66 protein-coding genes, 1 tRNA gene and 3 pseudogenes are annotated in these 52,672 nt (G+C 62.2%); 14 read left to right on the plus strand and 56 right to left on the minus strand.

Translation table 11 applies throughout. The annotated features are described in order from the left end of the window. Nucleotides 1-56 precede the first annotated feature (56 nt). Nucleotides 57-132: transfer RNA gene (locus tag AC1POX_RS03295), tRNA-Ile, on the plus strand. Nucleotides 133-199: 67 nt separating this feature from the next. Here the strand turns inward: AC1POX_RS03295 and AC1POX_RS03300 are convergent. The 17 genes and pseudogenes from AC1POX_RS03300 to AC1POX_RS03380 all read right to left on the minus strand — a co-directional run bounded on the left by AC1POX_RS03300 (nt 200) and on the right by AC1POX_RS03380 (nt 8,130). Further along, nucleotides 200-1,387 carry a site-specific integrase gene (locus AC1POX_RS03300; protein WP_372356739.1) on the minus strand — a complete coding sequence of 396 codons (1,188 nt, stop codon included), beginning with the start codon at nt 1,385-1,387 and terminating at the stop codon, nt 200-202. Then, a complete protein-coding gene (locus tag AC1POX_RS03305) occupies nt 1,387-1,611 on the minus strand; it encodes a hypothetical protein (protein ID WP_016849275.1) in 225 nt (74 codons plus the stop codon). The genes AC1POX_RS03300 and AC1POX_RS03305 overlap by 1 nt, the downstream gene beginning before the upstream one ends. Beyond that, entirely contained in the window at nt 1,608-1,817 is a 210-nt protein-coding gene (locus AC1POX_RS03310) for a DUF7696 family protein (RefSeq protein ID WP_042826460.1), read from the minus strand. Before AC1POX_RS03310 ends, AC1POX_RS03305 begins: the two co-directional genes overlap by 4 nt. After that, the gene (locus AC1POX_RS03315; protein ID WP_218535866.1) at nt 1,814-2,086 is read right to left on the minus strand and encodes a hypothetical protein; all 273 of its coding nucleotides are present in this window, start codon (nt 2,084-2,086) and stop codon (nt 1,814-1,816) included. The genes AC1POX_RS03310 and AC1POX_RS03315 overlap by 4 nt, the downstream gene beginning before the upstream one ends. Beyond that, nucleotides 2,083-2,307, minus strand: a complete 225-nt coding sequence (locus tag AC1POX_RS03320) for a hypothetical protein (protein WP_008572787.1) — start codon at nt 2,305-2,307, stop codon at nt 2,083-2,085. Before AC1POX_RS03320 ends, AC1POX_RS03315 begins: the two co-directional genes overlap by 4 nt. Continuing rightward, entirely contained in the window at nt 2,304-2,576 is a 273-nt protein-coding gene (locus AC1POX_RS03325; RefSeq protein WP_040260175.1) for a hypothetical protein, read from the minus strand. The genes AC1POX_RS03320 and AC1POX_RS03325 overlap by 4 nt, the downstream gene beginning before the upstream one ends. Next, the gene (locus tag AC1POX_RS03330; RefSeq protein WP_014091203.1) at nt 2,569-2,751 is read right to left on the minus strand and encodes a hypothetical protein; all 183 of its coding nucleotides are present in this window, start codon (nt 2,749-2,751) and stop codon (nt 2,569-2,571) included. The genes AC1POX_RS03325 and AC1POX_RS03330 overlap by 8 nt, the downstream gene beginning before the upstream one ends. Then, a complete protein-coding gene (locus AC1POX_RS03335; RefSeq protein ID WP_218535868.1) occupies nt 2,744-3,169 on the minus strand; it encodes a hypothetical protein in 426 nt (141 codons plus the stop codon). The genes AC1POX_RS03330 and AC1POX_RS03335 overlap by 8 nt, the downstream gene beginning before the upstream one ends. A 78-nt stretch (nt 3,170-3,247) precedes the next feature. Beyond that, complete coding sequence (locus AC1POX_RS03340; RefSeq protein WP_218535869.1) at nt 3,248-3,520, minus strand: hypothetical protein; 273 nt, start codon at nt 3,518-3,520, stop codon at nt 3,248-3,250. Then, nucleotides 3,520-3,807 carry a hypothetical protein gene (locus AC1POX_RS03345; RefSeq protein WP_218535871.1) on the minus strand — a complete coding sequence of 96 codons (288 nt, stop codon included), beginning with the start codon at nt 3,805-3,807 and terminating at the stop codon, nt 3,520-3,522. The genes AC1POX_RS03340 and AC1POX_RS03345 overlap by 1 nt, the downstream gene beginning before the upstream one ends. Then, nucleotides 3,804-4,022: a hypothetical protein gene (locus AC1POX_RS03350; protein ID WP_218535873.1), complete on the minus strand. Its 219-nt coding sequence runs from the start codon at nt 4,020-4,022 to the stop codon at nt 3,804-3,806. The genes AC1POX_RS03345 and AC1POX_RS03350 overlap by 4 nt, the downstream gene beginning before the upstream one ends. Before the next feature lie 323 nt (nt 4,023-4,345). Then, on the minus strand, nt 4,346-7,042 hold the full coding sequence (locus AC1POX_RS03355; RefSeq protein WP_372356740.1) for a toprim domain-containing protein: 2,697 nt from the start codon (nt 7,040-7,042) through the stop codon (nt 4,346-4,348). A gap of 9 nt (nt 7,043-7,051) precedes the next feature. Next, nucleotides 7,052-7,264, minus strand: a complete 213-nt coding sequence (locus AC1POX_RS03360) for a hypothetical protein (protein WP_016849267.1) — start codon at nt 7,262-7,264, stop codon at nt 7,052-7,054. Further along, nucleotides 7,261-7,539, minus strand: coding sequence for a hypothetical protein (locus AC1POX_RS03365; RefSeq protein WP_218535876.1), 279 nt, complete (start codon nt 7,537-7,539; stop codon nt 7,261-7,263). The genes AC1POX_RS03360 and AC1POX_RS03365 overlap by 4 nt, the downstream gene beginning before the upstream one ends. A gap of 10 nt (nt 7,540-7,549) precedes the next feature. Further along, on the minus strand, nt 7,550-7,750 hold the full coding sequence (locus tag AC1POX_RS03370) for a hypothetical protein (RefSeq protein WP_228737665.1): 201 nt from the start codon (nt 7,748-7,750) through the stop codon (nt 7,550-7,552). A 24-nt stretch (nt 7,751-7,774) separates the two neighbouring features. Further along, nucleotides 7,775-7,870, minus strand: a pseudogene (locus tag AC1POX_RS03375) (ogr/Delta-like zinc finger family protein); the annotation flags it as partial. Nucleotides 7,871-7,872: 2 nt separating this feature from the next. After that, nucleotides 7,873-8,130, minus strand: coding sequence for a DNA-binding protein (locus AC1POX_RS03380; protein WP_218535879.1), 258 nt, complete (start codon nt 8,128-8,130; stop codon nt 7,873-7,875). A 70-nt stretch (nt 8,131-8,200) separates the two neighbouring features. On the opposite strand from AC1POX_RS03380, the gene AC1POX_RS03385 reads away from it, so the two are divergent. From AC1POX_RS03385 to AC1POX_RS03395, 3 genes are all read left to right on the plus strand, one after another. Beyond that, nucleotides 8,201-8,641, plus strand: coding sequence for a helix-turn-helix domain-containing protein (locus tag AC1POX_RS03385; protein ID WP_372356741.1), 441 nt, complete (start codon nt 8,201-8,203; stop codon nt 8,639-8,641). 134 nt (nt 8,642-8,775) lie between these two features. Beyond that, nucleotides 8,776-9,207: a hypothetical protein gene (locus AC1POX_RS03390; protein WP_338402847.1), complete on the plus strand. Its 432-nt coding sequence runs from the start codon at nt 8,776-8,778 to the stop codon at nt 9,205-9,207. A 312-nt stretch (nt 9,208-9,519) separates the two neighbouring features. Next, entirely contained in the window at nt 9,520-9,765 is a 246-nt protein-coding gene (locus AC1POX_RS03395) for a hypothetical protein (RefSeq protein ID WP_236097234.1), read from the plus strand. Nucleotides 9,766-9,783: 18 nt separating this feature from the next. Here AC1POX_RS03395 and AC1POX_RS03400 read toward each other — a convergent pair whose 3' ends face one another. The 13 genes and pseudogenes from AC1POX_RS03400 to AC1POX_RS03460 form a co-directional block, all read right to left on the minus strand. Beyond that, a complete protein-coding gene (locus AC1POX_RS03400; protein WP_372356742.1) occupies nt 9,784-10,770 on the minus strand; it encodes a phage late control D family protein in 987 nt (328 codons plus the stop codon). Continuing rightward, complete coding sequence (locus AC1POX_RS03405; protein ID WP_372356743.1) at nt 10,767-11,168, minus strand: phage tail protein; 402 nt, start codon at nt 11,166-11,168, stop codon at nt 10,767-10,769. Before AC1POX_RS03405 ends, AC1POX_RS03400 begins: the two co-directional genes overlap by 4 nt. A gap of 12 nt (nt 11,169-11,180) precedes the next feature. Continuing rightward, complete coding sequence (locus tag AC1POX_RS03410; RefSeq protein WP_372356744.1) at nt 11,181-14,051, minus strand: phage tail tape measure protein; 2,871 nt, start codon at nt 14,049-14,051, stop codon at nt 11,181-11,183. Between the two features lie 29 nt (nt 14,052-14,080). Continuing rightward, the gene (locus AC1POX_RS03415) at nt 14,081-14,194 is read right to left on the minus strand and encodes a GpE family phage tail protein (protein ID WP_005922203.1); all 114 of its coding nucleotides are present in this window, start codon (nt 14,192-14,194) and stop codon (nt 14,081-14,083) included. A gap of 8 nt (nt 14,195-14,202) precedes the next feature. Then, nucleotides 14,203-14,505, minus strand: coding sequence for a phage tail assembly protein (locus tag AC1POX_RS03420; protein WP_033480221.1), 303 nt, complete (start codon nt 14,503-14,505; stop codon nt 14,203-14,205). A 44-nt stretch (nt 14,506-14,549) separates the two neighbouring features. After that, nucleotides 14,550-15,059: a phage major tail tube protein gene (locus AC1POX_RS03425; protein ID WP_005929496.1), complete on the minus strand. Its 510-nt coding sequence runs from the start codon at nt 15,057-15,059 to the stop codon at nt 14,550-14,552. 29 nt (nt 15,060-15,088) lie between these two features. Then, nucleotides 15,089-16,255 carry a phage tail sheath protein gene (locus AC1POX_RS03430; protein ID WP_372356745.1) on the minus strand — a complete coding sequence of 389 codons (1,167 nt, stop codon included), beginning with the start codon at nt 16,253-16,255 and terminating at the stop codon, nt 15,089-15,091. Between the two features lie 11 nt (nt 16,256-16,266). Then, a complete protein-coding gene (locus tag AC1POX_RS03435; protein WP_372356746.1) occupies nt 16,267-16,626 on the minus strand; it encodes a GPW/gp25 family protein in 360 nt (119 codons plus the stop codon). Continuing rightward, nucleotides 16,623-17,186: a phage baseplate assembly protein V gene (locus AC1POX_RS03440; protein ID WP_372356747.1), complete on the minus strand. Its 564-nt coding sequence runs from the start codon at nt 17,184-17,186 to the stop codon at nt 16,623-16,625. Before AC1POX_RS03440 ends, AC1POX_RS03435 begins: the two co-directional genes overlap by 4 nt. A 60-nt stretch (nt 17,187-17,246) precedes the next feature. Continuing rightward, entirely contained in the window at nt 17,247-17,825 is a 579-nt protein-coding gene (locus tag AC1POX_RS03445) for a phage tail protein (protein ID WP_372356748.1), read from the minus strand. Between the two features lie 9 nt (nt 17,826-17,834). After that, complete coding sequence (locus AC1POX_RS03450) at nt 17,835-19,340, minus strand: phage tail protein (protein WP_372356749.1); 1,506 nt, start codon at nt 19,338-19,340, stop codon at nt 17,835-17,837. A gap of 9 nt (nt 19,341-19,349) precedes the next feature. After that, nucleotides 19,350-19,895 (minus strand): phage tail protein I, encoded by a 546-nt coding sequence (locus AC1POX_RS03455; protein WP_372356750.1) that lies wholly within the window; start codon nt 19,893-19,895, stop codon nt 19,350-19,352. Continuing rightward, nucleotides 19,888-20,160: pseudogene (locus AC1POX_RS03460) on the minus strand (baseplate assembly protein); the annotation flags it as partial. The gene AC1POX_RS03455 and the pseudogene AC1POX_RS03460, both read right to left, overlap by 8 nt. 73 nt (nt 20,161-20,233) lie before the next feature. Here AC1POX_RS03460 and AC1POX_RS03465 point away from each other — a divergent pair. Then, nucleotides 20,234-21,342, plus strand: a protein-coding gene (locus AC1POX_RS03465) for an IS3 family transposase (RefSeq protein WP_122272034.1) whose coding sequence is annotated in 2 segments (ribosomal slippage) — nt 20,234-20,495 and nt 20,495-21,342 — 1,110 coding nt in all. Because the reading frame shifts where the segments join, the coding sequence is not laid out codon by codon here. 18 nt (nt 21,343-21,360) lie between these two features. Here the strand turns inward: AC1POX_RS03465 and AC1POX_RS03470 are convergent. The 15 genes and pseudogenes from AC1POX_RS03470 to AC1POX_RS03540 form a co-directional block, all read right to left on the minus strand. Continuing rightward, nucleotides 21,361-21,981 (minus strand): annotated as a pseudogene (locus AC1POX_RS03470) (baseplate assembly protein); the annotation flags it as partial. 189 nt (nt 21,982-22,170) lie between these two features. Continuing rightward, nucleotides 22,171-22,488, minus strand: a complete 318-nt coding sequence (locus AC1POX_RS03475; protein WP_372356751.1) for a hypothetical protein — start codon at nt 22,486-22,488, stop codon at nt 22,171-22,173. Nucleotides 22,489-22,564: 76 nt separating this feature from the next. After that, the gene (locus AC1POX_RS03480; protein WP_372356752.1) at nt 22,565-22,789 is read right to left on the minus strand and encodes a hypothetical protein; all 225 of its coding nucleotides are present in this window, start codon (nt 22,787-22,789) and stop codon (nt 22,565-22,567) included. Nucleotides 22,790-22,887: 98 nt separating this feature from the next. After that, on the minus strand, nt 22,888-23,529 hold the full coding sequence (locus AC1POX_RS03485) for a hypothetical protein (protein ID WP_372356753.1): 642 nt from the start codon (nt 23,527-23,529) through the stop codon (nt 22,888-22,890). 234 nt (nt 23,530-23,763) lie between these two features. Then, nucleotides 23,764-24,210 (minus strand): phage virion morphogenesis protein, encoded by a 447-nt coding sequence (locus AC1POX_RS03490; protein ID WP_372356754.1) that lies wholly within the window; start codon nt 24,208-24,210, stop codon nt 23,764-23,766. Beyond that, entirely contained in the window at nt 24,198-24,617 is a 420-nt protein-coding gene (locus AC1POX_RS03495; protein WP_372356755.1) for a phage tail protein, read from the minus strand. The genes AC1POX_RS03490 and AC1POX_RS03495 overlap by 13 nt, the downstream gene beginning before the upstream one ends. Then, nucleotides 24,614-25,102 (minus strand): hypothetical protein, encoded by a 489-nt coding sequence (locus tag AC1POX_RS03500; protein ID WP_372356756.1) that lies wholly within the window; start codon nt 25,100-25,102, stop codon nt 24,614-24,616. The genes AC1POX_RS03495 and AC1POX_RS03500 overlap by 4 nt, the downstream gene beginning before the upstream one ends. Further along, complete coding sequence (locus tag AC1POX_RS03505) at nt 25,102-25,740, minus strand: glycoside hydrolase family 19 protein (protein ID WP_372356757.1); 639 nt, start codon at nt 25,738-25,740, stop codon at nt 25,102-25,104. Before AC1POX_RS03505 ends, AC1POX_RS03500 begins: the two co-directional genes overlap by 1 nt. Beyond that, complete coding sequence (locus tag AC1POX_RS03510) at nt 25,740-26,015, minus strand: phage holin family protein (protein WP_005922189.1); 276 nt, start codon at nt 26,013-26,015, stop codon at nt 25,740-25,742. Before AC1POX_RS03510 ends, AC1POX_RS03505 begins: the two co-directional genes overlap by 1 nt. Then, entirely contained in the window at nt 26,008-26,364 is a 357-nt protein-coding gene (locus AC1POX_RS03515) for a phage holin family protein (RefSeq protein WP_005917737.1), read from the minus strand. Before AC1POX_RS03515 ends, AC1POX_RS03510 begins: the two co-directional genes overlap by 8 nt. A 4-nt stretch (nt 26,365-26,368) precedes the next feature. Next, nucleotides 26,369-26,578 (minus strand): tail protein X, encoded by a 210-nt coding sequence (locus AC1POX_RS03520; protein WP_005917735.1) that lies wholly within the window; start codon nt 26,576-26,578, stop codon nt 26,369-26,371. Then, nucleotides 26,578-27,045, minus strand: a complete 468-nt coding sequence (locus AC1POX_RS03525) for a head completion/stabilization protein (protein WP_372356758.1) — start codon at nt 27,043-27,045, stop codon at nt 26,578-26,580. The genes AC1POX_RS03520 and AC1POX_RS03525 overlap by 1 nt, the downstream gene beginning before the upstream one ends. Before the next feature lie 98 nt (nt 27,046-27,143). Continuing rightward, a complete protein-coding gene (gene gpM, locus AC1POX_RS03530) occupies nt 27,144-27,863 on the minus strand; it encodes a phage terminase small subunit (RefSeq protein WP_372356759.1) in 720 nt (239 codons plus the stop codon). Between the two features lie 3 nt (nt 27,864-27,866). Continuing rightward, entirely contained in the window at nt 27,867-28,880 is a 1,014-nt protein-coding gene (locus tag AC1POX_RS03535; RefSeq protein ID WP_372356760.1) for a phage major capsid protein, P2 family, read from the minus strand. A gap of 46 nt (nt 28,881-28,926) precedes the next feature. Further along, nucleotides 28,927-29,769, minus strand: coding sequence for a GPO family capsid scaffolding protein (locus AC1POX_RS03540; RefSeq protein WP_372356761.1), 843 nt, complete (start codon nt 29,767-29,769; stop codon nt 28,927-28,929). A gap of 142 nt (nt 29,770-29,911) precedes the next feature. Between AC1POX_RS03540 and AC1POX_RS03545 the strand changes: the two genes are divergently transcribed. From AC1POX_RS03545 to AC1POX_RS03560, 4 genes are read left to right on the plus strand one after another with little or no spacing between them, the layout of a single operon-like run. Then, nucleotides 29,912-31,675 (plus strand): terminase ATPase subunit family protein, encoded by a 1,764-nt coding sequence (locus AC1POX_RS03545; protein ID WP_372357134.1) that lies wholly within the window; start codon nt 29,912-29,914, stop codon nt 31,673-31,675. After that, entirely contained in the window at nt 31,675-32,688 is a 1,014-nt protein-coding gene (locus AC1POX_RS03550) for a phage portal protein (RefSeq protein ID WP_372356762.1), read from the plus strand. The genes AC1POX_RS03545 and AC1POX_RS03550 overlap by 1 nt, the downstream gene beginning before the upstream one ends. Before the next feature lie 25 nt (nt 32,689-32,713). After that, nucleotides 32,714-32,959, plus strand: coding sequence for a Com family DNA-binding transcriptional regulator (locus AC1POX_RS03555; RefSeq protein WP_010364016.1), 246 nt, complete (start codon nt 32,714-32,716; stop codon nt 32,957-32,959). Next, a complete protein-coding gene (locus AC1POX_RS03560; protein ID WP_372356763.1) occupies nt 32,877-33,587 on the plus strand; it encodes a DNA-methyltransferase in 711 nt (236 codons plus the stop codon). Before AC1POX_RS03555 ends, AC1POX_RS03560 begins: the two co-directional genes overlap by 83 nt. 27 nt (nt 33,588-33,614) lie before the next feature. On the opposite strand, the gene AC1POX_RS03565 is transcribed toward AC1POX_RS03560, so the two are convergent. The 9 genes from AC1POX_RS03565 to AC1POX_RS03605 all read right to left on the minus strand — a co-directional run bounded on the left by AC1POX_RS03565 (nt 33,615) and on the right by AC1POX_RS03605 (nt 45,700). Further along, nucleotides 33,615-34,241: a hypothetical protein gene (locus tag AC1POX_RS03565; RefSeq protein ID WP_372356764.1), complete on the minus strand. Its 627-nt coding sequence runs from the start codon at nt 34,239-34,241 to the stop codon at nt 33,615-33,617. An 82-nt stretch (nt 34,242-34,323) separates the two neighbouring features. Next, a protein-coding gene (locus AC1POX_RS03570; protein ID WP_372356259.1) for an IS3 family transposase occupies nt 34,324-35,426 on the minus strand; the annotation gives its coding sequence in 2 pieces (ribosomal slippage) (nt 34,324-35,168 and nt 35,168-35,426; 1,104 coding nt in all). 241 nt (nt 35,427-35,667) lie between these two features. Beyond that, nucleotides 35,668-36,123: a hypothetical protein gene (locus tag AC1POX_RS03575; protein WP_372356765.1), complete on the minus strand. Its 456-nt coding sequence runs from the start codon at nt 36,121-36,123 to the stop codon at nt 35,668-35,670. 121 nt (nt 36,124-36,244) lie between these two features. Beyond that, nucleotides 36,245-37,438, minus strand: coding sequence for a HEPN-associated N-terminal domain-containing protein (locus tag AC1POX_RS03580; protein WP_372356766.1), 1,194 nt, complete (start codon nt 37,436-37,438; stop codon nt 36,245-36,247). A 133-nt stretch (nt 37,439-37,571) separates the two neighbouring features. Continuing rightward, entirely contained in the window at nt 37,572-39,554 is a 1,983-nt protein-coding gene (locus AC1POX_RS03585) for an XVIPCD domain-containing protein (protein ID WP_481108606.1), read from the minus strand. An 896-nt stretch (nt 39,555-40,450) separates the two neighbouring features. Beyond that, nucleotides 40,451-41,113, minus strand: a complete 663-nt coding sequence (locus AC1POX_RS03590) for an imm11 family protein (protein ID WP_372356768.1) — start codon at nt 41,111-41,113, stop codon at nt 40,451-40,453. Nucleotides 41,114-43,043: 1,930 nt separating this feature from the next. Further along, entirely contained in the window at nt 43,044-44,207 is a 1,164-nt protein-coding gene (locus tag AC1POX_RS03595; RefSeq protein WP_372356769.1) for an FAD-dependent oxidoreductase, read from the minus strand. Between the two features lie 246 nt (nt 44,208-44,453). Continuing rightward, nucleotides 44,454-44,861, minus strand: a complete 408-nt coding sequence (locus AC1POX_RS03600; protein WP_031425055.1) for a nuclear transport factor 2 family protein — start codon at nt 44,859-44,861, stop codon at nt 44,454-44,456. Between the two features lie 56 nt (nt 44,862-44,917). Beyond that, nucleotides 44,918-45,700 carry an SDR family oxidoreductase gene (locus AC1POX_RS03605; protein ID WP_014091194.1) on the minus strand — a complete coding sequence of 261 codons (783 nt, stop codon included), beginning with the start codon at nt 45,698-45,700 and terminating at the stop codon, nt 44,918-44,920. A gap of 131 nt (nt 45,701-45,831) precedes the next feature. Between AC1POX_RS03605 and AC1POX_RS03610 the strand changes: the two genes are divergently transcribed. From AC1POX_RS03610 to map, 3 genes are all read left to right on the plus strand, one after another. Further along, on the plus strand, nt 45,832-46,755 hold the full coding sequence (locus AC1POX_RS03610) for a LysR family transcriptional regulator (RefSeq protein WP_218533092.1): 924 nt from the start codon (nt 45,832-45,834) through the stop codon (nt 46,753-46,755). A gap of 248 nt (nt 46,756-47,003) precedes the next feature. Beyond that, entirely contained in the window at nt 47,004-47,216 is a 213-nt protein-coding gene (locus tag AC1POX_RS03615; protein ID WP_014091192.1) for a ParD-like family protein, read from the plus strand. Beyond that, entirely contained in the window at nt 47,213-47,989 is a 777-nt protein-coding gene (map, locus tag AC1POX_RS03620; RefSeq protein ID WP_041469838.1) for a type I methionyl aminopeptidase, read from the plus strand. Before AC1POX_RS03615 ends, map begins: the two co-directional genes overlap by 4 nt. A 30-nt stretch (nt 47,990-48,019) precedes the next feature. Here map and AC1POX_RS03625 read toward each other — a convergent pair whose 3' ends face one another. After that, entirely contained in the window at nt 48,020-48,565 is a 546-nt protein-coding gene (locus AC1POX_RS03625) for a hypothetical protein (protein WP_031425047.1), read from the minus strand. A 259-nt stretch (nt 48,566-48,824) separates the two neighbouring features. On the opposite strand from AC1POX_RS03625, the gene AC1POX_RS03630 reads away from it, so the two are divergent. Next, nucleotides 48,825-50,582, plus strand: a complete 1,758-nt coding sequence (locus AC1POX_RS03630; RefSeq protein WP_031425045.1) for a chloride channel protein — start codon at nt 48,825-48,827, stop codon at nt 50,580-50,582. Nucleotides 50,583-50,844: 262 nt separating this feature from the next. Then, a complete protein-coding gene (locus tag AC1POX_RS03635) occupies nt 50,845-52,323 on the plus strand; it encodes a SulP family inorganic anion transporter (protein ID WP_372356770.1) in 1,479 nt (492 codons plus the stop codon). On the opposite strand, the gene AC1POX_RS03640 is transcribed toward AC1POX_RS03635, so the two are convergent. Further along, nucleotides 52,276-52,521: a hypothetical protein gene (locus tag AC1POX_RS03640; RefSeq protein ID WP_031425041.1), complete on the minus strand. Its 246-nt coding sequence runs from the start codon at nt 52,519-52,521 to the stop codon at nt 52,276-52,278. The two genes, AC1POX_RS03635 and AC1POX_RS03640, sit on opposite strands and share 48 nt — an antisense overlap. Between the last annotated feature and the right edge of the window lie 151 nt (nt 52,522-52,672).

Raw genomic sequence — 52,672 nt, forward strand, 5'->3', positions numbered from 1 at the left:
AACTTTCGCGTCCGCGGCACGGCCCGACATGCTCGCCATCTCGCCGCCAGACACTCGGGCCTATAGCTCAACGGTTAGAGCAGAGGACTCATAATCCTTTGGTTGAAGGTTCGAATCCTTCTGGGCCCACCATAAAATCAAGGGCTTAGCGTATGCCAAGCGCCCTGATTTGAGGCTGCCGGGAAAATTGCCGGGAAAATTAGCTGCGCTTTGGCGGCTTTACCACTGGCAGTGCATGGTCATAGCGACCCGTCGTTGCTGGTGTTACGTGCCCCGCAGCATCTTGTTTGTCGCCCCGGTTGCCAACTGTGTCGGTAATGCCGCGATGCTTGAGGCCATGCAGAGAAAAGCGTTCCTGCTTCGTGATGATCCCTTCGGTCATTGCGAGCGTGATGAATCGTTGCCAGGCACTATCCAGAGATGACTTAGCCATGGGGCTACCAGTCTGTTCAACGAGTAGCCGCCGATCCTCAGCCTTGATAGGGACTGGAAAGTTTCGGCCTTTCTTAGTCCAGATCGCGGTACGCCGCGCTGAGAGGAAATCCCACGCTTCGATCATCTCAGGATCCCACTCGGTAAGCGTGTCGCGTGATCCTTTGCGCCGCTGAGCATGTATGCCTGTTGGCTGATTATGTGTGTCGTTGAGGGTGCACACCTCGATGCCGCGTAGGCGCGCGCTATACGCGAGCACCATGACTGGCGCCAAGTAGCTCGGGCAACTGCCCTTTGTGTGCGGTGGACGGGAGCCGCGTTCACGAGCAAAGGTCAACACCTTGTCAAATGCAGCCGGCGTTGGCATACGGTGCTTCTTCGCTTCGCGTGCTTGCCTCACACCGATGGCTGGATTTGATCTACATAAGCCGACACGCATGCCCCATGCGAGTGTGCGACGTAAGTAGCGGTGAAGGTGATTTGCTTTACTGGGCGTTGCAGGAAGCGCGGGTTGGTGACCGTTGGCAAGCCGCCCCATTGCAAAAACTTCCACGAGTCGCTGGATCACAGGCGTCGTGATGCGATCAACCTGCACCGAGCCTAGTTTCGATCCGTCCTTGCGCAGATAGTCGGCAATGGAGTTGGCATAGCGCTTGTAGTCATCTTGCGTGTCGGTCGCTAGTTCCTTGAACTCCAACGACTCATGGAAGCGATCAAAGAGATAACGCAACGTGCCGCGCACGCCCTTGCCTGCACGTTCCTCAATGATTCCATGCAATTCCGATAGACGAGCTCCAGCGTAGGCCACGGTTTGCTTTCGTCTGTTTCCACCTTCGGGATGCGGCTCGACGACGTACCACCGGCCATCCCCCCAATAAAGGCCGCGCGGGAGCGCGGCCTGGTCAATGTGAGATGGTATGAGGGGATTAAATATGCGCTTGCGGCCTCTTGCCATTACATCAGCTCCTGTTCTGTATCCATCTCGATGTCGTTGTGTTGCTGCAATCCCAGCGCGGCGTTGAGCGCGTCTAGCGTTGTCCAGATACCCCCTCGACCGTCGTATTTGTATCGGATGCCCTGATCATTGGCCCAACGCACGACGGTCGCGGTACGGGGGGAGGGTCCAATCGGTGCGCATAGCCGCCGCAGATCCTCAAACGTAAGTACCTCACCGCTCATGCATCTTGCTCCTTGGTCCACTCCCGCCTGTGCCGCCATTGCTCGCGCATTTCTTCCACGAGCAAGTCAGCAGCGGCATATCCGCGTTGAGCAGCGATGCGGAGCCGTAGCTCTCGCACCTTGGCTGCATCCGTGTAGCCCTGCCGTAGCCAGTGACGCGCCTCGCAAGCCCTGCGAAACCCTTCCATATTTGCGCCATCGATCATCGCTGGTGCGTGCCAGTGAATCGCAGGCCGAGCTGCACCACGTTATGGGCGCGCGGCCGCGGCTCACGAGGGGTGCGGATGCGATGAGCACGCCGCCATTCGGTCATGGCCAACTCGAAGCTGGGGTGCTTCTGCGTGCGCCCACACACGCACTCGATGAAATGCCCGCCGCCCGCCTCGGGGCGGCGGGCGTCAAGCATGTGGCGAGCGAGGTGGCCGTTCGTGCAGGCCGGCAGAGGACTGTCGTGGTCGACCTGACGTTGCGTCACGGTACCTCCAGGCGCAACACGCGCTCGGCGTCCCGAAGATGTTGCGCGGTGTCGGAGTCGATCCGGTCCAACGCCTGGGCGATGGTGTAGCCCATTTCGGCCAGCCAGTCGTGGCGATTCAGCACCAGAGCGGCAGTGAGCGCCTCCCCGGTGGACAAGGGGCCAGGCTCTCCCAGACGCGCTGCGGCGCGCGCAATCTCGATCGTGCGCTGCAGGTTCATGGTTGCGTCCTCCATGCGGCGCCGAGCTGGGCACGTGCTTCCTCGACACGCATGAGGCGCAAGCCCCAGCGCACCGACCAGGTGTGGGCCTGCTGCTCGTTGCAGGTCAGGATCAGCTGCCCGACAGGCTCCAGGCGATCAGCGCGGAACGTAAACAAGACATCTTCAAGCTCGATGACCTCCTGCAGGCCGAGCTCCTGCCGCAGAGCCTCGGCGTTAAGTGATTTTGCGCTGCCCTGCGGGCCGAGAAGGATGACGGACTCAGCCATGAGCAGCCTCCCGCCGCACAGCCATGCGGGTGCGGCGACGCAGGCGCTGCGGCACCTGTCCGACCGCCAGGCCGGTCTGAGTCAGGCGCGGACGGCGCGTCGTCCACAGCTTGTAGACCAGCGCGCCACCGGCCGCCGGCGCCAGGACCACCACAAGAGCGAGCAACTCAACCATGCGCCACCTCCCGCGCGGCCTGCGCGACCGCAGCTGCAGCAGCTGCAGTCGGCCTGCGCGGCAGCATGTTTGCCAGGTCGAAGGGGAAGTCCAGGCCGTCCATGAACTCAGCCAACTCGGTGCTGATGCGGTCTTCCACCGTCGTCCACAGGCGAGGCCCGTCGATGAGTTTCCAGCCGGTGCCAGTGCCACGCCGCCGCTCCCACGTTTGGCGAGCCTCGCGTAGAGGTCCCATGTTCAGGGTGGCGGTGACCACAACGGCACCATGCGTGACGTGCATGGTGATGGTCGCTGAGCAGTCGCCCATGCTGCGGTCGTAGGCGGCGACGACCGGCGTGGTAGCCTCCGGGCCGGGTCCGGCGCTCAAAGCCAACGGACGTGCTGCCGTGGCTGGACGTGTTCCAGTGTGCTGTTGCATATCGACTCTCCTGAGTTGCGTTGGTGGAGGGCCTTGGGGCGGTGTTCGAGCACCGCCCGCCGGCCCGCTGGTGCGGGGTTAGATCAGGTCGGCGCCGGATGGCGGAATGCTTGGGTCGGGGTCGCGCAGACGCTGCGCGCCGCTGAGGACATCAAGCAGTTCGTGGCGGATGTACTCAGCCACTGCCGCTGGTCCGTCTTGATTGATGCCAGCCTCGATCGCGATATCGTTCGTCAGCGCGGCAAGCAACGCGGCGGCGTGATACGCGCGCCAAAGGCGGGATTGATCTTCTTCACTGATCGAGAAGTCAGCGTCCTCTGGCAACTGCGTGTTCGGGTGAGCGGCGTCCATCACGCCACCTCCGATGCAGGCATGCGCTCGATGATCCATTCCTGCAGCGCGGCGGCCTCGGCTTCCGGCATGACCACGTGCAACGAGCCGATGACCAGGCCAGTACCGTCATCGACAAGAAACAACGCGCTCGGCTCGTCGATCGCGCTGCAGGCGAACATCACTGGTGGGCGATCATGCAGACCGTCGGCATACAGCTCGGCCAGCACGTCTGTCGCCCGGATCTGCAGGAGCAGGTAGACGCCGGGAGCCACGCGCAGCGCTTTGTGCAGGTCGCGGCGGCTCACTGGCGCACCTCGGCCAGGTCGGCATTGATGCTGGAAATGGCGACCTCGACATCGGCCAAGGTCAGCGACTCGGGCGCTTTGCCCATCGCCTGCAGCTTCGCCTGCAGGGCGAGCCAGGCGGTGTGGTTCCAGTCGAGGGTGTCGGCGATCAGGCCGAAGTAATGGGCGATCTGACGCGCGGCGTTGGCCGGCGCTTCTTGAGCGTCGTAGGACATGGAGGATTCCTTTGGTAGTTGGAATCCGCCACCCCGACGCCAATCGGGGTGGCGGACGGTGCGGGTTGGCGTACCGGCCCAAAGGCTACCGGCGGGCCTTGCGGCCCCCACGCACCGCCCGCCATAGAACTGGCAGGCACGCGCCCGAGCGAACGCCGGGCGAGAAAAAAGCGCCGGGCATCGATCGATGGGCGCTGTTGCGCCTTTGGTAGTCGGGACGCCAATCCCGGTCGCCGATTTTGCGGCGACGCGGTAATAGTTGCTCCGCTGCCAGGTGGAAGTCAACGAAAATTTCTCAAAATTTCCCACATGTGCAAGCGCGCTCATTTGGCGAACACCCAGCACTTCACGGTGGTGCCGACGCCGGTCAGATCGTCTTTGAGGACGGCGCTGTTGACGGCCACGTTCGCGCCGATGAACTTGTGCCGGCGCGAGTCACCGAGCAGCGCACGCAGCACCTTGAGATCGGGCACGGACTGACTGAACTGCGCGGCTCGTGCCGCGAAGTGATTGAGGTTGATCGCGATGCGCTGCGCGTCGCGGCTATGGTTGACGACGGCTTTACCGTGGCCGGTGGCTTCGAGGTATTCGTAGACCTCCCAGAACTCGTTGACCATCGCGTGGTCGGCGCTGATCGCCTTCTGCCGTTCCAGGGCCATGTCCAACAGCGCGAGCCGCGTCTGCTCGACCATGTCGTCAGGGATGGTGATGACCAGGCGCAGACAGTCGAACAGCGCCAGCATCTGCGCGTGGTTCTTGATGACACGTTCCAGGCGCAGATCCTGCTGCGCGCGCAGCTTGGCCTCGAAGACCTTCACTCGCTCGGCGAACAGATCAAGGATGGCGCGCTCCTGGCGAATGGCACGCACGAGGAAGTGGCTGACTTCTTCGACCTGCAGCGCGTTGAGGTTGTCGGCCGCGATGCGGCTCTCGGTGGTGACCTGCGGGCGTTTGAAGTGCAGCTTCACGATGCGCGTGAGGATCGCTTCGCTGGCGTCCACTGCGGCGTTCTGGGTGATCACGATCGTGCCGCGAAACGGCGGCTCGTAGGTCTCGTTGCCGCCATTGCGCACACCTCGTGTTGCCAGGGTGCCGCCGCCGAAGAAGTCCTTCAGCTCATCCCACTCGAACGTCTTGGAATGCGCCTTGTCTGGCTCGCTGCGGTCGGCTTCCAGCAGGACGACGGGCATGCCGGACACCTGGCCCATGGCGCGTGCACGGCCGGCCTTGGACGACTTGGCCGGGTCGAAGCCCTCATAGTCGGAGCGACCCAGCAGCTTCCACAGGAACGTCAGCAGCGTGGTCTTGCCGGCGCCGGCCTCACCGGTGGCTTCAAGGAACGGAAAACTCTTGTGCCCAGCGCGGATCTGCTCGGCGAACAACGAGCCAAACCAGAACGTCATGGCGACCATGCCGTGCGTGCCGAAGCACTGCCACAGCCACGGTAGCCAATCCACACGGAACGCCTCGGCGTCGCGTTGGATCTCCAGACGGATGGACTTCTGCGTGGTCTTCAAGCGCAGCTTGTCGAACTCGAAGTAGTCCTCTTCGTTGGCCGTCACCAGCTCGCCGTCGCGCACGGCCATATCGCCGAGCAGGTAGGCGCGGTGTTCCTTGCTGTAGCCCACGAAGTCGATGGCGTCGACCGTCTTGATTGCCTCGGTCTGCTCTTCGATCAGGCGGTCCAACTGGTGGCCGGTACCAGTGAACATGGCGCCGGCGGCCAGGGAGATCAGGCGCTTCTTGAACTCGGAGGCGCTGGCGACGTGACCACCTGTAAAGGTGCCCTTTACGCTGGGGCCGTCGTGCGGAAAATCGACGCGGAAGTAGTACCAGCTTTCGTCGGTGACCTCTTGGCGCTGGAAATACAGGGCTTCCGGGAAGCAATTGGCGATCTTCTGGACGGAGCACGCGGCGCGCTTGATCTTTTTCAGATCCTCAGCCGCAACCTCATCGCCGTCGTCGGCATCGATGTCGCCCAGCTTCTCCTTACGCAACTTGTCGAAGCGCTGCGTGTCGAAGTCGAACCAGTACAGGCGGGAGCGGTAGTCCAGCCAGAAGTCGTTGCGGCCGTCGTGCTCGAACATCAGCAGGCCTTTGTCCACCGCCGAGCGGGCCACGAGCAGGTCGCCCTGGTAGCGGGCTTCGTTGACGTCGTTGTCCCACTGCTTGGGATCATCGGACGCGATAGCGCGCAGATGCAGGTCGTTCCAGTCGGTCTTCTTGCCGTCGCGCTGGACGATCTGCGCGGCTCGCGAATCGAAGCCCAGCGCCGCTGCGCGCTTGATGTGCTTGTGCGTGTACGCACGGGCGCCCGGCTCGTTGTCCAGCGCCCACACGAGCGTCGGAAGATCGGCCATGCGCGCCTTTGCCAGCTCGCGTAGTGACTCTTCCGGAAATGCGTTGGAGGACATGGCCGACACTGCGCACATGCCGTGCTGCAGGAGCGCGATCGCATCAAAGATGCCCTCAACGATCCACACCTCGCGCGCCGTCTGCATGGCCGTCAGCGCTGCAGGCGCCGCCCACCACACCCCTGCATAGCTCTGGCCTGGCGCAAAGCGCGCCTTCTGCTTGCCGAAGCGGTGCGGGCGATCGATCAGGCGTTCCCACCAGCCGCCCTTGACCAGCGCAAAGCGCACCGTCGCGGTGCCGGCGCTGATTTTGCGGTCGTAGTGGCTGTCCTGGGTGTAGAGGCCTTTCAGCGGAGCCAGGTCGAAACCACGCGAGAACTGCAGGTAGGCGTCGGCCGCAGCATTGGGAGCCGCAGGCGTTGGCTGGAAACGCTTGGACCAGTCGTCGAATAGGTCGTCGTACAGATCCTTGACGTGCAGTTCGCGCCCGCACTTGGATTGCCGGCCGCACTTCACCACCCATGGCTTGAGATGGTTGGTGTAGAGCTCTTTCTTGCTGCACGACGGGCACTTGCCACCGCGCATGTACTCGGTACCACTCCGGTGCTTGAGTCCGTAATCCCGCTCTAGTCGGGACAGCACCTGTTGCCGCAGATCCTCTTGCATCGAACTTCCTTAGACGCCGAGCCAGCGCCGAGGCGCGTGCGCAGATGGGGCGGTGTCGATCACGACGTAAGCGCCGCCGGCACGGCGGTGTGCGTCAACGGCGGCAGCGAGCAGGCGTGCCTCTTCATGCTTGGCGTGCGGCGCGACGCGCTGCGGCACATTGCTCGCTGCATCCACGAATCGCGGCTCCTGTGCGGTGAACCAGCTGTTGGCATTCCTCACGAACCGACCTCGGTGTTTCTGTGTTGGAGATGGAGCAAAGCGGTGGCGGCGTCGGTCAGCACGACCAGGCGCTCATCGAAGGCATCAGAGGTGGCAAGCCCATCGCGCATGAGCGCGGCAACCACAACCGCGCCGAAGCGCTGATCTGTCTCAGGTGCGGCAGTGCGGCCGATGTAGCCGTGCTCGGTCTTCACCAGGCCGTCGTGGATGCGCGCAACGTCTAGGCAAAGCTTCGCCGTGGGCGGCAATGCCGCCCAATCAAGGGTCTTTTGCATTAGGGATGCCTCAGAGGTGAGGGAAGAACGGCTCGCCGCTGACGGGGAGCAGATCCAGCTGACGGTCGCCGAGCGACTCGCGGTAGGCCTGAAGCGCTTGGGCGCGCTGATATGCCGGTGTGGGTGGAAGCTCGCTGTGTGAGGTGGGCACGCCGCTGGGGCTGGCAATGCCGGTCAACTCCGAATGGCCTGTATACGTCGCGCCACACATGGGGTTCTCGCAGACATAGGAGTCATGCCGCAGGAATTTATGTGCGAGAACGCTGGTACGTTTGATGAGCCTTGCACTGCATGCCTCGCAACGAAAAACAATCTTTTTCCGACCGAACATGCTCACCCCCTTGAGCTTTTTGCGGTTGGGATTTGTGTGGCACTATTGGGTGGTGCCTTGAGGCCCAGGGCAATTGCTGCCTTGTGGGACTCGCCGTATTTGCCTTGAGAACGGCCACGGAGCAGGTCATGCACGACCGACCGATCCACGCCGTTTTGCCTGGCAAATGCCGAGACCGTGATGCCATTTGCTTCAAGCCACTGTCGCGCCTGTTCCAGGCTGCGGGGCGTGAACTGCTGCAATTGACTCTTACGGGGCATGTGGCGGTTCCGTTTACTTTTGGGAATTTTGTGGACTTAACTCAACATTGTCAAGTAAGGAAATGCCTGTATGACCGTAGGGAAACGCCTGAAGGATGAGCGCAAGCGACTTGGCCTGACGCAGGACGAGATGGCTGTGCAACTCGGCCTCACGCGCTACGCGCAACTGAACTTCGAGAAAGACATCAACCTGCCCGGCGGAGCGTATCTACTGGCGGCGCTAGATCGCGGCGTTGATGTCATGTATGTGCTGTCTGGACATCGGGCGCAGTTGGATCCAGCCGACAGGCTTTTGCTGTCTGCATTCAAAGATGCCTCACCGGCAGCTCGCAATGCTGTGCTTGCTGCATTGGGTTTATCGGCCGATGCCTCGTCTTCCGCGACTGGGACCGGTCCGGTCGTGACGTTCAACGACAACAGCCACGTATCTCAAATGCTGACTACGACAGGCGCGATCGACCAGAGATACATGCAGATCAACATGGGCAGCCGCAAAAAAAAGAAGTCGTGATCAACGTCCAGATAGGACAGCTGGTCCTCGCAAAAGAGAGCGTTATCGGCATGCATCCGATGACGTGAAGACCGCTGTCCTCAGAGATGTCAGTAATGGAATCCAATCCGCACAACAGACCTATGAACCTTGACGTGAATGACTCCGAAGTTGGGCAGTTAAACGTTGCTGAGCGTATCGAGCAGCACTACCACGTTGACACTGCTGCGTTCTCTCCACCATCGCTCTCAGACATGCAGTTCGCCTACCACACGTCCGAAGAAGCATTGCGAAAAGCTCGCTTCTGGTCTGCGGTGTACGAATTACCGTGGATGGCATTGACGGCATGCATCTGGGCTGTAACGGCCCGCCAGCTGCCGCCGCATTCCACGGCGCTCCATCTTTTCGTCTATGTGCTGGTCTTAGCATTTATCCCGTTCACGGCTCGCGCCTGTATGCCTGATCAGCTGAAGGTGAAGCGAGCTCAGTGGAAGCATGTGATCGAAGTGGAAGATCAGTGCATGAAGGACCTGCATCACCAGATCGTCCGTGAGCAAGCCCGCCTGCGGCTACTCGCGCGGAGTTAGCGGCATTGCAGTGGATTGACGGGGACTTCACCAAGTCAACGTTGCCTGGAGTGCAGATGAAGCTCGGTCCAAAAAAAAGCCGCCGGTGGTGCGGGCGGCTTTCAGGGTGTCGGCGCGTTGCTCCTTGCGATCCAGTCGCCGCCGTCCTGGCAGCGCGAGATGACCTGACATCCACGATGCAAACTACGCTGACCGCATATGGTCAACTATCGGGAAATCCCCACAGATGCTGTAAGGGATGCGCCGATGCAGCAGAGGGGGCGCTACCTTAGAATTCTCGAACTATTGAAGCAACTACGCATGGATGCCTGCATGATTCGACAGATTGGCGATTACATCCTGACTGCGCACGCCACCACATCCGGAGCTATGTTCTTTCCGGAAATCTTGGTATCAAAAAGTGGTGGTCTTACCTTGCATCGGCACCAATTGCCTGGCTCAGGGTATGACACGTATGCGCAAGCTGTTGCATATGCTGAAAGTGAGCTGGGACTCTATCGAGTGCTGAACAATGGTTCGCTGTTGGTGTGTCACTCACGGGATGCCGCTGCCGGGTAAGCAGCGCGGTGTGAGCGCTTACGTCGTTGCTTCCAGTTCGAGTGCCGTGCTAAAGCCGCTGGAACCGCTCACCGTGTGGGTGGTCTTTGCAATCAACCAACGTTGCCCATCAATCTCCGGTTTGAAGCCGCTCACCGTGACGATGTGCTCTGGGAATAGATCCGCCCGGCCGATCGCCAGCGTGTAGTCGAATTTCGCCACGCCACGCTTCACCCGCTCCAGCTCCGCGTGCGCATGCTGACGCGCCGTTGTCGCATCGGCATACGACTCGCGCAGGCGCTTGGCATTGTCGTCCGTGCCCACCAGCACCGACTGACGCCGCGCCTTGCCCTTGTCCACCCAGTACGCGCGCACGCCGGTGTAGGCGTCCCGGTCGGCCACGGAGTAGCGGTATTGGTCGCCGTCGCGCCGTGTCAGGGTGACGGTGGGCAGTGGCTTGCCGGTCGCCGTGGTGCCGGCGCCGATCGGCGCAAACACCAACGTACCTGCCTTCACCGTTGCAATCGCATCGAAGCGCTGCCCCAGGCGGGTGAGCAGATTCATGTTGCTCTCGTTGGCCTGGTCGAGATGGGGCAGCTTGGTGCGTGCAAGCGCCTCGGCCACGCGCGGCGTCAGTCCATGCTCGCCGGCGAGCGCGTTGAGCACTGAACCCAGCGTGGTGTTGTGCCAGCTGCGTTCGCGCCGCGTGCGCATGTCTGCAGTCAGATCGGCACTACGCGCGCGCACGGTGATGATGTCCGGCGCACCGCTGTATTCCACCTCGTCCACGATGAAGGTGCCTTTGTCGACCAGGCCCGTGGCTTTCCAGCCCAGCGCGACGGCCAGGCGCACACCGCGCTTGGGCAGCGCCATCTTGCGGTCATGGTCGTGGATCCGCAGATCCAACTGGTCGGCTTCGCCACCCCGGCACTCGGTGAGCGTGAGATCGAGCAGGCGCGGTGCAATGCGCTCGGTGAGGTCGGTGCCATCGAGCAGCACGCGCCACTGCGGAATCGGGTAGCTCATGCGGCGGTCGCCTCGGCCGCCACGTCGTCGGTGCGGCGCAGGCTCAGTTGGAACTCAACACGGCGCGGCGTGCCATCCGGAAAGAACAGCGAGGCCGTCTCGTTGACCGCCAGCAACACATACGGCCCGTACACCCAGCCGGTGCCATCGACCAGCGGCAGTGGCTCGCCGGCTCCAGCAAGTCTGCGCAGCGTGGTCAGCGATCCGCGCGTGCCGGTGAGGTCCGGCGCGATCAGACCCGACAGCTCGATGGTTTCATCGCCTGGGCCCAGGAACTGGCTTGCCGCTCGCGCACCCACGCGATCGCTGGTGGGGTGGCGCCAACTCATCTGCCGCTGCAGCTGCAGATAGGCGGCGCTATCGAGGGCAAACACAAACGTGCCGTAGGACATCATCATCGGGGTGGATCCTCAGTCGTCGCGCAGGCTGGAGCGGCGGGTGGCCGCCGTGCGCCTGTCGCGCTCTTCAAGTTGGCGGGCGACTTCACGCGCCAGTGCGGCCGCATCCATGCCCGGTGCGCCGTGGACGTGGATGACGTAGCTGTTGCCGCCCGCAGGCGCGCTGGCGACGCGCACAGGGGCCGACAGCGGTGCCCGACTGTCGATCGCCGTGACAGGCGCTGTGGCCGTCGCCAGGGCCAGGCCGGCGCCCACCGCACGCATCCGGTTGCCCAGCGCCATGACGGCCTGCACAGGCGCGCCCTGGCCGCGCTGCAGGCCCACGGTGAGGCCCTGCATGGTGAAGTCGCCCAGCTGGGCGAACACGCGCGAGGGGCTGTGGATGCCCAGCAGGCCCTTGAAGCGATCGACCACACCGCTGCCGACGCTGGCGATCGCATCGCCGGCCGCACCGAGCTTGGAACGGATGCCCTGGACAAGGCCGCTGATCATGTCTGCGCCGGCCTGCAGCATCCTGGCCGGCCAGTTAGCCAGCTGCAGGTTGATGCCAGCCCACAGCTGCAGCAGCCCCTGGCGGATGCGATCACCGTTACCGGTGAACACGCCCACGATCAGCGACCAGGTGCCCTGGACGGTTTGCCACACGCCGCCGAGGATCTGCTTGATGATCGGTAACACGAACACGAAGGCCTGCACCAGCCAGCCGATCGCCTTGACCGCCAGCTGCAGCTGGGTGACCAGCGCCGCGCCAAGGATTTGCCCGAAGCCGCGACCAGCCTGCGTTGCACCCTGCAACTGCGCGGTGGTGGCCTCGAACGGCGTCAGCAGCTGCTTGACCCACGCCCAGGCCTGGCCCATCGCAGCGGCCACGGTGTCCCATACCGGCCCCAGCGGCGCGAGCGCGGCCTGCAGCTCAGCCAGCACCGGCGCGGCCACATCGACGATGCCTTGCCACACACCGATGGCGAAGGCCTTGATCGGCCCCCAGTACTTCCACACCAACAGCGCCACGGCAGCAACAGCCGCGCCGATCGCCAGTACCGGCAGGCTGACGCCGCCGAGCAGCGGCAGCAGCAGGCGCGCGCCATTGGCGAGCATCGGCAGCACGCGGCCGCCGAACGCCAGCCCCTGCCGCAGCAGCGCACCGAAGCCGCCACCGCCCGACAGCAACGCGACGGCGCCGTGGATCTGCGAGAACGCCATCGCGGCCACGCCGCCGGCCACCAGCAGCCCGCCCAGGATCGTGACCAGCGCGGCGCCGGCGATCGCCGTCTTGGCGATCGCACCCACCAGCACCGGATTGGCGCGGATCCACGTCGTGACCTGGCCGACCACCGCAGCCGTGCGCTCGGTCAGTTGCTTGAACTGCGGTAGCAGCACCTGGCCGATCGACTGGGACACCACCACGGCGGTGTTTTTCAGCAGCTGCAGCGAGTTGGCCGAGGTGGCCACCCGCGATGCGTACTCGGCCGACATCGAGCCGCCGTAGCGTTGCGCATCGGCGACCTTGGCGAAGTTGCCCTGCAGCAGCTCCAGATTGGTCAGCAAGGGCGCGATCGCACCGATCGACTCACGGCCGAACAGCTGCGTCATGGTCGCGGCCTGCTCGGCCTTGGGCAATGCGCGCAGCTTCTGCAGCACCGACATGATCGCCCCGCCTGCGTCCTTCTGCATGACCTGGGCCATGGTCGTGGCCTTGATGCCCAGCTTGTCGAAGGCCTCGCGCTGGCTCTTGGTGGCCGACTCGCCCGATGCCAGGGTGAGCAGCATGTTCTTGATGCCGGTGGCCGAGACTTCCGACTCGATGCCCATGCCGGCGACGGTGGCGCCCAGCGCTGCCAGTGGTCCGCTCTGCAGGCCGGCGACCTCGCCCAGGGCGCCAATGCGGTTCACCACTGCGCTGATCTTGTTGACGCTGGCCGGGCCGGTGTTGCCGAGATAGTTGATCTTGTCGGCCAGCACGACGACCTCGTCCTGTCCCATCCGGAAAGCGGTGCGCCAGGTGGCCATGGTCTGGCCGGCTTCCTCGGCGCTGCTGTCGAAGGCCACGCCCATCTTGGCCGCGTCCTCGGCGAAGCGGACCAGTTCCTGGCGCGGGATGGCGGCCTGGCCGGCGGCCGCGACGATCTTGGCAATCTCGGCCGGCAGCATGGGCAGGCGCATCGAGAGGTTCTCGACATCGCGACCCATCTGCAGAAACTGCTGCGGCGTTTTGAAGTCCACGACCTTGCGCACGTCAGCCATGGCCGACTCAAACTCCATCGCATCGCTGATCGGCAGCACAGAGGCGCCAAGTGCGCGCTGGCCAGCGAACGCCATGCCTGCGCCGTAGGCGCTCGCCTGCAGGCCGGCGTTCTGGATGCGGGCGCTGTGGCGCTGGGCAGCGTCAATCGCCACCAGGCGCTGCTGCTGGGCGCGCATGGCGGTGTTGGTGCTTTCGATCTCGCCGCGCAGGCGCCGCTCATGCGTGACCAGCTCGCGGGTGCTGATCCCCGCCGTCTCCAGGCGACCACGCAGGCGCTGCAGACCGGCCTCCTGCGCACCGTGTGCGGTCTTGAGTTCCCGTGCGGTGCGCACGGCACGCTGGAACTCGGCATTCATGGCAGCGGTGGGCGTGCTGGTGGCCTTGATCTGTTGGGCAAGCGTGCGTACCGATTGCCGCTGCGCATCGAGCGCCGCCTTGGCGCGCTGTGCCAGTGCGACCTGCTCGCGATACGCGCCGATGTCACGGTGCTGGCTGTTGAGCTGGCGCAGCGCGTCGCGCTGGTTGCGCAGTGCGGTGGCGACGCCGCGGCTACCGCTCAGCACGCGCCGGAACGGACCGGTGGCGCGGTCGACGGCGGCCAGGATGACCTGCAGGCGCAGATTGTCAGAGGCCGCCATTTAGGCGGCCTTGTTCGTGGGGTGGCGCATTACTCGGCTCCGCTTCGCAGGCGGGCACGCTCGCGCCACGCCGTGAGTTCGTGCAGCGACCAGCCGTCCATCTCAGACGGCGGCCAGTGGAAGATGGCCGCGATGTCGGCCATCGCATCCTCTACGCAGTCGGGGAAACCACTTCCCTCTGTGCCTTCGGCAAGAAAAAAAGCGCCACCTCCTGGCCGACCGCCAACAGGTCGGCCGGATCCATCGCGTTGACGTCGGCGGTGGTCAGCGTGGGCGAGGAAATGCGCGGCAGCAGCGTTGCCAGTGCGGTGACATCCATCTGCAGCAGCTCGGCGAGCTTGAGGCCGCGCAACTCACCGGCGCCGGGCTTGCGCACCTTGAGGTCGGTGATGGTCTGCTCGCCACGCACGATGGGCTGGTCGAGGGGAACGGCTGGGGAAAAGGTCGGGGTCATCGGAAGGTCTCAGGGCGAAGGCCCGGCGGCGCCAGGCCGGAAGGTCAGGCGCCGATGGCGCGGCGGTGCGGGGCAAGCAGATCTACGCCGTTGACGATCTCGATCATGTTCATCAGATCGATCTCGATCACGGGTGCGCCGTTGATGCTCAGCTTGTAGTAACTGGCCGAGGTCTTGACGGAGAACTCGGTGTCGTCGCCGGACTTACCGGTGCCGGGATCAATCTCTTTGTGACGGCCGCGCACCACGAATTCGACGGCATCCACCGCGCCGCTGTCGTCGCGCTGGTAGGCGCCGGCAAAGCGCAACTGCACGGCGTTGTGCGTGGTGGCGCCGTACTGGTTCAGCACGCCGCGCATCAGACCGCCGCACTTCCATTCGAGCTCGATCTTCTCCTGACCGAAGTCGATATCGACCGGGCCATTCATGCCGCCGCCGCGATATTCCTCCATCTTGCGGGACAGCGTGGGTAGCTTCACTTCGACCACCTGGCCGAGATAGCTCTCACCGTCGTTGAACAGGTTGAGCGCTTTGAGTTTCTTGGGCAACGCCATGGGGTTCTCCGGGAATCAGATCGGGTGCGTTACGCGTTGACGCGTTCGGCGAAGTCGGCCAGGTAGCTGGTGGTGATCTTCTGGTACAGCTGCAGGTTCTCCAGCGGCGGCACTGGCGTGTAGTCGTAGTCAATCCGCAGCGCGCCATCGGCGAGCGTCGTGGCGCTGTTGACGGTGCCGTCGTACCAGGCGTTGGCATCGATCAAGTAGCCCGACGACTTCAGGTCGCGGAACTTGGCGTTGATCGTTTCGATCAGGTCTTTGACCAGCGAGGGATGCATCGGCTTGTCGACGTAGAACGCCACGCCCTCGGCGATGGTGTCTGCCAGGACCTGCGCGGTACGCGTGGCCGTCTCGAACGCAAACATCGCGTCTTCGGCGCACGTGCGCGATCCCCAGAAGCGTTGCCCGTTGAACGTCACCAGCGTGGTGATGTCGCCCTCGTTGAGCACGCCGGCATCGGTGGCAGGATCCTGCAGGTCCCAATGCACATCCTTGGAGATGCCGGTCACGCCGGCCACGGGCACGTTGGACAGACTCTTGTGCCAGCCCTGCTCGGTGTCGATCTTGGCGCGCAGGCCGAGCGCACGCGCGGTGGCATACGCGGCCGTCGTGGTGCTGGTGGTGGTATCGAAAGCCAGGAAGTCCGGCCAGATCAGCATCAATTCGCGATCGCTGAACTGGCCTCGGTAGGTGACGGCCTCGGCGACGGTGTCGGCAACGGGGCGCACATAGGCCATCGCGCGCAGCTTCTTGGCGATGGTCGCCAACGCCTTGGCGACCGGCAGCGTGTCCAGCCCGGGCGCGCCGAGGATGCGCGGACGCACACCCAGCTGCGCTTGCGCAGCGAGCAGCGCATACAGGCCGGTGTAGCCGCTGGACTTGGCCTCGCCGATGACGTTGCTGGACGTCTTGGCTGCATCTTCGCCGTCGGCCACACGCACGACGATGGTCACCGGGTTGGTCTGATCGGCAATGCCCTGCAGCGTGGCGCGCAAGGTGCCCTGGGCGCCGGCGCTGGCAATCGCGCCGAGCACGTCGGTGATCAGCACTGGCTTGTTGAGTGGAAAGACTTTCTCGTCCGCATCGGCCGCCGTGGCGACCAGGCCGACGACAGCGGTGGAGACGGTGCGGATAGTGCGCGTGCCCGCGCTGACTTCGATGACGCGGACGCCGTGGTGGTAGGCAGTGGACATAGATTCCTCGATCAGGACGAGCGGAAGCGGAGCGGGATGGTCATGCGCGAGCGCGCATTGGCGGGAGCGACGTCAGTGCGTTCGCCCTCGATGGTCAGCACGAAGCTGCCAGGCGCCTCACCGATGACCAGGTCGACGCGGGTCAGGCGCAGGCGCGGCTCCCAGCGCATCAACGCGGTGGCCGTGGCGCCGTTGAGCAGCGTGCGGGTGGCGCCGTTGAACGGTTGGTCGATCAGCTCGGGCAGCAGCGAGCCAAAGTCGCGGCGCTGCTCGCGTGTGCCGATGGGCGTGGTGAGGATGCAGGCGATCGACTGGGCCAAGTGCTGCTCGCCCTCGATCACACGCCCGGTGGTGGCATCGACGCCGATCACTGCGGGCCGCCGCTGAGCGCGCTGCCGGCGGTCACGCCGGTGGTCTTGTGGTGCTTGAGGCTGATCCCGCCGCCCACGACATCGGTGCTGGCAGTCGCGGTACCTGCGATCGTGGTGTCACCGTTGAGCGTCGTCTCGCCGTTGACGGTCAGCGGGCCGTTGAGCGTGATGCCCCCATCGGCGGTGATGGACGCAGTGCCGCCGCTGGGCAATGTCGCCTGCAGCGCATGCGCCTCGGTGTCGTAGTGAATCTGCGCGCCATCGGCAAAGCGCAGCACGTGCAACGTATCGGATGCGGCAGGCGCTGCGAATTGGTCGGAATAGAGGCCACGTAGCACCAGGCCATCGGCCAGGTCGCCGGCCGGCGAGAGCACCACGACCTGTTCGCCGATTGCCGGCGCCGACCAGATGATGGTGGTGCCGGCCAGGGTAACCACCCAGGGCAGATAGTCGGTCAGCATCTCGCCGACCTGCACGCGGCATCGCGCGTTGGCGAGATTCACCTCGGCCACGGTGCCGAGACGAATGGCGTTACTCAGTGCGGAGGATGCGGTGCCCATGCAGCCATGGTCAGTGGCTGCACGATGTTGCGCACTGCAAGCGGTGCGTAACGCAGTGGGCTACACAGCCGCGTCTTCAGACGGCTTGGGCTGTACGACCCATGCCTGTGCGGCTTCGTCCCACACCACCGTGCCGTCGACCGAAACCGGTGCGGCCACGGTGGTCAGGTGTCCCGGTAACGGGGTGCCGACGGCAAGGCGTGGCGCGATCGCGCCGCTGGCTTTCTCCCACACCAGCGCGGCGCTGTAGTCCGGATCCGCGCGCCAGCTCGCGCGTGCCGCATCCCACACGTTGCGGCGGTAGTCGCTGGGGAGAAACGCGATCGGCTGCGAGGTGGTGTAACCCTGCGGGAGTGCATCGCCCAAGGCAAGCGTGTTGGCGACCGGCATGGCGGTGTCGGTGCTGTAGAGCATCACGCCGCGATAGTCCGGCACCACCTCCCACGTGCCAGACGTTGGCGACAGGCGATGCCGCTGATACAGCCCTGCAGGCGGCGCGGGCGCAGTGGCAACGGTGTCGGGTGGCAGTGGGTAGCGTCCTTCCAGTTCGGAGAGGTAGACGGTCACCGGGCCGGTGTACTCACCGCTAGTGGGATCAAGGGCGTAGGCAATGCTGGTGCGTGGCAGCGGGTTGGTCATGGTCAATCCTCAGTAAGCAATGCAGTAGGTCATGCGCAGGCCGGCGGGCAAGTTGTCTGGGCCGCCGGCTGCGTTGACGGTGATGGCGTGGTCATGCGCGCCAGCGCCACGGTGATCCACCACGTGCACGTGGTTGCCGCCCTCGGCGATGCCGATCCCGTGGGTGTGGTTGCCGGAGCCGTTCATGCCGATGTTGTGGGCATGGTTGCCCGCGCCATCGGTGCCAAAGCTATGCGCATGGTTACCCCCGGCGCCGGTCCAGCCGTCCGAGGGAGCGGCATCGTTGTCGCGCTCGCGGAACACGCCATAGCCATTGATCGCATTGGACGGGATCACGCCAGGGTGCTGGTGATCGCCGGAGGCGCTGGTGCTGCCACTGTGACCATGCCAGCCCTGTGTGTCGGTCCACGCCCCGTGCGCGTGATCGCCGCCTGGATTGACGCTTGCACCGTGTGCGTGGACGCCGGCGGCGCCCAGTTCGGTGTAGTGCGCGTGGTCGCCCACGGCGGCTGCGCTGGCTCCATGCGAGTGGGAAATGATTTGACCGGCGCCATACGAACCTACCGAGGTTGCGACGCTGGTATGGGTGATGACGGTGCCGTCTTTGATCTTGGGCACGTTGAACGTCGTGTTGCCGTCGCCGGCACCGTAAACCGTGCCGATGGCGGCGAACAGCGCTGCGTATTTGGTGCGCGAGATCGCCGCGCCATCGCAGACCAGCAGGCCAGTTGGCGGATAAAGCGACGCCATGACCACGATCTGGCCGGGCAGCAGGAACGACTGCGGCACGTTGAGCATGTTGCGGAAATCCCGATACCACTCGCCCTGGCGTCCATCCAGGGTGTCCGCATCCAGGCCATTGCCGTGACCGGCGTCATTCAGGGCAGCCGAGCGAATACCCAGCACATTGCGTGCCGCTGCCGCAGTGGTACGCGACAACAGTTCCTTGATGAATTCGGTTGGTCCCATTTCGCCAAGGCGCTGGTCCAGTGACGCAAGCAAGTTGGCCGGCGACACCGCCCGCTCTCTGTCCACCCCTGCGATGGCCTGGGCGTCAGTTGCCAGGCGCACCACACCGGGCACGTCCACCGTCGCGGCTGGATCGGTGAAGTTGGTGTCGCCGAAAGTGATCTGCGCGGTGTCCACGTCAGCCAGCACTACGTCGATCGCCAGCAGCACAGAGGCGGCACCGGACTTCTCCACGAGCAGCGCGGGCTGGCCGTAGGCGGCAAACAGCGTCCCATCGGTCAGGTACAGGCCGAAGCCGTAGCAGCTGTAGACGGCATTGGATTCGTCGCGCACCGACACGTGCATCGTGTCCTTGGCCGTGACCGACCCGCCGATGGTGGTCAGGCGCTTGATCTCGGACGGGAGTGCCGTGAGGGCAGCATCGGCCACGAACGCCGCGCTGGTCATCCCGACAGCGGCAATGGTGACCGCTTGTGTGCCGGTTTGCTTAGGATTGATCAGTGCTTTGCGGCCGGCGGTGGTGATCTTGAATTTGAGTCCGGGCATGTGTGCTCTCTAGCTCGCCTCGCCCTGCAGGCGCAGGAACAAAGTGGTTCTGCCGCGTGCCACGACGTTGAGTCGGGCCTCGGCCTGGAATCCTTGGGTGAAGGTGAAATGCGAGCGCACAGGCTTGGTGCGCTCGACCTCGGCGATGACTTCCTCGACGAACCGGGCGCTGGCACTTTGTCCATCGGCACCGGTCAGCGTCAGCGCTAGCTCGAAGGTGTGCGGCAGGCCGCGCGGCTCGGTCTGCCACCACTCGCGGATGGCCACCGCGCCGCCGAACGACTCGACGACCATGCGCACGCTGTTGGCCGTGCCCTTGCGCCGCTGGATTGCCATCGCGCTACGCAGGCGTGAGCGCTTGAGCGCATCGCTCCAGTCGGCCTTCCAATCGTCCACCGACAGCGTCCAGGCCAACCACGGCAGATGACCGGCCGGGCACGTGTCCGGATTCCACAGATCCGGGTACGGCAGCGGGATCGCTTCCAGGCGAGCGGTGACCGCCGCCAGGGCGCGCTCCATCGGCGTGGCGTTGGGCGGCAGCGGGGAGTTACTCATCGATGCCGGCGTGCACGATGTCGATCGCGATGCAGTAGGCGGCCTGTGTGCGGCTGATCCGGATGTCAGCGGCAGGCGAGTCCAGCTCAACACGCTGCACGCCATCAACAAACAACTTGGCCTTGATGGCGGACTCGGGGACGTCGCGGCCGATGCGGTGTGCCTCGGCGAGATAGGCCAGCAGGCTGCGCATCGCCTCGCGCATGACCACCGCCGAGTCGGGGCCAGCGTAGGTGTAGACGCGCCCACGAATGGCGTACAGGACTGTCAGTCTCCCGTAAAATTGATCCAGCCATAACTAGAGGTCTCCAGCACACTAGCCACCAAGGAGACCAACAATGCGCAAGAGCAAGTTCACCGAGAGCCAGATCGTCGCCACGCTGAAACAGGTCGAGGGCGGCCGCCAGGTCAAGGATGTCTGTCGCGAGCTGGGCATTTCCGAGGCGACCTACTACGTCTGGAAGTCCAAGTACGGCGGCATGGAGGCCGCTGACGTGCAACGCCTCCGCGACCTGGAGACCGAGCACAGCAAGCTCAAGCGCATGTACGCCGAGCTCGCGATGGAAAACCATGCATTGAAGGATGTCATCGCAAAAAAGCTGTAGACCCGACGCACAAACGCCCGCTTCTGGCCTGGCTCGTCGAGCGGCATGGCTGGAGCGAGCGCCGGGCCTGTTCAGTAGTTGGCGTGGCTCGCTCGACAGCGCGCTATCGGCGCCGTCCCGATCGCGACGAGGAGGTCATCGCGCTGTTGTCCGAGTTGGCCGAGCGTTTTCCCGAGCGTGGATTTGGAAAGCTCTTTCAGATCATCCGCCGTCGCGGACATGTGTGGAATCACAAAAGGGTCTGGCGCGTGTACTGCTTGATGAAACTCAATCAACGACGTCGCAGCAGGCGCCGGGTCCCGACGCGCTATCCAAAGCCGCTGGCATGCGGCGATCGACCCAATGCTGGATGGTCGATCGATTTCATGTCCGATGCGTTATGGGATGGTCGGCGGTTCCGCACGTTCAATGTCATCGACGATTTCAGTCGGGAAGCCTTGGCCATCGATGTGGACCTGAATCTTCCGGCCGCCCGCGTCATCCGCACGTTGGAACGCATCGCAGCCTGGCGCGGCTATCCGAACAAGTTGCGTTTGGACAATGGCCCGGAATTTGTTGCATTGGCCTTGGCCGAGTGGGCTGAGCGCAAGGGTATCGCGTTGGATTTCATCGAGCCGGGGCGTCCGATGCAAAACGGTTTCATCGAACGCTTCAACGGCAGTTATCGGCGTGGCGTATTGGACATGCACATCTTCCGCACGCTAAGCGAGGTCCGCGAACAGACCGAACAGTGGCTCGCCGACTACAACCAACAGATCCCGCACGACAGCCTGGGCGGGCTAACGCCCGTCGAGTTCCGTGATCAACATCAACCGCAGACCTCTAGTTTTAGCTGGCATTGAATTACGGGGAGTCGACAGGACGATCTCGGCGCTCTGGACCGCTACCTCGTCGGTCAACGGGCGCACGTCGGCATTTGTCAGCACGGCCGCCACTTCGTCAAGCAGTTCCTGCGGCGCGGTGCCATCGCCGGTGCGCGATTGCACGGTGACCAGCACTTGCCCAGGCGCGGGGCTGGTGGCGCTGGCATCCATGACATCGGCCGACGCGCTGAGCGCGTGATAGATGTACGCGCCCTCCGGGCCGGCAACACTGAAGCCCTCGGGCGCCAGCTGGATGCGGCGGCGGAAGTCCACGTCCGACTCACGGGTCGGTGCGATGCCGGTCTCCGGTTGGCCCGGATCGAGCACCAGGCGCGCGACGCCAAACAATGCGCCCAGGTGATCGAGGTTGGTGCCGGTGGCGAAGGCCAGCATGGTCTGCTGCGCCTTGTCGTTGGCGCGCTGGCGGATCAGCAGCTCGCGGGCCGCGAACAGCTGCAGGAGCTTGTAGACCGGATCCGACTCGGTGAGTGCGGAAAACTCCGGCAGCAGGCGACGAAATTGTGCCAGCGCCTCAGCGAATATCGTCTCGAAGTCCATCGCTTCGATCAGATCGGGAGCTTGGAGTTTCGACAGATCTACAGCGGTGAAAGAAGCCATATTAGATCCAAGTACGAAGCTACATTCTTCGGGCTTGGATCTAAGCTATCTACGGATTCTCTATGTAGTTCGAATTCTTACGTGGCTGCGTCTCTTTGCTTTTGCAAGATGTTCTTCATGAATGCTGATCATCGGTAGCTATTTGCAGAATTCAAGTTGAACAAATAGTCGCAGTGGCTGCGGATGAATTTAACCCGTAGTAAAGCCGCTGAATGGCTCAATATCTTCAGACAAAATTGAAAGCAGTTGCACGAGGTAGCTATGTATTTCGGCATATGTGGCATTTGTTTTTGCCGTTGCCGTCGCAGATTGGTGAATTGCTACAGCGGGAGTCCAGCGGCGTGGATCAATATTTGGTAGGGCTTCTTTAGCTAGAGATAGGAGGCTGTTGTAATTTTCGCCAAATTCTTTGTAAGGTTGTTGCTCGCGCTCCTTCGCTGAAAGATTTTTTAACACGTTAGCTGAGGCTTCTATCTGTGCGTAGACTTCGCTTGATGTGATGGTCACGTTTTCACCTTGGCTGATACACGGCTGATCGAATTGCGAAAAATTTGGTTTCGAGTAAGTCACTAGGTTGCGGGATTTATTTTTGAACTACAAAAATAAATCCCGCGTCTCTCAGTTGCTCAATCAAAGATGAAACTTCATCAAATGATTTTTTATTCTCAAACTCAATGCGAATATCGGCCTTCTCTAGCCCAGGAATGTCGATGTACTCTTCAAATGAAATGTAAGCGCCGCCGCCTTGCTCGATTGACCACTCGGAAATCTTAAGGGCGGGTTTTGCTCTGTACGTTTTCCCTGACATGCTCATTTTCTCCAAGTGCATCTAAATTTTGAATGAAGGCTATCAACGAGCAATTCGCTTTAATGAGTCGCTTCCGGCTAAGTGGAATTAGAAATCCATTATTTTTTTGATGTCGAAGTAGGACCAGGCGTTGGCGCAGCTGGCGCTTTTGCCGGGGGCGCTGACTGCGCTGTTGCCGTAGCGCTAGGCGGTGCGACACGACCTGCGCCAGCAAAGCTTCTAATCTCTTCTGGCTGGGCTCTCATCTTGTTGGCTCCAGCATAGCTATCGAAAGCATAGTCGTCGTGCGCTACTCGGGCGACTTCCTTCGGCTTCATTTTATCTGGCATGACGATTTTCCTTTGGTTAGATTGAATAACGTTTGAAACACCTAGCATCATCACTAATGAAATTCCTAGTCCGAAAGCGCAGATAGCTAGCAAATCGTAATTTCTTAACTCGGACTCTAGCTTGCTTTCTTTCATCATTACTATCTCTTCGAGATATGCCTTGTTCTTACGGAATATCACGAGGATAGTGACGGCGCTCACCACAAAAGATAGCAGTGCCAAGCCGAATAGCCATTGATCAGTTTCAGACTTGGCCCCCACAGTCGTAAGCAGGGTTACTAGCAATCCGATCGCACCGGAAGAGAGTGCCAAGATGCTTTTGTCATGCTCAAGAGCAGTATTAAACCAAGCGTTCGCCTGGGCAGCGTAGTACTCAACATCTTTTTGATCTAACTGCGAATTGCTCGACATTAGGATCTAACAAATATATGAGGTGAGAAGGAAGGATAAGACGGGGGGGATAAAATTTTCTTACGGTTTTATCTAAAGTTCCGGGCATCCCGCCGTTTCGAACCTATCGCGGCGAGCAAATAAAACTGCACCAAGTTTGAAGGTTGGATCGATATGTCACCCTATCACTCCGTTCGATCTCTCTCAACGCCTCTTTGTGGTTGGGCTCGCCACAAGCGTCCTTGGTGGCCCTGGCTAGGCTAGATGACTCAAGAGCTGTTCACGGACGAACTGCCGGTCTTCTACAGAAAAGCCCAGCAGCATTCGCTTCTCGTAACGTGTTATTGGGCCACCCGGCCGCACACGCTCGGTCAAACCGTCTTGGTGCACGCGTGCAATGCGCGAGACGCGCCCCACAAATCCCACGCTCACTTGGTTAGGGCTGGCGCTGACCTTGAAATATTTGGCCTGCCGCAGCTTGGCAAACATCTTGGCGCGTTTGACGCGCCCGGACTTCTGCCGCAGCTGCTGCTTGCGTGGTGCATATGGTGACCCATCAGGCGCCTGCTGCTTGCCGATGCGCTGGCTCTGCGAGCGTCGCAACGCGGTGCCGATCTTGCGTGCCAGCTTGCGCCGCTCGCCCTCCTGCAGGCGCGCCAGCAGCGGTGCGGCCCAGGTCTCTAGCGCGGTCAGCTCATCCATGTGGGATCGATTACCGGCTCGGGTGCGTGGGTGATGTTGTAGCCGCCGCCGTCCTTCGCGGTCACCACGACGCGTTCGGTCAGCGGCAACTTGATCGACAGATCCACCGCATCGTTGGCGAGGATGTCGGCCTCGAAGGCGATGTCGCCGCGTCGCGCAGGGTTGGACAGCAGTTCGGACTGATTGGCCTGCACCCATTCCAGCAGCGGCAGCATCACGCTGTCCGGGTGGCCGGCGTAGTCGGTCACGATCAGGTTGAGGGTGTACTGATATTCGAACGATAGCCCCGGCTGGTACGTGCTGACCAGGCTGCCGGCGTCGATAAACACCAGCAGCCGGTCGGCATCGCGGGCCAAGTCCGGCAATGCCGCCGCCAGATGCGCACGCAGGCTGGCGGGCTTGATCATGGCGCCGCTGCCGGCAGATGCAGATCGATCCAGTCCTGCAGCGCGCTCAGTTGCGCGGCGGTGGCGTGGCAGCTGGTGTAGTTGTCGGCGACGGTACCGGCAATGCCAGAGAGCGTAATGCCGGCGGCCGGCGCATCAGGATCTGCGGCGGGCGGCCCGGCAGGGTGGCCCGTGGCGGCGGCGTCGTGCAGCCGCACAAAGCCAGCAGGGATAGCGCAAGCAGCATCGGCTTTCTGGGTGACATAGATCGGGATCTCGCGGGTGATAGTGGCGCCGGCTTCGCGCACGATCTGCACGCGGTCGACGTACTCGACAACGGTTTTTGTGGAAGCCCTTGCACTGTCGCGCTCGGCGATGGCGGCAGCCTTTGCGTCTAGCGCTTGCTTGCGCTCTGTGCGCGCAGTGCTGACGCGCCGCTCCTGCCACACGCAGCCACCGACGAGCACTGCGATCAGCGCCAGCAGGATGATCAGGCGCGTGACCATCAGCTCACTCCCAGGATCTGCAGGGCGCGCTGCGTGCGCGTGACGCGATCGCTGTGGCCTTCGGGCAAGCGCTTGGCGCGCACGTTGCCCAGGTTGATCTTGCGGCCCAGGCCGAGCACATCGCCCGCATCGGCCAGCATATTGAGGCCGTTGTCCTGCCAGTACGCCGCCGCGCCCAGGGCGCTCGGCTCGATCTGCAGCAGCAGATCCGGCTGCTCTTCCACCGGCAGATCGATCAGCACACCGATGCGGCGGTAGTTGCCCCGGAAGGTGTGCTGCATCGGGCCACGGCCCCGGTGGCGATAGCCATCGCCGCTGGCTTCGTTGCCGTTGCCCAGGCGGTCGGCGTAGACGAAGTTGGCAAGGCCCACGGGATTGCGCAGGAACTTGGATGCTTGCGCGGGCGTGATGCGTGCGCCGAACACTTCCAACAGCCGTGCGCTGGTGGTGTAGGTCAGCCCTTCTTCCATACGCGACAGGCTCAGGCTTTCGTGGCCGACCTGGCCGAGCCAATGCGCGGCGCGGCGCTTGGTGGTGATGCCGAAGCGGTTGGCGGCGGCAAGCAGTGGGCCATGCCAGCGCTGTGCGCGTTGCTGTGAGCACTGCATGATCGAGGCGAGCTGGGTATCAGTGAACATCAATCGACCTTCAGGATGCGCGCCACATTGCCCTGGGCGCGGTAGGTGAGCACCGCCAGCACGATCAACGTGCCCAGGTGCCAGAGACTGACTTGCGAGCCGGCGCCGGCCAGCAGGATGTGCAGTGCCTGGCCGCCGGTGCTGGCGATCAGCAACCACGCGCACCAGCCGGCGCCGCGTCGATGGCGCGCATCGACCGGACGGTGGTAGGTAAGCAGGCGGACGCAGATGGCGAGCGAGGCCATCAACGTCAGGACGGTGACCAGGCTATGCACTGGGCGGACCTCCACGACGTAGGAAGGAAAAGTCGAAGGACTTGCTCTTTTCGATCAGGCCCAGCGTGACGGTGATCGCGCACGCCGCACTCGCAAAGGCGGCCACGCCGCTGGACTTGATCGGCAACCAGCGCAGCAGCTCCGGCGCCAGCTGGTAGCCGGCGATCACGCTCACCGGGAAATAGATCAATCGCGCCAACAGCGGCTGCTTGGCGGCGGACACCACGAACAGCGCGCCGCCGGCGAAGGCGCCAATCAGTGCATCGCCGTCGATGCCAGGCAGCACGGAGGCAAGGCCCACACCGGTGGCGATCAAAAAGCCGCTCGATACGGAGGTGGGTTCGGTCATCAGGTCAGTCCCATAGCTGCACAAGCGGCGTCATCGCCGCTGTGGTGGTGGTTACCTCGGGCAACTCCACTGGCGTGCCATGCGGCAGCACGGCGCCCAGTTCGGCCAGGCCGGGATTGAGGAGATAGGTGCGCTCGACCAGGCCGGCCGTGCTGCCCAGGTGGCGCCAGCACAGCAGGTCGACGGTGTCGCCTTGCATGGCGTGCACGCGCATCAGATGAGCTCCACCGTGCTGCGCGGCAGGTTCTGCAGGTCGCGCACGGCCCAGCGCTGGTCGCGGCGCAGTTCGGTGATGCTCGGCGACAGGTCATCGGCGCGCTGGTTGGCGCTGTCGGTCGCGTCGAAGCTGCGATAACGCTCTGCCACCTCGACCGCCGTGGCACACGCGACGGCGCGTAGGTATAGCTGTACGCGGCGCGAGACGCCGTCAATGGTGGTGCTAGGTACATCGGCCAACGCGGCCCAGCCGGCGGCCTGCTGCATCTGCGCCCAGGCATCCAGCTCATCGTTGACCGCCAGCATGGCGGCAACAATGGCGTGGCGCAGACGGGCATCGGTGACGGTGCCATCCAGGCGCATGCTCGCCCGCACCGTGGCCGGTGCGATCGCCGGCCAGAACGGCGCATTGGCGATCGCATCAGGCGTGGCGCTGGTGGTGCCGGTGGCAGTGAATCCGCTCATGGATGGCTCGGAAGAGATCGCCGGTGGTCGGGGCGTCACCGCAGCGATGGAGTGCTGTGGATCGGCCCCGAGCCGGCGAGGGTTGCGGGGACGCTCGGTTAGGCGCTGGTGTCCGCAGGCTCAGCGCTGAACTTCTTCAAGAGACGCTCGGCGCGCTCCAGATCCTTCTTGCCGCCGCAGCTGCCGTGCAGGGCGATGGCGCGCTGCAGGTCGGCGACAGCGGCAGCGGCGATCGGCTGCGCCTGGTCGGCAGGCGTGTCATCGGTGATGCCCGCCAGCGATGCGCGGGCCAGTGCCAGGTGCAGCTTGGCGCGTACCTCATCGGGCATGTCCTGCTCGGCAGTCAGCGCGGCGGTGTCGGCCAACACAGCTGCATCGAAGGGCTGGTCGGTCTTCTGCGCCGACAACGCCGCCTCGGCCACTTCCTCGGCCAGCACACAGCCCACCGTGCGCGAGAAGCGGTCGGGCATCTGCAGGTTGTGCTTGAGCACATAGGCGCCCAGCTCCAGCGCGCCGGCATAGTCGCCGGCATCAATGCGCCAGACCATGCACGTCATGACGATCTCGTCCTGCGCGCCCTGGCCGCCGGCCAGCACGCCGGCGAGGTACGGCACGTAGGTCGGCAGTAGCTGCACCTTGAGCGCCGCCTTGCCCTGGGTGGATTGGATCTGCTTCAACCGCAGGCGATCGCTCTGCAGCTGCGCCATGTGCTGCTCGTAGGCCGTTGCACCGGCCATCAACTGGTGCGGTGCGCGCTGTGCCGCTTCCAGCTCGGCGAGCACGCGGCTGTGGTGACGCTTAGCGGGACTGTCGGCCATGGTTTAGGCCTCGATCTCGATGTGCTCGACCACGCAGCCCATGCCGTAGTCTTCGACCACGTACGCATCGTTGGAGGACTCGTAGTTCTCGATGCGATCGCGTGCGGGCACTTCCTGGATGTAACGGCGACGGCCGCCGGTTTGGTAGTAGATCGACAGGTTCGCCAGCGAGGTCACCATCAGCGCGCCGTCCGGCAAGTACGGCACCTCGGCCACCTGCAGGCCGCCGACACGGCGCTGGCTCAAGATCAGGTCGGTGGCGATCTTCTCGCTCGCCGGCTGATCCTTGTTGACCATCGGGAAATACTTGTCGTGCATCAGGTCGCGGCCCAGCACCACGACCAGGCTCGGATCCTTGCGGTGCCACGGATCCAGCAGGTTGCTCACGACGTCGTACACCAACGCGTCGAGGTTGCCGTAGTCGGCACCCGCACCGCCGATAACGACCTTGCCGGCCGTCTTGCCGCTCGCCAGCACGCGCTGTGCGGCGTTGGTGCGGTACTGCTGCAGCCAACCGATGTTGAGGTCTTCCAGCAGCGGGAACTTAGCGCGGTCGGTGTCGGCAGCGGCGTGCGTGCCGTTGAAGCCGATCTGCAGACGGTCCAGCGCCTGACGCTTAACGATGGCATCGCGCAGGCGCGCCTGGAAATCGGGGAACTTGGCCCAGGTATCGAGCAGCGCATACGGAATCGCGGTGTCGAAGTCTGTCTTCTTGGCGAGGTACTCGTTCTTGTCGAGCGCGGCCACGTTGCGCGGGGTGCGGGTCTTGCCGGCGCCGGTGTCGGTACGGCTGGCGATGCTGCCGGTGACGCCGATGCCCACCTTTTGGCCGGACAATTCGTCCACCGGGATGATGTTGACCTTGGACAGGAATTCGCTCGACTCCTGCATGCGCGTTTCCAGCTTCTGCTGCACGGTCGGATCGACAGCGAAGGAATGGAAGGCGGAAGTGATGCCGTTGAGCTTGGCGATCTGCTCGGCGAACTGGTTGAACTGCAGGCGGGTGGCGTTTTGCATGATGGCTCCGAATGGTGTGGCGCTGCGGCGTGTGTGTTGTGTGGGATCAGCAGTCGGTCAGCACGGCCGCACCGCTGCCGGTGACCACCGGGCGTGCGGGCTGCGCCGGATCTGGCTGCTGCGACAGCGACTCGCGCAGCTGCGCCAGGTCGTTCGCCAGCTGCTCGTGCTTGGTCTTCTGCTCGGCGTGTTCGGCCTGCAGGCGGTTGAAGCGTTCGTCCTGGCCGCGCACGTGCTCGGCGATCTCTTCGACGCCCTGGCCGAGGTCGGCGAACTGCTCAGCGGTGATGCCGGTGGCGTCTTCGCTCTTGAGCGCAGTGCGGATCCGGCTGAGCAGATTGGCGACCGGGCCTTCGATGACTTCGCTGAATTCCAGCGCCGTTTCCTCGGCGACGGTGAACAGGTTGCCCGGTGACTGCTTGCGATCGGCCAGCGGATTGGCGTCCGGGTGTTGGCTGGCGAAGCTGAGCATGGAGGTGCCCAAGCTGGCAGGCGAATCGGTGACGGCCAGGCCGACCAGATACGCCTTGCCAGTGTTGGCGAACTTCTCCTGCACCTCAATGCTGGTGTAGAGCTTCTGCTTGGATTTGTTGATGGTGATCAGGTCGGCGGTCGGTTCGATCTGGGCGAACAACGCCAGACGCTTGGTACCGTCGATCTCGACCTCTTCGGCCTTGACGGCGGTGACATCGCCATACGCACGGAACGGCGAGTCCGGCAGCAGGCTGCGCATGTGCTCGATCCAGATGCGGGCGTTGTAGGTCTCGCGGTTGTAGGTGGCGGCCATGTCGTCGATCCAGCTGCGCTGAATCGTGCGGCCATCGGTGGTGGCGCCTTCGACGGCCACGCGGAACCAGTTGGAACGAAACTTCTTGGCCTTGGCCGACATGGGTGTCCTCTGCGCTGGATGCGTTTGCGATGACCCATGGTCAAACGCGACGCATAGCGCAGCAACGCAATCACCGTGTAAATCAGGCGATTACGCGTCGTTGAACTGTCGGGATTAAGAGGTGGGCCGCACCCTGATGGGCATGCAAAGCGTTGCCACCCAGCTCCCGATGGACACCCGCAGACAGGCCAAGTTCCTGTACTGGATGGGATGGCGCGTGACCGAAATTGCGCAGGCCATCGGCGAGAACGAGAAGACTGTACACAGCTGGAAGTCGCGTGACGAGTGGGATCGCGCAGACAACGTTGAGCGCATCGGTGGCGCACTGGAAGCGCGCCTGGTCGTGCTGATCATGAAGCCGGAAAAGTCCGGCGGCGACTTCAAAGAAATTGATCTGCTGCATCGGCAGCTGGAGCGCCAGGCGCGCATCCAGCGCTATCAGGGCGGCGGCAACGAAGCCGATCTGAATCCAGCCGTTGCCAACCGCAACGCAGGCTCGAAGAAGAAGCCCAAGCGCAACGACTTCACTGAGGAACAGATCGAGCAGCTGACCACCGCGTTCGTCGACGGCTGCTTCGACTATCAGCGCGATTGGTACCGGGCAGGCAACGAGCGCACCCGCATCATCCTCAAGTCGCGCCAGATCGGTGCCACGTTCTACTTCGCCCGCGAGGCGCTGATCGATGCGCTCACCACCGGGCGTAATCAGATCTTCCTCAGTGCGTCAAAGGCGCAGGCGCACCTGTTCCGCGGCTACATGCAGCAGTTCGTGCGCGAGACGATCGACGAGACGCTCTCCGGCGGCGACAGCATCGTGTTCCCCAACGGCGCCGAGCTGTTCTTCCTGGGCACCAATGCGCGCACTGCGCAGGGCTACCACGGCAATTTCTACTTCGACGAGTTCTTCTGGACCTACGGGTTCAACGAGTTGAACAAGGTCGCCAGTGGCATGGCGATGCACAAGAAGTGGCGCAAGACCTACTTCAGCACGCCATCGAGCATGGCTCACGAGGCCTATACGTTCTGGACAGGCGAGCGCCGCAATAAGGGCAAGCCGGCCGCGCAGCGGATCCAGATTGATGTCTCGCACGATGCGCTGGCCGGTGGTCGTCGCTGCCAGGACCGCGCCTGGCGCCAGATCGTCAACATCCTCGACGCCCAGCGCCGTGGCTGCGACCTGTTCGACATCGACGAGCTGCGCGAGGAATACAGCCCGGACGCGTTCGCCAACCTGTTGATGTGCGAGTTTGTCGACGACGGCGCCAGCATCTTCCCGCTGGCGATGCTGCAGCCGTGCATGGTCGACAGCTGGGTCGAGTGGGGGGACGACTACAAACCCTTTGCCTTGCGTCCCTTCGGCGATCGCGCGGTGTGGATCGGCTACGACCCGGCTGACACCGGCGACACCGCCGGCCTGGTGGTTGTGGCTCCACCGTCCATCCCAGGCGGCAAGTTCCGCATCCTCGAACGGCATCAGTTCCGTGGCATGGACTTCGCGGCACAGGCCAAGTTTATTCATGGCGTCACGCAACGGTACTGGGTGACCTATATCGGCATCGACACCACCGGCATGGGCAGTGGCGTGGCGCAGCTGGTGAAGCAGTTCTTTCCGAATCTGGTCACCTTCAGCTACTCGCCGGAAGTCAAAACGCGCCTGGTGCTCAAGGCGTTCGATGTGATCCACAACGGCCGGCTGGAGTTCGATGCCGGCTGGATCGACATGGCGCAGTCGTTGATGGCCATCCGCAAGACGATGACGGCCAGCGGCCGGCAATCCACCTTCACTGCTGGCCGATCGGAAGAGACCGGCCATGCGGACCTGGCGTGGGCACTGTTCCACGCGCTGCAGAACGAACCGCTGGAAGGGCGCACCGCGCGCAACTCTGGCTTCATGGAGATCTCTTGATGTTGACCGACCAGCTGCCCGCCACCGCGCCTGCAGCGCCCACGCGTGCCGAGGCCTTCACCTTTGGCGACCCGACGCCGGTGCTCGATGGGCGCGGGGTGCTGGACTATCTGGAGTGCTGGCAGAACGGGCGCTGGTACGAGCCGCCGGTGGCGCTGGATGGCCTGTCCAAGACCACCCGCAGCAATCCGTTTCTGCAGTCCGGGCTGATCTTCAAGCGCAACATGCTGGCGCGCACGTTCAAGCCGCATCGGCTGCTGACGCGCGAGGCCTTCGAGCAGCTGTCGCTGGACTGGATCACCCTGGGCAATGGCTACCTTGAGCGCCGCCGCAATCGCATGGGCGGCGCGCTGTCGCTGGCCGCGCCGTTGTCCAAGTACATGCGGCGCGGCATCACCGAGGGCGAGTACTTTCAGGTGCGCACCTGGCACGACGAGCACGTGTTCGAGCCGGGCAGCGTGTTCCAGCTGCGCGAGGCCGATGTCGATCAAGAACTTTACGGCCTGCCCGAGTGGATGCCGGCGATGCAGTCCGCGCTGCTCAACGAATCGGCCACGCTGTTCCGTCGCAAGTACTACAACAACGGCTCGCATGCCGGTTTCATCCTGTACCTGACCGACCCGCAGCAGAGCCAGGAAGACGTGGACGCGCTGCGCAACGCAATGAAGGGTGCCAAGGGGCCGGGCAACTTCCGCAATCTGTTCTTGTACTCGCCGGGTGGCAACAAGGACGGGCTGAAGCTGATCCCGGTCAGCGAAGTGGCGGCCAAGGATGAGTTCAGCGGCATCAAGGGCATCACCCGCGACGACATGCTGGCTGCGCTGCGCATCCCGCCGCAACTCATGGGCATCGTGCCGCAGAACGCTGGCGGCTTCGGGTCCATCCGTGAGGCCGCTGCCGTGTGGGCCGCCAACGAGCTGGAACCGCTGCAGGCGCGCATGTTGAAGATCAACGACTGGGTGGGCGATGAGGTCATCGCCTTCGCCCCCTACGTGCCGCCAGCGGCCGCGTAATCCTTTCCCACCGTAAGACCACGCAATGCTCAAGAACCTCCGTTGTGGCGAATGCGCCCGCCTGCTATGCAAAGCCGGCGCCTTCGACGAAATCCAGATCAAGTGCCCGCGCTGTGGCACGCTCAATCACCTGAAGGCCGAGAGCCTCACCTCCGATCGCCGCGAGCGAATCCAAGAAGGCTCTCATCATGAAAAACCAGCTCCTGCAGGGCGACGCCCTGACCATCCTGCCCACGCTCGAAGCGAATTCGTTCGACGCGCTGATCACTGATCCTCCGTATGCCAGCGGCGGTCTGCATGCCGCCGCGCGGGCCAAGCCGCCATCGCAGAAGTACGTCCAGGGCGGTGGCGCACAACTGCATGCCGACTTTGTGGGCGACGAACGCGACCAGCGCTCACACCTGAAGTGGATGCATCTGTGGCTGTCCGAGTGCGCGCGCGTGCTCAAGGACGGCGCACCGGTCCTGCTGTTCACCGACTGGCGGCAGCTGCCGCTGACCACCGACGCGCTGCAGATCGCCGGCTTCACCTGGCGTGGGATCACTGTCTGGGACAAGACCGAAGGCGTGCGGCCGCAGTTGGGTCGCTTCCGGAATCAGGCCGAATACATCGTGTGGGGCAGCAAGGGCAACATGCCGCTGGATCGCCGTGCGCCTGTGCTGCCAGGTGTCATCCGAGAGTCGGTACGCAAGGCTGATAAGCACCACCTCACCGGCAAGCCGACCGAATTGATGCGGCAGCTGGTGCGGATTTGTGAGTCAGGTGGGCGCGTGCTTGATCCGTTTGCTGGCAGTGGAACTACGTTGGTAGCAGCGGAGTTAGAAGGCTATTGCTGGACCGGGGTAGAGAAGACTGAGCACTATGCAGAGGTCAGCAAGAGCCGAATCGGTCAGCTGTAATCGGTGCAAAAAAATGAACTAATGCTGCTAGCCGTCCTCTGGGGCGGCTTCATCCTGCTGGAAGATCGGAGTCCACTGCCGTTGCTCGATGTCTTGTTGTCTCTTGACCAGCTTGGGCAAGTGTTGCTCGATCATTCCTGAGTAATCGAGCCGACCTTCAGGACTGGTCGGCAGCAATGCATGCGTTCGCAGTGCATTGACTACGTTTAAAGTCTTCTCCGCCAGCTTTCCGTATTCGATCTGTCGCGTAAGAATTGGGTAGTCGCTGAACTCAGCCTCCCAGGCAAGTCGATCTTGGGCCAATAGTTGAGCATTTGGGATGGCAAAGATGCGATCTAGCAAAGTGACGGGGATAGAGCGCCAGTTCACGTTTAACGCAGCAAGTTCCAACGTGGGTGACGAAACCCTTGGTACTGTTTCGCCATCGGCGTCCGGCATGCCATCGTCATACATGACATCAATGCAACCGTTGATGTAACGATCGAGAATCGCTCCAACTGTTACAGCTAGATAGCCAATGTCAGATTCTCGCTGTTGGTAATGAATCCACCAGGAAAGTGTGGTGGGAATGCTTGCCCCAACAAGTGAGCCCAATAGCGCTGCAACCGCAGCAATTACGCCAAGTAACAAAGGCTCACTCAGAGGTTCGCTCATAGAATTGCTAGGGTCCAATAAAGGGGGGCAGCTTGGTGTCAGGATGACTGCGACGTCCCCCCGCTCTGAGTAGCGGCCGGGTTTAGAGTCCGGAGTTGATGATATCGGTGTTGGCCAGCTGTTGGGCATACGCAGATGGCGTCATGCCGCCAATGGCCTTCTTGGGTCGCTCCTCGTTGTATTCGCGTCGCCAGCGTTCGATCTCGGTACGCGCATGCAGCAGGGTTGGGAACCAGTGCTCGTTGAGGCATTCGTCGCGCAGCCGGCCATTGAACGATTCGACGTAGGCGTTCTGGTTTGGCTTGCCAGGCTGGATCAGCCGTAACTGCACGCCACGCGCATGTGCCCAGGCCACCATCGCTTTGCCGCAAAACTCCTTGCCGTTATCTGTGCGGATCACCTGTGGCAAGCCGCGACTGTGCGCCAGCCGATCCAGCACGCGTGTCACGCCATGGCCCGAGATTGCGCGCTCCACCTCGATGGCGATCGCTTCGTGGGTTGCATCGTCCACGATCACCAGACACTTGATCACTCGGCCTTCGGCGCTGCGGTCGAACACGAAATCCATCGACCACACCTGATTGGCCTGCGATGGCCGCAGCAGCGGCTGACGCTCTCCTATCAGCACCTTTTTGCGCTTGCGGCGCCGGACCTGCAGCTGCTGCTCGCGGTACAACCGCTCCACACGCTTGTAGTTCACGATGCGTCCTTCCTGTCGTAATTTGAGATAGATCATCCCCACACCATAACGGCGATGGCGATGCGCCAACGCACAGATGCGTTCGCGCAGTTCGACGTTGCGATCTTCGCTCGGGCAATATCGCAGCGCACTGGCGCTCATGCCGATCACTGCCAACGCACGACGCTCGCTGGCACCACGCCCGATCCACTCGCGCACCAGCATGCGACGCGCCGGTGCGCTCACCACTTTTTTCGCAGTGCATCCTTGATCAGGTCGTTCTCGAACAGCTGCTCGGCCAGCAACTTCTTCAGCCGCGCGTTCTCGGACTCAAGGTCCTTGAGCCGCTTGGCATCGGGCACGCTCATCCCGCCGAACTTGCTGCGCCACAGATAATAGGAAGCCTCGCTGAAGCCATGCCGCCGGCACAGGTCCTTGATCGCCACACCGGCATCAGCTTCGCGCAGGAAGCCGATGATCTGTTCTTCAGAAAAACGCTTCTTCACGTCCAATCTCCTCGAGTTAGGGAATTGGACTCCAAACTGAGGTGCTACTCAAAATCGGGGGGGCGTCGGGTGACCCAAGCCGAAGTGATGGGGAAACTGGAGCTAAACGGGGTCGACATGAGTCTGATAGGACGCCCGCTTCGCCGGGCACAGCTACAGCAGAGCATCATGATTCGCGCGGCCTGATCGCAGTCATCTGATGCACTAATTCGACCAGTTGTGTCATGGGCGGGCCAGTCAATTAGATGGCCTGCACAGCGGGAAGTAGTAGCAAACGCTTTTCAGGCGGTAGAAGCGAGCGTGCGAAGCTGCTCCAATCGATGCCCGCCGCCTCGCATCGCTCATCAATCTCTTGAGCGAGCCATTGCGAGAAATGCAACCTGCTGGTGTTGCCAGTCGCCAATCCATCTACTGCGACGTTTAGAATCATGCCAAGCGCAACAATCTCATCGCTCGTGCCTGCAACTGGGTTGTCCTCGACAATCAAAGTCCATTCATTTCCATCGCCTTCTACATAAGCGAAAAGCGCTCCATCTACAGTAACGAGCTCAGCCATTATGTTGGGCTCGGCATCGTGAGCCGCAAACCATTCCCCAACCTCGCTAGGTGCAGCGAAGGTCTTTGACTGAGCCGCTTCTGCCTGTTTGCGGCGCTCCTTCAATTTCGCCTTTCGCTTCGCATCTGACTTCTTCGCCACAGTGATATCCGCGTTTGAATTAGTGGTAGAAATTACCGTGAAAAAGCGTTTTTTTCACGCATAAATAGAGTCTAAATTCGATCACTGAATAAGGGTGTGTATCTAGATGTTGAAATGTGATTTAGCCTGCAGGACCTAAAAAATCAAGTCCTTTGAATCGGTTTGGATCAGACCAGTGGCCTGACGGAAATACTAGAAGATTGGTCCCGCCAGGATTGGCGGCGCTAGGATAAATTATTCCATCGAGAGTAGATCCATCATTCAAGAGGAAGGCCTGTGCCAAGAATTCGCATACCACTTGAGATGGCACATAGTCGATGTGCTCTCGCCCGTCCTTCTCAACAGGTTTAGTGATGGATTTCACGAACTCTCTCAAAAATAGCGCTTTTGTACGTTCCAATTTTTGATCTATAGCCAGTATCGATGGGGGCTCAGGCAGTGCATTGAGATCTACAACGTTCAATGAGCGCTTGACCTCAAAGGCACATGCCGAAGCTAAATGCTCGGCAGGAGGTGGGCCTATCTCAGCGACAGCAGTTGTTCTATCGAATGCAGCGTAAAAGTAAGGTATCCCTGCTGGATTCATCCTTCCTGCCGTCGCCAAATTCTTCGGTGGTGGTCCCATCATTGACCCATCCATCACCTTGGCCTCAGATTGTTTGAGGTGCCTGGCACGATAAAGAATTGTTCCGCTATTGAGTACTCTAATAAGTGGTCGCAATTCCTCTCCGACCACATCAAGCATCTCAGTAACGTGAACTTCTTGCGGGTCGATATCCTCGGTAACTCGCTGAAAGTTAAAGCGCGTCTGATGCTTGATCGTTCTTGTAAAATTAGACCAAGAATGGAGCAGGATCTCGTCTTCTTGAATGTCCGCCCAGTGTCCGTTGGCCGCTTCGACCCAGTCGCCGATTCGGTCGGCACCAACGATGTCGTCTCGTAGATCATCTGTGGGGTAGAAACCAAGCTGTGCGAGCACTTCGTCCGTATCAACGGTATCTACGATCCACGCCCCATCACTGTGGGGTGTGCCTGCGTTAGCAGGCTCAGCATAGTAAGTTTGTATGATTCTATACAGAGTCTCTTGCAGGCATCCTACCGGAACGACCAAGTAGGCATCTTTTTCGCAATAGCTGCAGGTGCCGGGAGCTGCTGTAGAACCGCACTGCCTCCAAACATCGGGGTCATTGATGCATTGACCGCACACAATCTTCTCAACCTCGACCCACCCCCTTTCTTCTGCTTCCATCCATTCTCTCTTCGCGATACCCATTGATGCCCCGAAATCGTCAGTTAATTGGATTGCTCGGATCATGAAGAAAAAGATCCTTTGCCTCTCCAAGGCCATGGCTTGGTGATGCTTTTGGATCAGGATCCAACCATGAATGCCCTGTTGCGGTTCCTTGAGTATTCAAATTCGGTCACGCAGGCCTCGCGGCCTGAGCTAGTCATGCCATTCTTGGGCCGCTCTTACTAGGGTCATCTTGGCTGTGATCGCGTGCTTGCACGAGCTCCTGCAATCGCGCTTGTTCCTGCGTGTCGCGTGCCTGGTTAGCCGCCAGATACTGTTGTTCGGGAGCCGCTGCCAGTGCCTCGCTGGTCGGCATGTGAGCGCGGTTGGCATACGGATCCGGGGACGCTCCTGGGCCTGAGCGCATCACAAACATCGTCACCCCGCCTGAAAGCTTGTCGGTCGGTACGTTCAGTGCGACATCGACCTTGTCGCCGGGCTTGAATCCCGCCTCCACAGCCATTTTGTAGGCGCTCGCAACCATGCGATCGCTGCGCTCATCCCAGGGCTTGTTGGCGCTTTCATCGAGCCTTGCGATGGAAGAGCGTAGCTGCTCCACCAATGCAGCATCTTGCGGCTTCGGGCCGGCGGCGCTCTGATGATTCACAGATGGCTGCTCGTCTTCACGAGGGTCTTGCGATGCAACAGAACGCGCACCCATCTGCATTCCCGGCGCGCTGACCTGTGCTGTGGTCGTGCCCGTGGACGCTGCACGCCCTTGCACGTGGTCGTCATCCAGCGCAGATGAACGTCCCGGCGCTGTCTGCGACGACGGCGCGCTTGGCACGGGGGTTTGCGTGGGCGGTGCTGCAGGCTGTTGCGTCTGAGGCGAATGCGCAGGGGGATTGGGCGAGGTGGCATTGGCAGGTATGGCCTGCTGCCGTTCTGCCTGCAATATCTCTTCTGCCGTCGTGGTCGCCCTGATCTCCATGCGGTCGTCGTTCTGGCCAACCACTGTGGCGATCGAGCCATCTTTCTGCAGCTGCAGGAAGAAGGGCATCTGCTTGCCCGTATCGCGTGCATGGTCTTGTGCAACCGCCGCCGTGGCGGCATCGATCTGCGCATCAGTGCGCGTAATGCCAGCGCGGGCGTACATTCCGGCCACCTGGCTATGCAAGTCGCTCTGCGTCGGCGTGGGATTGCTGCGGGCGATCTCCGCCATCGACGCCATGTCTTGAAGCCCGGCCTGTTGGCTCTGCCACGTTCGGTTCAATTCCTCGCGTGTGTTGCCGGTGGCCGCATTGGTGCCATAGAGCGTGCCGGGCGTGGTCCATTCGCCGCTGGCGGCGCGAGTATAGGAGTGGCCGTCAGAAGCCTGTAAGGGCTGTGGTTGCGTGCGCGCGTTCGTGATGGCCTGCGGCACCGGCTCGCGATTGGTGAACTCATTCCAGCCGAACTGGTCGTAGGCGATCTGGTAGCGGGCCGCTGTTGCTTCCGGCGTGTTAGCGGCGTTCTGCGCAATGATCGTCTGCGACTGCTGCTCCAAGCCACTCGCACGCTCCGCACTGACCGGCGCGTTACGCGTGATTGGTATCTTGCCGTCAATGTTTTCCCTGATTTCAAGCTGCCACCCGCCCGTCTGCGCATCGCGCACATAGTCGCGGCCCGTTTCAAACGGTTCGCGCGGCGGATGCGTTTCGGCCTTGGCATCCAGGCGGTATGGATCCTGCGGTTTCGGTGGATTTGCTAGCCCGAGTGAATACGAGTCGTTAGCCGCGCGGTAATTCAGTTCATCGGCAAGGCGGCCAGCGGCAACCAGGCGGGTCTCCTGATAGCCGCCGCTTGGCAACGGCGCGCTGACCGTGCGCGTCCATGTGCCTTGGGGATCTTCCGGGTTGCGCGTCCACTCGTTGCCACTGCGGTCTGGCTGTGTGTAGATCCGGTCGATGTCCTGCTTCTCGGCCCAACGTTCGCCGAGGTAAGCACCCGCCAGGCCGCCAGCCAAGCCAGTAGCCAGCGCGCCAGGCCCCGTCCACGACCCTGTGACGGCACCGTAGCCTGCACCAAGCAGGAAGCCGGCTGCGATGCCGCCTGCATTGCGGCCAACGAAGTGCGTGGCTGCCGATGCGGCGCCAGCGTCGTTGCCTTGCGTACTGAGCTGGACCACGCGGTGGCCGGTCACGGCGAAGTCGTAGGCCACCAGCGCGACGCCGGCCGCACCCGCGACACGAGCACCAGAAAGCCCGCGCGCTCCAGCCGCTTCTGCAGCAGCAAGCCCTTCGCCGGCCACGATGCTGCCTTCGCCTGGGACGCCGGGCATCCGGGGCGCAGTCGGTGGCCGTGCCAGGATCGGTGGCATCTCTTGAGGAAAGGTGAGGCGCAGACGCGCCTCCATCGGTTGAGTGATTGGCAGGCGCCCGGCTTGGTTTGCTTCAGCAACTGCTTCGCCCAGTGATTGCCGGCCACCCCATCTGTCACTGAGGGTGGATGATCCCGGTTGATCGATCGCATCCAAGGCTAGTTGGACGTTGCCTTCAGAGCGCGTCACTCCGGCCCAGCGTGACTCCGCTGCGGCCATGTTTCCTATGTCAGCAATCTGGGCGGCATGACTTTGCTGGTATGCGGCGAGATCACCGTGAAAGGCACGTATCCGTGCATTTGCCTGCTGTGGGGTCATGCCTTGCGGCGTATTGCTTACAAGGTCGCCATTGACCAAGCCCACTTTCAGCGTGTCAGTCAGGCCATTGACTCGAGCCGCGATGCGCTGAGCGGCAGCCTGATCGCCCCGCAATGTTGCTTGTCCGTCAGGGGACAGCTCCAATCTTTCAAGCCGGTTCGCAAGTTCCTCTGAATACGCCCCAAGCGGTCCACCGGGGTGAGGCGACAAACCCATCCTCGCGGCCAATGCTTGGTCCGCAGGAAGATTGAGGATGTTGCGTGGACCATGCAGCTCGAACAGGCCGCTTCTTGAAAGCGACTGCAGCAAGCGGCTCTCACTGAAAGCCGCTTGCTCAATGACATGGTGTCCTTGGAAAGCCGGTGTATCAGCCATCGGTGCAACTCCCGCTCAAAAATCCGTGTCGAGGGTTTGGCGCGTCAGAGGTCTGCGGCGTCTCGCAGCGAAGGGCCGCTGAGTTGGGCTTCGCTCAAGGCGTCGAACAGGACCCGGTCACAAATGGCCTCGGTTCCTAGGCGTGACTGACGGAAGATGTGGGCGTTACCAACGACTTCGCGCTTGAATACAAGGCTTGCACCGCCGGATACGCTATAGAAGTTGAGGTCTTCCCCAGTCTCGTAATCGTGTTCGATCTCGATCTGGACCCGCGATTCGCTCTCATCAAGCGCATCAAGCCAACGCGTCACGCTGCAGAGATAGTACTGAGGACCCTGCGTGCCGTCGGCAAGGGTGAAGTCGCAAGGCGCAAAGGCGAAGCCTTCCGGGTCTACGGCGTCGAACACCCGCCTCAATGCTTCCGAAACGATCCAGATGCCCGCCAGCTTCTCGAAATCACGCGGCATCTCTTGCTGTCCCGGCACCTGCACTAGGTGCGGCCTCACCGGATACTGGTTTGGATCACCATTGGGTGGATCCATGGTGTTCATGCCAGGGGGCAGAAGCAGTTCTTCGTTGGCAATCTTCAAGCCAGCGCTCTGACCATTGCCCCGAAAGCTTGGCCGGAGGACAAAAAATTCCCCCAGGTGGGAGTCGCTCGCGACGGTGACGGGGATTGCTGCCTCATCGTTCATGGTGATTTCCATCGTGGACGGGTGCGCCGCAGATCGCGGCTGATTCCTTTGGTCTGAGGGATTCTATGGCAATGGGCGGCATGCCTGTAAGGCAGGCGGCCAAGCATGCACTAGGGGAAACTTACCGCTGGAGCCCTGTTACCCATGTTACGACCTGTTACTAGGCGGCTCGGACTGGGGGCGCGAGTGTAGCTCTTTGATATTTAAGGAATTCGGTCTTCAGGTTACCGGCGTTACCTGCGTTACCAGCTAAAGCTGCACGTCAGAAATACGGCTCAAGCGACGAGGAGCTGCCAGCCGTTGGAGATGGCCTACAGCACAGGGCAGCAGGGGTTCTTACCACAGCTCAGCCCGCCTGGCTGGGTGAGAGCATGCGTTACCGCAATGGTGATACTGATCCTCTATCCATAGCGTTCCTCAAACGCAGCAAGCAGAGAGGGCTTTTCTTATCGGACGTGCTTGGACGGCCGTTCTTGGGTGTGCCAGGCTGGTGCCTATCTGTCATCCATTTGCTGGCTGGGCCCGGCGTTCCGCGCGCCCAGTTGGTGCAGGGATCCGCAGGGATATCGTCCCCCCTGGCGTGCGACCCATAGCGTTGCTGCGGTTGCATCTGCGTGCATGCAGGTGGTGCAGCAAAAGCACCATGCAAAGCGTGCAGGCGTGGCGGGGCGACGATTGCGCGCTCTAGGTGGAGGCCGCGGGGCTGAGTGCGTACATGGTGGCGGGACTATGGTCTGCTCTGAACTAGCCCAGTGGCGGCGCGTAGGGCGTCTCACTTCTTGGCGGTATCCAGCCTCATCCATGCGGCGCTACTGTGGTTGATGGCGCAGTGCGCCGTCGCCCAGTTGACCAGGTCAAAGACTATCAAACCAGATTTCCACCGGGCCTCACATCTCCGAGCGCGTCTATAAATCCAGATTTGTAATAGGCTATAAAGGCCTGGTGAAGATTTTCACGCGCCTCGACGCTCGGCCTCAGGCGGCGATTTAAAAGTGGTTTGAAGAACTTGATTTCTTCTCTCTCCATTTCGGTCAATAGCTCTGTTTTACAACTCCTGAAATACAGAGCGAACTTCGACGCCGGAAATAGCTCATCTGCCACGGAACGAAAAATCTGCAATTTGTAGTCATTGGGTGAATGAGGTTGGAATTTTCCCGAATAGTTCTGTATCCGATTTCCTATCGAGTTAGTCTTCCCAGCATATATTCGGTGCAGAGTTTCATTAATTCTTAACGTCCATAAGTATATGCCGGATATCCGCAGTGACTTCCTAGCGATTCTCTTAGCGTTGTCAGATTGCCATGATCCTGATGCATCAATGAGAAGATTATATTTATCTTCTAGTCGCGAGTGGTGCTCAGTATTGAAAGCTAGTTCTTCTAACGGGCGCGAATATACTTGCATGGCGTTGTGGGTCTCGATTAAATAGATATGCGAAATGGGCTTGTCTTGAGAGAATGATAGAGCCAGATGGAATAAATGCCATCTTAGTTGGGTGACTGAAACATGATGGGGATTGGGGCGTGCTTATTCTCGATGAGCATGGTTGCGTCTATGAAGGGTGTTGCGCAGTGCTGGATGAGGATATATCTGGATTTAGGCTCTAAGCCACGCACGGAGGGCGGTCTGGCTGAATTTTTAGTCGCCAACGCGCTAGCTCAGAAATTAGTTGTTGCCGAAATTGTTCCCCCGTCATCATCGCCTAAGTAGCGCCAGATGGCGGTAAGTATGGCGGTAGTTGCTAGGAAGTAATTCAAGTAAATATTTATATATCAATAGCTTAGGGCGGTTTTTTGGTTGATGGTGGGCCCACCAATTGCGCAGGCGTAGCGCTCTCCTGTTCCTGTAGGCATAGTTGGCTTGAGGATCCCCGCTAAGCTCGTTTCCGGCGATGCGAGGCCACCGCGATTAGCGCGTCGCGCTTGAACGCTACCTACTTCCGTTACACCTCGTGGGCAGAAAACAAGTTCACCACGCTGGCAGGCGAATTGAAGCCGAAGAACTGTGCATGATTGCTCGCACTCTGCTCCGCGAGAGCGGTGCTACGTGGGAACAGCGCATTGTCATAGGCACTCAGTGCCGCCTCGATCTGGCCCGGGTTCTCAATGAGCGAACGTGCGAGCTCGGCTCCGTCGTAGATGGCGAGGTTTGCACCTTCTCCCGCAAACGGTGACATCAGGTGCGCAGCGTCGCCGACGAGCGTTACGCCGGGAGTGCGTGCCCAAGCATGTTCGATCGGCAATGCATAAATCGGGCGAATGATGGGCGCGCTGTCAGTGTGGGTAATCATGGCCAACAGAGCTGGAGCCCAATCTTCGAACTCGTTGGCAATGCGGCGCATCGCGGCTGTAGGCCGGCCAAAGTCGAGCTCGCGAAACCATGCTTCGGGCTTGGTCAACGCGATGTAGCTGCGTAGCGCGCCGTCTGCGTATCTGTGGGTAAAGATGCCTTGGCCGGGGGCTACAGCCATCAATGTGCCGCGCCCGACCATCTTGGCGCTAGCCGGATATTTGTTGCTGGCATCGGTGAGAGATGTCTCGATAAAAGTGGTGCCCACGTATGCGGGGGTTGCGGTCGACAGCAACGGCCGAACCTTCGACCATGCGCCGTCCGCTCCGACAACCAGGTCCGCCGTGATCGATGAACCGTCGGCAAAAGTGAGGGCAAGCGCTCCGTCCGCATTGCGTGCTGCCCGTATGAGCTTGCGACCCCAATGAATGGCATCGGAGGGCAGGGAGTCAATCAACAGCCGGCGGAGTGCGCTGCGGTCCACCTCCGGTCTGAGAGAGCCGACAGAGCGTTGTCTGTCGAACAGAATCGTGCCGTGCTTGTCACTCACGCGCTTGGCGTCCTCGCCCGGGAGGACGAGGGCCAGGAAGGCGTCGTGGAGGCCTGCCGCGGTTAAGCCTAGCTGCCCGTTCCATTCGTGTATGTCTAGCAGGCCGCCTTGTGATCTGGCGTTGCGTGAAGCCTCGGCCTCATAGATGGTGGCGGAGATGCCGTTGATGTGGAGGACACGTGCGAGTGTCAAACCGCCCAGACCAGCACCGACGATAGCGATCTGATCAGTTGAAGATGGACGTGGGTTGGTGTTGTTGGCTGTCATGAGCGCTCCAAATACAACGAGCGTTCGCACAGGCGGCAGCTCGAAGAAAGGCCGGGTGATCTCGGCGAGGGGCGCTGGCCAACCTAGCAAGCATGCTGGATGGCGTGTATTCGATCTCTTGGTGCCGACGGCACACAGGCGAACGTTTTTCGCGTCGCGCGCATTCTTGCATTGATCCGCTTCCTCGAACAATCCCTTGGAAGAGCAGGTTCGTAACGCGTCAGCCGCACTCGGAACGTGGGCGGATCAGCGCCGCGCCGCGGCAGCCACCGCAAAGCTGTCTTCAAGCATCAGGAAGTGCGAGATCTCGTTCCCCGTGATGGTGAGCACGATCGTAAACGGCGTCTCGATGAGCTTTCCGCTGGCGGTGATGCGGCTGGCGAGCTCGCCCACGATGACGGCGCGGTCGTTGCTGGCCAGTAGGTCATGCACCTCGAACCGGATGCGCTCCATCAGGGTGCCGGAATCACGCACGAACGCTTCCACCGCGCCGCGCCCGCTGCGTCGCCCAATCCACGGCAGTGCGGATGGATCGCCTGGGATATGCCATTGCAGATCCGCACTGAACATCGCCGCGATCGTCTCAGGCGATGCACCGGAGCCGATCTTTTCAAGGAAGTTTTGCGCAATCGCCAAATTGTTTTGCATGCTCATCTTGTTTGTCTCTGGTGGGCTGGAAGTGCACTCACGGTAGCGCGCTGCACGTATGGTCAGATCTGGGTCAGGCCGCCGTCCACTGTCAGCTCGATGCCGGTGATGTAGGAGGCATCGTCCGATGCCAGGAAGGACATCGCCTTGGCCATCTCATCCGGGCTCGCTGCGCGGCCCAGCGGGGCCTTCAGTTGGATTTCGGCCAGGTAGGCGTCGATGTCTTCGTCGCTCATGCCCAATTCGGATTTATAGGCGGGTGTGACCACGACGCCGGGCGCGATCAGGTTGATGCGAATGTCGCGACCTTTCAGTTCCGATGCCCATGTCCTGACGAAAGAGCGCAGTGCCGCCTTCGTTGCGGCATACACGCCGAAATTGGCGACGCCTTGATTGGCCGCGATGGAGCCCGTCACCACGATGGCGCTGCCGGCGCGCATCAGTGGCAGCGCCTTCTGCACGGTCAGCAGGGTGCCCTTGACGTTGATGTCGAAGTACTTGTCGAAGCCTGCTTCGGTAATGGATTCGATTGGCGCAAATTCGCCGCCGCCTGCGTTGGCAAGCAGCAGGTCCAGTCGTCCATGCGCGGTGGCGATGACGTCCATGACGGCGTCAAGCTCTGCACCAACGGAAATGTCGGCGCGTACCGCCGTGGCGCCATGGCCGATCTCGGCGACCGCCCGGTCCAGTTCCTGCTGCCGGCGGCCGCTGATGACCACCGTTGCGCCCTCCAGCGCCAGCCGCTTTGCGGCGGCCAGGCCGATGCCCGAGCTGCCGCCGGTGACCAGGGCAATCTTCCCGGCGTGTTTGGTGGGGTGGATGTTGGCCAGATCCTGGACGTGCATGGTGTTTGCCTCTTGAGCGGAGATCCCGCGTTGCAGGCAGTCTATTGACCCTCGCTGCGGCGATAAATGGGCGCATTGTTGATTCTTTATTCCCCTGTGGGAATAATCCGGCGCTCTAGGCGGAGCGATCAATGGATCACCTGCAGGCAATCCGCGCCTTTGCGCGCGTTGTGGAAACCGGTGGGTTCAACCGTGCGGCGGAATCGCTGCAGATGCCTAATGCCACGCTGAGCAAGTCGATCAGCGCGCTGGAAAAACATCTGGGAGTCACATTGCTTGAACGCAGCACGCGCCGCGTGCGTGTCAGCAACGACGGCGCTGCGTATTACGCGCGCGTGCGGCACCTGCTCACGGAGCTGGACGACGTGGAAGCCACGTTGGGGCGTGCCCAGGGCAGCCCCAAGGGCCGGCTTCGTGTAGATACGGGAGGCTCGACGGCGTGCGGATTGTTGATCCCCGCATTGCCGGAGTTCTGTGCGCGCTATCCGGATATCCAGCTGCAGCTTGGCGTCACCGATCGCACGGTGGATGTCATCGGCGAAAACATCGACTGCGCGATCCGCAGCACGGCAGACGACGGCGCGCTGATATCGCGCAAGATCGGCAGCCTTGCCTGGACCACCTGCGCGAGCCCTGACTATCTCGCACGCTACGGTGTCCCGACCCATCCGAAACAGCTGAAAAGCCTGGCGTTTCCCGTGGTGGGCTACTTCTCCGCGCATAGCGGCAAAGCGCCGCCGCTGCATTTCCTGGACGATGGCGCGCCGCTGGAGATCGTTCCCAACTGCAGCGTGATGGTCAACGAGAGCAACGCGCATCTGGCGACCGGATTGGCCGGGCTCGGGCTGATCCACACGCTCGATTTCATGGTGCGGCCGGCCATCGAACGCGGCGCGCTGGTGCCGGTCCTGCAGGACTGGCGCCCGGCGCCATTGGATGTCTTCATCGCCTATGCGCCCAGCCGACAGTTGAGCACCAAGGTGCGTGTGTTTATCGAGTGGGTGAGCGAGATCTATGCCCGGATCGGGCAGACACATTCGGCGGTCGAGCGCTGACGAGCGCAACCTGTGGGGTTCACGCGATGTGCGGCGTTTGCTTCCGGGCGTTGTGGCATCGCATCGGCCCGGGGCCGGTTCGCTTTTGCGCCGTGCTCACCGTACTGCGAGGTTGCCGGGCCTGTCCGACAAGGCACGCAGCACACGCCGGACAGGCATCGCCCTCGACGGCGCCCCGCCCCGGAGCGATTGCGTGCAAATATACGTTTCATATACGATTCGTATATCAACGCAAAACGAGAGCCATCATGGGCATCGTCAATATCGACGACGACCTGCACGACCAACTGCGCCGTGCGTGCACGGTGAGTAGCCGTTCGATCAATGCGCAGGCCAATTTCTGGATCAAGGTCGGCATGCTGTGCGAGATGCATCCGGACACGACGTTTCAGCAGATCGTGGCCGAACAATTGCGCGCGGCGGGCGTACGGCCGCAAGCCTTGAAACCGGGCCGGGCGTGATCAAGTCGCCCGACGAGATCGCGCTGATGGCGGTGTCTGGCCAGCTCCTGGCGCAGGTATTCGATGCGCTGGATCGCTTGCCCCTGGAAGGTCGCAGCACGCTGGAACTCAACGGGTTTGTCGAGCGCATGATTGTCGATGAGCTCGACGCACGGCCTGCGAGCAAGGGGCAGTACGGTTTCGAGTTCGTACTCAACGCATCCATCGACGATGTGGTCTGCCATGGCGTGCCATCGGCAGACGACGTGTTGCGCAGCGGGCAGATCGTCAACCTGGACATTACGCTGGAAAAGAACGGCTATATCGCCGATTCCAGTACCACGTACCTGGTGGGCGAGGTCGCTTACCCGGCACGTCGCCTGGTGCAGGCCACGTATCAGGCGATGTGGAAAGGGATTGCAGCGGTGCGCCCGGGCGCGCGCTTGGGCGATATCGGCCATGCCGTTGCGCGGCACGCGCGTGCGCACGGCTATAGCGTGGTCAAGGAATACTGCGGGCACGGCATCGGCCGTGAGATGCATGAAGACCCGCAGATCCTGCACTACGGCCACGCGGGCACCGGCTTGGAACTGCAGGAAGGCATGGTGTTCACCATCGAGCCGATGATCAACCAGGGCCGTGCGGCGATCCGTTCGCAACCGGATCAGTGGCCGGTGCATACGCGCGATGGCAGGTTGTCGGCGCAGTTCGAACATACCGTGGCGGTGACGCGCACTGGCGTACGTGTGTTGACCTTGCGGCCCGCCGAAGTGCCGCTGTGCGTGGTGGAGTGACGCACCGCAACGCATGGCGTCAGGCGGCTATCAGTCGGCCTGCACGCGCGGCGTCGCCTCTGGCCGGCGCGGAATCAGCGGGGTGGTGTTGGTGTGCAGAAGCATGCGCACGGCCGCTTCGACACTGATGAAACGGCTGCGTTGCAGCAGATAGGACAGCATGAGAAGTCCCGCGAACATCAGCGTGGCCCCTGGCCTGACGACGGCTGCCGGAACCAGGAACCCAACCACCATCATCACTACGGTCCAGTTGCAGAAACCGCTCACGATGATCTCGCGTTGCCGACGGTCGATCACGATGCGCCCGCGCATGATCATCGGATAGACACCGCCGACGAACAGGAAGGTTTCGCGAAACGCATACACGTCTTCGGACAGGCGATGGAACCGCAAGTCGGGCCAGCGCGATGGCTCGACCGCATTTTCTACCTGCGCCAGCGAAAAGCAGGCCAACGCATCGCGGGTCACCGCAATACGCCGTGTAAACACCGGCAGGCCCCAGCTGAAGTAGGGGCGGTTCCAGGTGATCAGCAAGAGGCCTTCGGTGGCAATCAAGCCCAGCAGCAGGTAGAGCATCGTGCATCCCTGTTCGAGTGGCTCAACGATCGCACGCGCATGGTGCGCCGCGTGCCGGCTCCGATTCTGGCGCCTGAATGCCTGGCCCTGCAATCACGCCTGCGGCGCGGCGCGCGTTTCTTCGCCGCGCCAGATTGGCTCAGGTCAGCGGCGCTCATGCACACTAGAGCCCACAGCGGACGCCGGCTCTGCCGGTGCCGACCCCGCAATCACTGGTCCCATGCAGCCACTTTCCCACACCTTGCCGGCCGTGCACGCCATGGCGGCGCAACTCCGCCGGCCGCTGGACGGCTTGCGCAGGCAGCTGCGCGCCAACGATCTCTGGTTCATCGCCTTGGCCGCGCTGGTGGGGCTGATCGCGGCTGGATTGATGGTGCTGCAGGCCGGTATCGCGCATGGCCTGCAGAGCTGGCTGTACGCGCTCGCGCCCGAGCAGCGGCTCAGCACGGCCACCTCGATGACGGCAACGCAGTTGCTGGTGTTGCCGCTGGGCGGCTTGCTGGTTGGTCTGGTGACGCTGATGGCGCGGCGGCGCAAGCGGCCCCTCGTGGATGCGGTGGAAGCCAATGCCTTGCATGGCGGGCGCATGTCGATGCGCGACAACCTGATCGTTGCGGTGCAGACCTTGTTGTCCAACGGCTTCGGTGCGTCGGTGGGACTGGAGGCGACCTACACCCAAATGGGGTCGGGTGCCGGCTCGCAGCTGGGGCGCGTGTTGCGGGTGCGGCGTGCCGACATGCGCACGCTGGTGGGCGCCGGCGCGGCCGGTGCGATTGCCGGCGCCTTCGGCGCGCCGCTGGCCGGTGCGTTCTATGCGTTCGAGATCGTCATCGGTGCCTACACGCCATCGGCATTGGCACCGGTGGCCGCCGCCGCATTGGCTGGCGCGTTCATGGCCAATGCCCTGGGCGCAGCGCCGTACTCGTTGCCTGCTGCGGTGGCCTACCAATTGCAGCCGCGCGACTATGCGGTCTACATCGCGCTGGGCCTGGCGTGCGCGTTGATCGGCATTGCGGTGATGCGCCTGGTCGCCGGCATCGAACGCGGCGTGGGCCGCATCAATCTGCCGGTGTGGGGGCGCCCGGTCATCGGTGGGTTGCTGCTGATTCCGCTGGCGCTGTATTCGCCGCAGGTGCTGTCCTCGGGGCATGGCGCATTGCATCTGGACCTGACCAGCAGCAGTACCTTGCAGGTGCTCGCCATCCTGCTGGTGCTCAAGTGCATTGCGTCGGGAATTTCGCTGGGTTTCGGCTTCCGCGGCGGTCTGTTCTTCGCATCGTTGTTCATGGGCTCGCTGGTGGGCAGCCTGTTCGCGGTGAGCCTGAACCTGTTGCTGGGCGCTGCGGTGGTGGACACCACCAGTGCATCGCTGGTGGGCATGGCTGCATTGGCGGCGGCCATCGTTGGCGCGCCGATGACCATGGCCATGTTGATCCTGGAAGGCACGCACGATTTCGTGCTGGCCAGCGCAGTGATGGCGGCGGTGCTGGTGGCCAATACCGTGGTGCGGCAGGTGTTCGGTTATTCGTTCTCCACCTGGCGGCTGCATCTGCGTGGCGAAAACATCCGCAGTGCGCGCGATGTGGGCTGGGTGCGCAATCTGTCGGCTGGCAAGATGATGCGCAAGGATGCCAACCACACCGCGCACGACATCAGCGTGGCCGAATTCCGCCGGCGGTTCCCGTTGGGCTCCACGCAACGCGTGGTGCTGGAAGATGCAGACGGACACTATGCCGGCGTGGTGCCGCTGGCCGTGCTGTACGCCGACAATGTGCAGCTGGACGCCCCGGTCGGCGACTATGCCAAGCACCGCGATGCGGCGCTGCTGGCCGACACCGACATCGTGGCGATCATGAAGGTCTTCGATACGACACAGGCCGATGAGTTGGCCGTGATCGACAGCGATCGCAAGGTACTGGGCGTGCTGTCGGAGGGATTCGTGCGCAAGCGCTACGCCGAAGAACTGGAAAAACGCGAGCGCGAACTGATGGGCGAACGCGTGGCTAGCGACGACTGAGCCGCGTGCTGTCAGCAACGGCTGCGCGCATGCGTGCGCATCGTTGATCTGTGTCTGATGTTCGATGCGCAGACACAGGCGCAGCGTCGGGTTGTTCGGGCTAGCCTGAGCGCGTTAGTATCGCCACTGCTCAAGAACGATCTCCTTGGACACATGACACCACCCTGACCTCAGGCCTTACGCGCTCGCAGTTGCTGCGAAGGTCCAGGTGTTTGACGTGCATGTAATGCGCCGTGTGGTTGCCGGCGCAAGGAGTCGTTCGATGTCCAGAAGTTTCCCGTTGCGCCAGCAATGGCTCGGCAACGTGCGTGGCGATGTGCTCGCCGGCATCGTGGTCGCGCTTGCGCTGATTCCCGAAGCCATCGCGTTTTCGATCATTGCCGGCGTTGATCCCAAGGTTGGGCTCTACGCGGCGTTCTGTCTTGCAGTGGTGACTTCGATCGCCGGTGGTCGGCCAGGCATGATTTCTGCCGCCACCGGTGCCATGGCGTTGTTGATGGTGGATGTGGTCAAGGACCATGGGGTGCAGTACCTGCTGGCGGCGACCGTGCTGGCGGGCGTGCTGCAGCTGATTGCAGCCGCATTGCGTCTGGGCGCATTGATGCGTTTTGTCTCGCGCTCGGTGATCACCGGCTTCGTCAACGCATTGGCAATTCTGATCTTCCTGGCACAGCTGCCGGAGTTGGTCGGCATGCCATGGCCGGTGTATGCGGTGTGTGCAGCGGCATTGGTCATCATCTATCTGCTCCCGCGCGTCACCACGGCGATTCCTTCGCCGCTGGTCGCAATTGTGGTGTTGACGGCGGCATGCGCGTACTGGCACCTCGATCTCCGGCACGTGGGCGACATGGGCCACCTGCCTGATAGCCTGCCGGTATTTTTGCTGCCGGACGTGCCGCTGACATGGGACAGCGTGCGCATCCTGCTGCCGGTATCGACGACGCTGGCGGTGGTCGGCTTGCTGGAGTCGTTGATGACGGCGCAGATTGTCGAAGACCTGACCGATACCCCATCGCAGCGCAACCGCGAATGCGCAGGTCAAGGACTGGCGAACATGGTGGCGGGCTGCTTCGGTGGCATGGCTGGCTGCGCGATGATCGGGCAGTCGGTCATCAATGTGCGCTCGGGCGGACGTGGGCGCTTGTCGTGCCTGGTGGCCGGCGTCGTCCTGCTGCTGATGGTGGTCTATGGCGCGGCCTGGGTGCGCCAGATTCCGATGGCGGCACTGGTGGCGGTGATGATCATGGTCAGCATCGGCACCTTCAACTGGGGATCGCTGCGCGATCTGCGCAGGCACCCGGCAAGTTCGTCGGTGGTGATGTTGGGCACCGTCGTGGTCACGGTCTGGACGCACGATCTGGCGCGCGGCGTGTTGGTCGGCGTCCTGCTGTCGGCACTGTTCTTCGCGCGCAAGGTCGGGCGCATGCTGCAGGTGCAGGCCAGCGATGGTGACGATGGGGTACGCGTGTATGCGGTGCGCGGCCAGGTGTTCTTCGCATCGGCCGGGCAATTCGTCGCCAGCTTCGATTTCCTCGGCACGCCGCCGAAGGTGCTGATCGATCTGAGCCACGCGCATTTCTGGGACATCAGTGCGGTAGCGGCGCTGGATCGGGTGGTGTTCAAATTGCGCGCGCACGGCGCCGAGGTCGAGGTGGCTGGCGCGAATCAGGCCAGCAACGCGCTGATCGACACCCTAGGAACCCATCGGCGCGATGGCGCGCGGCTGCAGCTCGGTCACTGAGCTGGGCTGCTCGCGCCCAGCCAGCGCGGCTGTCGGCAAGGCCGATTGGCGTGCATGCGCGTCCAGCAACGCGGACAGGCGACGATGGCAATCGCGGAAGGCCAGTGCAGAGGCCGGCATGTCGCAGGCGTCGAAGGTGCGTGCCTCGGCCTTCCAGGAGGCGAGCAGGTCTTCCAGATCGCAGATCAAGCTCGGCATGGTGTTTCCTCGGTAGGCGTCCTGCTGTCTACGGGGAGAGGCGATACGCGGATGCAAGCCGGCGCGGGGCGACCCTGCGCTGAGCCACAATGGTTCAGATACTGCGATGAACGGCGCATTTTTTGGGTGCGGCACACGTGCGCATCACAGG

The sequence above is a fragment of the Xanthomonas sp. NCPPB 3442 genome, from assembly GCF_056725145.1.

Coding starts and splice junctions, on each gene's coding strand:
- AC1POX_RS03300 (WP_372356739.1), bottom strand. CDS start 1,387: ATGGCAAGAGGCCGCAAGCGCATATTTAATCCCCTCATACCATCTCAC.
- AC1POX_RS03305 (WP_016849275.1), bottom strand. CDS start 1,611: ATGAGCGGTGAGGTACTTACGTTTGAGGATCTGCGGCGGCTATGCGCA.
- AC1POX_RS03310 (WP_042826460.1), bottom strand. CDS start 1,817: ATGATCGATGGCGCAAATATGGAAGGGTTTCGCAGGGCTTGCGAGGCG.
- AC1POX_RS03320 (WP_008572787.1), bottom strand. CDS start 2,307: ATGAACCTGCAGCGCACGATCGAGATTGCGCGCGCCGCAGCGCGTCTG.
- AC1POX_RS03325 (WP_040260175.1), bottom strand. CDS start 2,576: ATGGCTGAGTCCGTCATCCTTCTCGGCCCGCAGGGCAGCGCAAAATCA.
- AC1POX_RS03330 (WP_014091203.1), bottom strand. CDS start 2,751: ATGGTTGAGTTGCTCGCTCTTGTGGTGGTCCTGGCGCCGGCGGCCGGT.
- AC1POX_RS03335 (WP_218535868.1), bottom strand. CDS start 3,169: ATGCAACAGCACACTGGAACACGTCCAGCCACGGCAGCACGTCCGTTG.
- AC1POX_RS03340 (WP_218535869.1), bottom strand. CDS start 3,520: ATGGACGCCGCTCACCCGAACACGCAGTTGCCAGAGGACGCTGACTTC.
- AC1POX_RS03350 (WP_218535873.1), bottom strand. CDS start 4,022: ATGTCCTACGACGCTCAAGAAGCGCCGGCCAACGCCGCGCGTCAGATC.
- AC1POX_RS03355 (WP_372356740.1), bottom strand. CDS start 7,042: ATGCAAGAGGATCTGCGGCAACAGGTGCTGTCCCGACTAGAGCGGGAT.
- AC1POX_RS03365 (WP_218535876.1), bottom strand. CDS start 7,539: ATGCAAAAGACCCTTGATTGGGCGGCATTGCCGCCCACGGCGAAGCTT.
- AC1POX_RS03370 (WP_228737665.1), bottom strand. CDS start 7,750: ATGTGTGGCGCGACGTATACAGGCCATTCGGAGTTGACCGGCATTGCC.
- AC1POX_RS03380 (WP_218535879.1), bottom strand. CDS start 8,130: ATGCCCCGTAAGAGTCAATTGCAGCAGTTCACGCCCCGCAGCCTGGAA.
- AC1POX_RS03385 (WP_372356741.1), top strand. CDS start 8,201: ATGACCGTAGGGAAACGCCTGAAGGATGAGCGCAAGCGACTTGGCCTG.
- AC1POX_RS03395 (WP_236097234.1), top strand. CDS start 9,520: ATGATTCGACAGATTGGCGATTACATCCTGACTGCGCACGCCACCACA.
- AC1POX_RS03400 (WP_372356742.1), bottom strand. CDS start 10,770: ATGAGCTACCCGATTCCGCAGTGGCGCGTGCTGCTCGATGGCACCGAC.
- AC1POX_RS03405 (WP_372356743.1), bottom strand. CDS start 11,168: ATGATGATGTCCTACGGCACGTTTGTGTTTGCCCTCGATAGCGCCGCC.
- AC1POX_RS03410 (WP_372356744.1), bottom strand. CDS start 14,051: ATGGCGGCCTCTGACAATCTGCGCCTGCAGGTCATCCTGGCCGCCGTC.
- AC1POX_RS03415 (WP_005922203.1), bottom strand. CDS start 14,194: ATGGCCGACATCGCGGCCATCTTCCACTGGCCGCCGTCTGAGATGGAC.
- AC1POX_RS03420 (WP_033480221.1), bottom strand. CDS start 14,505: ATGACCCCGACCTTTTCCCCAGCCGTTCCCCTCGACCAGCCCATCGTG.
- AC1POX_RS03425 (WP_005929496.1), bottom strand. CDS start 15,059: ATGGCGTTGCCCAAGAAACTCAAAGCGCTCAACCTGTTCAACGACGGT.
- AC1POX_RS03430 (WP_372356745.1), bottom strand. CDS start 16,255: ATGTCCACTGCCTACCACCACGGCGTCCGCGTCATCGAAGTCAGCGCG.
- AC1POX_RS03440 (WP_372356747.1), bottom strand. CDS start 17,186: ATGGGCACCGCATCCTCCGCACTGAGTAACGCCATTCGTCTCGGCACC.
- AC1POX_RS03445 (WP_372356748.1), bottom strand. CDS start 17,825: ATGACCAACCCGCTGCCACGCACCAGCATTGCCTACGCCCTTGATCCC.
- AC1POX_RS03450 (WP_372356749.1), bottom strand. CDS start 19,340: ATGCCCGGACTCAAATTCAAGATCACCACCGCCGGCCGCAAAGCACTG.
- AC1POX_RS03455 (WP_372356750.1), bottom strand. CDS start 19,895: ATGAGTAACTCCCCGCTGCCGCCCAACGCCACGCCGATGGAGCGCGCC.
- AC1POX_RS03480 (WP_372356752.1), bottom strand. CDS start 22,789: ATGTCAGGGAAAACGTACAGAGCAAAACCCGCCCTTAAGATTTCCGAG.
- AC1POX_RS03485 (WP_372356753.1), bottom strand. CDS start 23,529: ATGTCGAGCAATTCGCAGTTAGATCAAAAAGATGTTGAGTACTACGCT.
- AC1POX_RS03490 (WP_372356754.1), bottom strand. CDS start 24,210: ATGGATGAGCTGACCGCGCTAGAGACCTGGGCCGCACCGCTGCTGGCG.
- AC1POX_RS03495 (WP_372356755.1), bottom strand. CDS start 24,617: ATGATCAAGCCCGCCAGCCTGCGTGCGCATCTGGCGGCGGCATTGCCG.
- AC1POX_RS03500 (WP_372356756.1), bottom strand. CDS start 25,102: ATGGTCACGCGCCTGATCATCCTGCTGGCGCTGATCGCAGTGCTCGTC.
- AC1POX_RS03505 (WP_372356757.1), bottom strand. CDS start 25,740: ATGTTCACTGATACCCAGCTCGCCTCGATCATGCAGTGCTCACAGCAA.
- AC1POX_RS03515 (WP_005917737.1), bottom strand. CDS start 26,364: ATGACCGAACCCACCTCCGTATCGAGCGGCTTTTTGATCGCCACCGGT.
- AC1POX_RS03520 (WP_005917735.1), bottom strand. CDS start 26,578: ATGCGCGTGCACGCCATGCAAGGCGACACCGTCGACCTGCTGTGCTGG.
- AC1POX_RS03525 (WP_372356758.1), bottom strand. CDS start 27,045: ATGAGCGGATTCACTGCCACCGGCACCACCAGCGCCACGCCTGATGCG.
- gpM (WP_372356759.1), bottom strand. CDS start 27,863: ATGGCCGACAGTCCCGCTAAGCGTCACCACAGCCGCGTGCTCGCCGAG.
- AC1POX_RS03535 (WP_372356760.1), bottom strand. CDS start 28,880: ATGCAAAACGCCACCCGCCTGCAGTTCAACCAGTTCGCCGAGCAGATC.
- AC1POX_RS03540 (WP_372356761.1), bottom strand. CDS start 29,769: ATGTCGGCCAAGGCCAAGAAGTTTCGTTCCAACTGGTTCCGCGTGGCC.
- AC1POX_RS03545 (WP_372357134.1), top strand. CDS start 29,912: ATGCAAAGCGTTGCCACCCAGCTCCCGATGGACACCCGCAGACAGGCC.
- AC1POX_RS03550 (WP_372356762.1), top strand. CDS start 31,675: ATGTTGACCGACCAGCTGCCCGCCACCGCGCCTGCAGCGCCCACGCGT.
- AC1POX_RS03555 (WP_010364016.1), top strand. CDS start 32,714: ATGCTCAAGAACCTCCGTTGTGGCGAATGCGCCCGCCTGCTATGCAAA.
- AC1POX_RS03560 (WP_372356763.1), top strand. CDS start 32,877: ATGAAAAACCAGCTCCTGCAGGGCGACGCCCTGACCATCCTGCCCACG.
- AC1POX_RS03565 (WP_372356764.1), bottom strand. CDS start 34,241: ATGAGCGAACCTCTGAGTGAGCCTTTGTTACTTGGCGTAATTGCTGCG.
- AC1POX_RS03580 (WP_372356766.1), bottom strand. CDS start 37,438: ATGATCCGAGCAATCCAATTAACTGACGATTTCGGGGCATCAATGGGT.
- AC1POX_RS03590 (WP_372356768.1), bottom strand. CDS start 41,113: ATGGAAATCACCATGAACGATGAGGCAGCAATCCCCGTCACCGTCGCG.
- AC1POX_RS03595 (WP_372356769.1), bottom strand. CDS start 44,207: ATGACAGCCAACAACACCAACCCACGTCCATCTTCAACTGATCAGATC.
- AC1POX_RS03600 (WP_031425055.1), bottom strand. CDS start 44,861: ATGAGCATGCAAAACAATTTGGCGATTGCGCAAAACTTCCTTGAAAAG.
- AC1POX_RS03605 (WP_014091194.1), bottom strand. CDS start 45,700: ATGCACGTCCAGGATCTGGCCAACATCCACCCCACCAAACACGCCGGG.
- AC1POX_RS03610 (WP_218533092.1), top strand. CDS start 45,832: ATGGATCACCTGCAGGCAATCCGCGCCTTTGCGCGCGTTGTGGAAACC.
- AC1POX_RS03615 (WP_014091192.1), top strand. CDS start 47,004: ATGGGCATCGTCAATATCGACGACGACCTGCACGACCAACTGCGCCGT.
- AC1POX_RS03625 (WP_031425047.1), bottom strand. CDS start 48,565: ATGCTCTACCTGCTGCTGGGCTTGATTGCCACCGAAGGCCTCTTGCTG.
- AC1POX_RS03630 (WP_031425045.1), top strand. CDS start 48,825: ATGGCGGCGCAACTCCGCCGGCCGCTGGACGGCTTGCGCAGGCAGCTG.
- AC1POX_RS03635 (WP_372356770.1), top strand. CDS start 50,845: ATGTCCAGAAGTTTCCCGTTGCGCCAGCAATGGCTCGGCAACGTGCGT.
- AC1POX_RS03640 (WP_031425041.1), bottom strand. CDS start 52,521: ATGCCGAGCTTGATCTGCGATCTGGAAGACCTGCTCGCCTCCTGGAAG.